Below are 54,083 nucleotides of genomic sequence, written 5' to 3' on the forward strand. Positions count from 1 at the left end.
ATCGTCATTCCTCCTGCTATCTTTTTCTATTATTCTACCTTATTTGATAGTAGATTTAAAACTTTGCAACAGAACCGTCTCAACCTTATCTCTAGCAGTCTTTGGATAAAAGTCCGTCATATCTTCTGGAAAATAAAAGTCCGTTACTGGAATCTCTGGAATTGTTTCGGCGACTTCCTCTTCAGGAATTTGATTATCTGTTTCTTCAAGATCAGTATCGTTATGACCTTTTTCTGAACCATCTGGTTCCAATAGTCCAATACTCTGAACTGGCTCCTCTTCCAGAAATGAAAAAAGATTTAGTTCTTGGTCCGCTTCTTCTAACTCTGTTTGTGGTTCTGCCTTTGGCTGATGAAGTGCCTGACTGACTTCTTCCCAGGTCCTCACATAAAGAACTGGATTTTGTTCAATGATATCCGAAAAGTCATTAACTAACTCAATCCGAATCAAACCGTTCAATCGAGCATCGCTGACCGACACGACCTCAAAGTCCTGTCCCTTATAGGAAACCAATGACCCCAGAGGATAAGTGTCCAATACTCTCTGAACCAGTGGATTTTCCACTAACTCTTCATCAACAACTACTTTCGACTCAGCTTTCTCTAGCTTGCTTTTCCAATCTCTGAGGGTTAAATCTGGCTGATTACCTTTATCTTTTTCAAATTGCTCCGCATCTTCTCTGCTGAGTTCTTGATGTAAAAAGGCGTAGGCAACTTGTCGCAACTCTTCAATGGAAAGCTGGCTACCAAAGAAAAATTCAACCATTTCATGACTTAGTCCCATTTGGAGTAGTTCTGTCGCAAGGGCTAGTTGAGTTACCGTAGCTTTTGGATAACCACCTAGTAAAGCAAGCTCCGCATTTTTCAAACGAAAACGACCTGCCGCATCCAATAAAATACCGACTTGGTCTGATTCAAACTGAGATAGCTCAATCCCTAGCTGAGTCAATTTTTCTTGATTTTCTATCCTAATGGCTCGTCCAATTTTTTCTAATTCCTTTTCTTCGACTGTGGTCAGCGTTCGTTTCAGCTCATAGGGACTACCATCAGCTTCTAAATAGGTGAGTAACTCCTCGCCATCAAAGACTGGTGTCATTTCCATCTCAGTGTCAAAATCACCTCGTCTAAAACTTGGAACTCTGGAACGTTCATTTCGAATATGGTCAAAATATGTTAGAATCTCAAATTTACGTCGTAAAGATAACTCTTCATAGGCTGGTAGATGATTTGTTTTTCCAGTTCGGATATCCAGTTGGGACAAATCTACATCCAAACTAGCAATAACCAGAGAGCCCTCTTCTCGAAAAGATATTGCTTGATGAACACTTGTTTTGTGCTCATCAACAGTTTCTTCATTTTCTAGAACAGTTTCATCAGCTCTCGTTTCAAGCTCAGGCTCGTAAGTCAAGAGAAACTGCTCAATATCTCGGCTAATCCGATCCGCTAAATTATTAGCCACTCGATACACATTGACCAAATTAGCTCCCCTACTCTTTTGTAATAGAGAATCTGGTGAAATAGTTTGGTAGTGTCCATTTGAGTCTAATAGTTGAAAACGAGTGGCCAGATTGAACAAGGCCACTTCAATCACCAAGTCTTTTTCAGACGTCGATAGTTTGTCAAGTTTTTGGAGACCAGTTTGGCCGAATACTTGTGTATAGGTCAATAGATCATGAGCAGTATCATAAGGACTAGCCTGAACAAAAGCTGAAACATCTGTCTCAAAGTGAAGTACCTGAACAGGTCTTTTGAATTCCTGCCTATTGGTCATAAACTGATAAACGAGACTATCCCACTCCTCATCAAAATGCTCTGCTTGGTAATATAAAAACGCTTCAAGCAAGGCTCTATCACGAGGAATGGTTGCTCTCATCATTTGTAGTAAGACTTCTTGATTCATTATTCCCTCCCATTTTAAAAAGGCTGAGAGTGTTTCTCAGCCCTTTGTGTTAATCTAGGACCAAGGCTCGTTGGTCTCTTTCTTGTGGAATACCTCCCATTACAGTTGCCACATAGTGTTGTAAGAAATGACTTTTTTGGTCTAGTAACTCTTTCTGCAAAGCTAGGTGAACCAAGTCGCCAAAATAATCCTGACTGGAAATGGCTAAGTCCTGTTGAATCATAGCCTGTAAGGTTTCAAGACCGATTAAGGAATAGTCTTCACTATCCAAAATTTCATATTGATCCATCGTGTCAGAAAGACTATTCGAAGACATGACATCCATGATAAAACTAGTGCCTTCACCTGTTCGGTACAGCTTTTCCAGAATATCAGTCATATCAGCTCTTACTTCATCCTGATAACCTTCAACTTTAACTCGTAGCTCATCACTTATCAAGGACAGGTCATCTTCATCCATATAATCTTGATAAACCTGATTAAGAATTGTTCTATCAGAAATACTTAATTCCAATGAGAGAAAGGCTTTGATAAAATCTTGGTAATCGCCCTTCTCCATTTCAGACAAAGCCTCTTTCATGGTATCAAAGTTCCAAACCATCACACAACTCCTTTTGTGGAACTAGAGGCGATTGTCCAGATTGTAGCTCCTCTAAATCAGCTTGACCATCACCATCCGTATCAACAGACTGGGGATTGGTTCCCAAAGCCAGTTCCTGAGCGTCTGTCAAACCATCTTGGTCCGAATCCTTTTCATATATGGTTTTCGGATTCATCTATTCTCCTCCTTTTTCTTCAGTCCATAAGCTGAACCGAGTAAAATCCCAGCCCCAATCAAGCCCAAAAGGGATTCCTGTTCCCCGGTATTTGGCAAAACACTTGCTGGAACAGGCGGTTCAATAGTCTCAATTGGTGGTTGAGGTGGGGTGGGTTGATTTGGACTTGGTTCTTCAGGTTTAGGTGTATGTGTTACAACTGTATTTGAGCTTATGACATAACCATTCACTGTATGGAGATAGGTATTCTCCACCTGACCAGTCGCAATCCGTTTCATCTGAAGGTAAACATCTGCCTGAAAAGCTGAATCATCAGAGATAGTCTCTAAGAAGGATTTATCAAATGAAATTGACACTAGCCCATTTTCTGTATCCACCTGTTGCAAGGTATATTTCGTGACTTCTGTCCCCTCTTTTAAGACAGAACCATCTTTGAGGATGACATCCGTCATCAGATAACTGCGATAAACACCATTGTACTCATCATGCTTTTCATCATAGTTATCTTCAAAACTATATTCAAATAAATCAGTCGCACGATTACTTGGAATCAAAGCTCCAACCAAACGATAGTTAAAGGTTTGATGCAAGGCCACTTCTTTCCCGTCAAGGCTGTCATCTTTATGAGACAAGTCAATTACCACATCTTTTTGTGGGTCTAGTTTGGGAACATTATTGACCACTGTTTCCGTCACATAGGCCACACCAAAATCAATTTGATAAGCTGTATTTTCATACTGACCACCTGTTTTGGTCAACTCATTTTTAACCGTCATCGGAAGCGTGACAACTAAGGTTTGTCCAGTCTTCACATAGGTCTCATAAAAGGCTTTTGGATCATCGCTACTAAGGACTTGAATGGCTCCTTTAGGCGTAAACTGACGTTTAGCCATGGCATCTTGAACGACTTTCGGAGCTTCTGACAAACTTGCATAGGTGCTGACAGAGATACCAGATACACGATTGCCATCCTTATCCAAAACTTGAATACCATCATGATTTAGGGTAAGGGCTTCTTCTGGGTAATCATCTACCATGTAAAATCCCTTGGCAAGAACATCATCCGTCACCACCATGTCCTTGTATTGACTGTAATCCAGAACAATTTTGTAATAATTGACCGTATTCGGAAGGACAGTCTTTCCATCAATTGAAATGCCTTCTTGATTGGTGTTAGACTTGTGTGGAGTTACTTTAGGGACAAAATTGGTCACCGTGTTGGTTTCATAAGCTTGTCCAAAGTCCACCTGATAGGCCACGTTTTCATAAGACTTCCCTGAATTAAGCATGGTATCCAAAACCGTCATCGGAGTAACAATGGTAATATTCTCCCCCTTGGTCACATAAGATTCAAAAAAGGCTTGTGGGTCCTCAGGCATGAAAACTTGAAAAGCTCCTTTAGGCTGAATTTTTTGTTTCGAAAGGGCTGCTTGTAGCATTTTAGGAGCTTCTGATAATTGAGAATAAGCCTTCACCGTGATTCCTGAAACTGTTTTGCCATCAGATGTGATAAACTGAATAGCTGCTTCATCCGGCAATAAAGCTTCTTCTGGACAATCATCCACAAAGTAAAAACCTTGTGCAATCTGAGAGTTGTCTGCTTTAATCCCTCGGTATTGGTCCAAGTCCCATGAGAGAGTATAGTAATTTTGACTTCCCACTAGCATGGGCTTCCCATTGATATCCACTTTGTCTTTATTGAGGTTTTGTTTCTTGGGTTCTGGAGAAACAAGGGTGTTGGTCACTTCCTTGGTTTCATAGCCATTTCCAAAATCAACTTGATAAGCCTTGTTTGTATAAGTCTTAGTTTGACCATAGAGACTATCTTTCACCGTCATTTTAGTCAAAAGAGCTAAAGAAGTTCCTGTTTGAACATACTGGTCATAAAAGACTTGGTTGTCATCCGGCAAAAAGACTTGAAAGGCACCTGTCGGTGTAATCTTAGCACGAGCTAATTTATCTTGAAGGTCTTTAGGGGCTTCATTTAGTGAAGCATATGTTTTAACCGTTATTCCTGATACCTTCTGATCCTCAAGGGTTGTAACAGCCGTGCCATTTTCCACCACATCAAGCACTTCCTCTGGGTAATCGTCCACAAAGAAGAAGCCTCGTGCAATTGTCTCTTTAGCAGAACGATCTCCCTTATACTGGTCCAAATCCCAAATCAATCGGTAGTGGTTGGTTGTGCCAAGGGTTACGACCGTGTCATTAATGAGGACGCCATCCGCATTTTCATTGTTTTTATCTGGTGTAATGAGTGTAGTTGTCTCCCCATCACCTGGTGTACGAACCGTTACAACATTTGAAGTGACTGTGTAAGCATTGTTTGTGCCCTTGTTCAAAAGGAGTTTGTAACTATTGGAATAGGTTGCCCCATCATTTTGAACAGAACCATAGAGTTTTGGAGCGGTCAGTTGATAAACCTTGGTTAAATCTTTATTTACCTCCTGCAACAAGTTTTCCTTTGCAGTTAAGGTCACAAAATTCTTAGTCTCATCAAAGCCAAGGACATAGTTTCCATTCTCTTTTTGTGTTGTTTCCTTATCAAAGAGGTAACCAGCAGGCAAGTAGTCCTCAAAAATGAGACTAGTCGTTTGGGCACGATTGGGCGATAAGGCATCAACTGTTAAGGGATAAATCACCGTTGAATCTTTTGCGACAGTTTTCTCATGAAGATTAGCTTGGTCACTATTGACTACTTCTTTCATAATCTCTGGAGTTGTCGTCAAACGATAAGCGTGATAATGAACTGTCGGTACTTGTGGTGGAGTCGGAAGTTCTTTTGGAATAGGTTTGACAGGTAAGGTTACTTTGGTCAAGGACAGACTAGGCTGCACCACTTCTTCCAAAGGCTTTGGCGTAAAGGTTACAGGCTTTTCTGGTGTAAATGTTATAGGAGTAAAGACATCTGGTGTTACCGTAATAGGTTCTGGAACGGGTTCAAGATCCACCGTTACATGAGGTTTGGGACTATAAGGTGTCACTGTACGTGCAACTGGTAGGGTATTTAAGGCGAACCAGTATGACAAGCCAACATTCTGTGGCATATCGCCTTGCCCAAAGGTGACTGTGTAGGTATTTCCTGATGTAACTGTTGAGACAATAGCTCCTTTATAAGCATAACGACTTGATGTGGTATCCCATTCCTCAGGTAAATTCAAATCACTTGCACGGTTGGAACCCAAAGAACGCGCTAGACCTTCATTAGTCACTTGAACGGTAGAACCATTAATCGGAACAAATTTCCCAGATGAATCTTTAACATATTCTAAACCAATGTCATTATGATTGAGGGAAGAATGTGTGAAGACTCCTGGCTTTTCTTTGGAGAAGGTGACTTGTGAACCGTCTTCCAAGTAATACTTGGCAACTACACGAAACTCCATCCTGTCTGTTCGCCAGTCACCGTTTCCGTCATTTCGATAGGCAATAAAGCCCTCGGTTGGATCATTTGGCACAACCAATTTCACGGCATTGGTTCCAGCTGGTGATACTAGGTTGGTAATATCGTAAGTCACACGGCTAATCTTTTTCCTATCAAATCGTGCATTTTGAAGATTTTGATAATTAAAACTAAGAGTCTCACCTGTTTTGAAGCTGTCATAGACAAAGAATCCTGTTGAATCCAAAATTCTTGAGTAGCCACCCAGCAAAGCATCGCCAGTTGAAATAATCTGATCAGGATTTCGGGTATTGGCTCCATGTTGTGCTTGTGGCTCACCGTTATTTAGATTGAGGGCTTGAGCAAGGGCTTCAGAAATATAACCTTCTTCACCTTTTGAAATCTCGGCCAAATCACGTTGATAGCATTCCAATTCTTTGGCATTATAGGCATCAATCGCTTCATTCTCTTTTCTGACTGCGGCTTCTTTTTCCTGATTGCGTTTGGTAATAGCTTCAATCTCGGCTGCACGATCTGAAACTAATTGTTGTTTCTCCTGATTAGCTTGATCTACTGCGGCTTGACCTGCACGGTTTTCAGCATCTACAGCTGCTTGACCTGCCTGATTACGCCTTTCAATGGCTTCATTATCTGCCTTTGCCTTAGCAAGTCCAGCTTCATTTTCTTTTTGAATGGCCTGGTTTTTCGCAACAATATCATCTGCCTTGGCTTTCTTTATTAGATAATCCGCTACAGCTTGCTCGTTAGTTGATTGAATACTTTCAACACCCTTGCCATAGTTTGTATAGTCAAGTACAGATGTCCCATTTCTTGATGAAACTACTTGTTCTTTTACTGTCACGTCAGCATCTGCATACTGGGATTTTAAGTCATTGACTTTGGTATCAACCCAAGCATTTGTCTCTTTACCAGTTTGGTTGGCCCCCTCGTAGGCCTGTGACAGCACCTTATTTTCCTGTTCAATGCGGGCTTTATTCGATTCGTATGTCGCTTTGTCAGCTTTGTAGGTTTCAGTAACTTCATTGATAGCCTCAACTTGGTTTTGGGCATCTGCTTCTGCTTTTGAAATTTGTTGGTTGGTTTCAGTCGCTGATGTCGTATTGCCCAAATCCATTGGACTATCTTCAACCGTAGAAACACCTTCAGCCTTTGCCTGTTCCACTGCTTGTTTTACCGTATCATGTGGTACGGTGACAGCAATAGCTCCATTAGATTGTCCAGTTGACCCTAAACTTTCAGTTTGTTCAGAAACAGGGGTTGGTTGTGCTTCTGGTAAATTCGTGGCTGGATTCTCCGTTCGTTGAATGGTGGTGTCAACTGATGATGAGACTTCATCAGCATGTGCAACCGTTCCTCCCCAAGCAACAACAGCCGTCACCATGGTTCCAAGGGCAACGGAACATAGAGTGCGATATTTTTTACTCTTGCGAAAGACGTGTTTCTCGCCTTTTTCCTGATTGACAAGAAAGTGATGATTACATGTTTTGGTCATAAATAGTCCTTCTTTTCTTTTTTATGTAGCAACAAACTGTCACTCTTTATTAGATACGAGGGCGTTAAGCGAGCACGACAAAAATAGGAGTTTTGACGAAGAACTTTCCGTTCTAAGAGAAACTCTCTTTTTTGTACAGCTCGTAGCCCAAGTTCAATACCATCATAAAAAAGAAGGCTTGATTTTGTTATCACAATCAGTTCAGGGAAAAGAAAAAAGCTATCGGAAGCACAACCGATAACCTCTGAAGAATACTTAAAAATAAAAAAAGAGGAGGACTGACGCATCAGACCCTCCCAGACGTGACTAGCACGCCCCAATTCGATACAACAATAATACCATTAATTTCGTTTTTTGTAAATAAACTTACTTATTTATTGAATTGACAACTTCTATCGTTATACTCTATTGCAAAACTAAAATGAAGCCATGACGTGAACACAAATCTACAAAATTAGTATTTCTAGACTTTCGGAATATACTTTTTTAACAACTCTATATGATTAAATTATGACGAAATAACTCGATTTGTTTCATTTGCCCGTCCATAAAGAAAGTCTTCTTCTACGAATTTAGGATTCCCTGGCCAAGCAAAGATTCCTGTTCCTAATTTAGTATAGAACCAAGAATGCCTAATCTCATCCTTTTCCTCTTCTTTGGGAATCAAGGATAATCTTTCTTCATTGAACGTAAAGAAGAATTCATACCCCATCATCTGTAAAGTTCCTGTCAGCATATAAAACTAAACCTCCAAATGATTTAAAATAATTGCTACTATGTCCACTGATTCCTCAAAACTCGTTTCACTTGCATATCTGAAAGATTTTTGATAACGAGACCAAAGCTGTTTCTGATAGTCAGATCTACGTAATGTCTCTAATTGCTCTTCCCAATTTATCAAAATATCTAAACTTTCTCTTTTTTTAGCAGTATTGTGCAAAGCAGTATTCAATATGTGTACATCAATCTCATCTTGTCGAATTGGCTCTAACTTATCAATTTCAAATTGGAAACCTTCAGAAGGTCGATTGATTATTTCTTTGAAGATTGATTGAATACTTTCTTCGTTAAGAGGTTTATCTTTCAGGGTAACATCTAAATCCATTGTTGTCCGTTTATCTAAGCCAATCATCTGTCCGATAAGAAATCCACCTTTCACAATGAAAGAATCTTTATACCTGCTCTCTGAGATGAGTTTTAAAACTTGTTCAATCAGAAAATTTTGCTGAACTTGTTGAGCAGGTATTCCTTTTTCTCTTGCAATATTCTTGACTTTTGCTTTGAAACTATTAGCATTTGAAAATTTCACGACAAGACCTCCACATATGATTGTAGTTTTTCAGTTACTTTAAATAGATGTGCATAGTGATACAACTTAGTATAATCTACAACTCCTTTTTTGAAGTAAGCTTGAAAAGCTGGGGCAATAACTTGAATATCAACATGGTAAGCTGTTCTCAAACACTCAACTAATGTTCGTTCCATATCATATACTGAGATAAACTGTCCAGCCTGTCGCTCCAGTCTAATAATACCGATTTCATGATACTTTCTAGCGACGATTGGCTTGACACCAGCTTCTTTCATTGGCCTCGTATTTGTCCCGAAAGAAAAAGTCATCACAGGCTCAAATGGAATGGTAAGGGACAGACCATGTAACCAAAGTGCTGTTTCTAAGGAATAAATTCCTTTTGGAAAACGGTACTGTAAACTAAAATAGTCATCGATATAAGTATCTGGCAGATGATAGATACCTCTTTCAATTGATTCCACTTTCCCTTTTGAGACTAATTGATTCAATTGTTGATAAGAAAAGTTAAGCTCTTCCATATCACGAAAAGTTATTACTCCATGATTATTTTTAATATAATTATAAACGGGTTTCTCTAACAAATCCATATCACCACCTCCAAAACAATATGCTAACACTTTAAAATAATGTTAGCACATTGTTTTAAAATAATCAACGATAAACGAAATAATATGCTAACATTTATTCATTTTGTTAGCATATCCTTTTTTATTTCGTCGTATACGCAAAACTCAAACTACTATCCACTCCTGATATTCTACGGAAGGTATAGTTTGGATTGCCATTGTAGTTGGTTTCGGAGATAAGGAAGGAGCCATCTGGGTAGACTTTCTCCACAAAAGCCACATGTCCGTATTCTGTTGGTGTGCCATGTCCTCCTCCCGCAAAGGAAAGGATAGCTCCTGCTTGTGGACTTGTCCCTGTCTCTCCACCGAGACTTGCGGCTGTTCGTACCCAATCTTGGCCATTGCCCATGGTACTGATAATTGGAATCTTCTCACCATTTTTACCTTTGAGTTTTAGCCCCAATTGGTTGATACGGGCTGCGACTCCCCAAGTACATTGGCCGTAAGCATATCCCATACCGTCACCACCTCCTGGAATAGAGTTTTCAAAAAGGTCTCCTCGTACAGCTTCAAGTGCTTTTGGATCACTTTGTGCTGTCCCACCGTTAGGTTGACTAAAGCCTTTTTCAATTTGGTAATACCACTCACTTGCTCTTGTCTGACGTTCAAGTAGCTTATCACCACTATTTCCTTCCCAGTAAATGAGAAAGAGTTGGGCGAGACTAGCTGGACTACCTGTATTTTTGAAGAAGTCCTTTAACCAGTTGGTGTAATAAGGACTATCCCCATGCAACATGAAATCCAGTTGTAAACCTAAGTCATACCATTTTTGATCTTTTCCTTTGGCATATTCCAACAATAAAGTATGTCTGCGTGACCCATCCGAGGTATCTGTCCATTGTCCTAAGCCTAAACCACGTTTGAGAATATTTGGGTAACGCCCATTATATATAGTTGGACCATTGAGTGAAAGCCAGCCCTCATCATCCCACGAACCGTCTGTCGCACCAATAGGGGGAGATAGATAGTCGCCCTCCGCACGCTTGGGATTAATAGAGGATTCTACCGACCAATTTCCTAAAATAGCTGCGATAGCTTGATTGGTCGCACCTTTGCTTTTAAGATAGTCATAAATTGCCTTGGCTCTCTCGAACTCATCGCCGCCAAACTGCCCGATAGTTGGAAGAATGGTGGTCTGAACCTGAATCACTTTTGGAAAGTAGAATGCTGGATTGACATAGACCAACTTATCCGTGTCATCATCAACCTTTTGATAGGTGACTTTTAGACCCGTTCCGTCTTTGGTTTGACCAATAATGTCTCCTGCCATGACTTGTTGATGTTCACTCACTCGACCTGAATGAATGCCAAACAAGGTTAGTTTAGTCTTATTGACTCCCTTACCAGATGTCAAAACAACGTTCTCCCCATCAAGAGATACCTTGCCATCCATCGGAGCCACAATGACTTGACCTTCTTTTGCTTCTAAGATGATATGGTGATGAAGCGTTGGTTTTTCATCAATGACCTCATAACCATATCGGTATAACATACTTAAACTATCTTCATCAGTCTGTCCTTGAAAGGGATTATCCAATTCTTGAAGGGCTAAATAGTTGCCTTCTTCGGTCAACTCCTTTAGTTCTTCTTGGTCCTCATCTGACAGCTTGTAAGCAGGTTCTTTATACAAGTCAGACATGGATTTAATAGAGTCTCCACCATTTAAGTCCGTCCAGACTTGACTGAGAAATGCTTTGTAGGTCGCACCACCTGTTTCCATGACATCGTCAAGCTTGTAGTCTTGGTATTGATGATTCATGTAAACCATAACCTCATCAATCTTGGTGTAATAGGTAATTCCCTTTTCGTTGGATCTAGTATGCTCCGCATCTTCCCACGTCATGTGGGTATAGGCCTTGGTCAATTCCATCTCATCTTGTTGAATGACACTGCTACCTGAGACACTCATGAAAAAGCTCATCATCAAAAGGAGTATCAAGAGAATGCCTGAGACAATCCAAGTCAAAGGATTTCCCGCAAGGACAGAAAAGAAAGTCATACTTCCCTTAATGGCTTGGACGATTCCTTTGAAACCTGCGACACTTTGTTTTCTGGCATGCTTTAAAAAGGTTTGGTAGCGTCTTCTTGGTTTAAGAGGTTGCTGGCGTGTGAATCCTTTTCCCTTTTTGAAGTTGATGATATTACTTGAGATTTGATTGATACCATAAAATTTCCCACCCTTGTCCTGAATATCTACGGAAGTCCAAGGGGCATTCACGGCAATGTTTGAAGTCAATAGAGACCGAGAAACACCTTCGAGATAGTTCTTCCCAAATGGCAAGAGACTATTAAAAGCAGCTTCTTGCATATAGGTCAAATTATCAATAATCATATCATTAGACCCTGCCACTTGCTTGATAATATCAAGAGATTGTTTGAGTTGGTCTTCAGTATCCGCAAGCACGCCAATTAGAAATACGGTGTCAAACAGTTTATCTCCTGTCTGGGTCATGGTTTGAAGAAGAGCTTCTGCTTCATTGATGTTGTTCTCAAGAACATGGCCGACCTTCTCCAAATAGATTCCAGTCCGAGCCATCTTTTGTTGTTCCCCAATCTTTTGCGATTCCATCAAGGTCTTCTTGGTTCGTAGCTTGGTCATGGTTTCAGACTTGGTAGAGCCTTTAGCATGTAAGCTAATCATCACTTCCAAATCTGACTGCATCAAGTCTCTAATAAATTTATCCCCTAGCTCAATACCATAGTCACGAACATAGACAATCTGTAATAATCGATCGTCCAATTCAATATGATTCTTGTGTTTAAAGGAAAGATAGGTTGGTGCAATAAAGTGTTTGGTAGTTTGACCTGAGAGGGTCAAATCCTTGTAAGAGAACGGTAAATGATTTTCACCTCGCAACATATCCGCAAGGACATTCACTCGTTCCTCTCCACCGAGTAGACCAAGAGATACATCAATCTCTGAAAAGCCACTCTTGAAATATTCTCCAATTTGTGACAGAGAACGAAAAGCTAGTTTTGGTGTTTGGTCGCTCTTGCCAAATGAAAGAAACTTGACAGCTGAAAAGTTGTTCTCACCCGCCTCTAAGTTGGCATCCATCATGCGATTTAATTCATCACGATAAGCATCAAACCCATCTTCCTGTAAGGGATAGAGGATACTCTTACGGAATTTTTCCAGATTGACCTTTTGATTGAGGATGGTCAGTTGGAAATTAGTCTTATCATCCAGTGAATTGATTAAATCGGAATATTTCTCAACAATAGCTCCCTTATCATCTAAGCCAACTGTTTGATAATTGACATCTCCTAAGAGATAGGTTTGTGAGAAATAGCTTGGACTGACCTGCATAAGGCCATTCTGAAAAAGCCCTTGATAGGCTAACGTATTTACGGTAGAAGGTCTGATCTCCTGCTTCTGCGTTTTCGTCTTTTGCTTTTTGTCATTAGAAGAGGTCTTTGGTTTCATTAAGTGTTTTAATTTTTTCACGTTGGTCTCCTTTTCTTCCAGTAAATGTACGATCTGGTACTGTTAGTTCATAATGAAAACGGTACTTGAGGTAGGTTTCAAATGGTAAATCATTAGGGCGATAGACCCCAAATAACATGAGTGGAATGGTAAAGCTAAAAACAAAACCATAGACAAACCAATCCCCAAATTGCCAATAAAATAGGTTCAAGCCCAGTACCAAAATGGTTAGGGCGACAGCTGGAAATACAAAAATAACCTGTCTAGTTGTAAATCCTAGCCATGCCCTGTGTTGAACCTTTGAGATATCCTTAAAGACACGAGTGTTCATAAATGTTCTCCAATCTAAGTAAGCTATAAAAAGAGGAAGCGAGATAATGACTCCCTTCCTCCTACATCCCCAAAATACTTCGGGCGGTTCGTTGACTGCCAACTAAGGCAATGATTAACAATATAGCCTGTACCAAGCCACCAAACATAATGGCGAGTGATTCCATCACTCCAGCTCCATTTGATACGGCAATCTTTCCAGCCGATTCAAACAAGGGAACAAGAGATACAATTAGAAAAATCAAAATACCTTGAATGGCATAGACCATGATGTTTTTAAGGTAACCAATCCCAACACTTCTCCAGTCATCACTAAGGAAGGTCGGAATGGTAACAGGGGCAAAAGGAATCATCAGATAGAGTTGGATAAAGCGAATGGTAATCAAGATATTGACAACCATGATGCTGGCCATTCGTACCAACCAAATGAGAATCGCAAAAAAGCCAATAATCATTTTTCCTACAATCCCAGATCCCTTGATGCCTGAGATGGTATCGTAATTAGCACCACCATTTGTGACAAGCCCTGCCACTTGTTCAATAACATAAGAGGCAAGAGCGATAATGGCTTCCACAATAACCGTCGTATTGGTAATCACGACCGCGACCATAATGTAGCTGACAATCATAGGTGCCATGGCTTCAAAGGTCATCGCACCACCTGAGTTTGCGATTTTCTTGGCCATTTTTGAAAATTCAAGTACAAGAACAACTGCTAGAATAGCCACACCCAATGGCTGCATTATCCCCTTAGTAATGGCTGTCATGTAAGACCACACCGTCGGATTAAAGTCTGCCAGTGATTTAACCAAGTTAGCGGTTGATTCTAAATCGACCTGAAACCCTTCAAAAAGGCTATCGCTTGACACTTTTTCAGAGGCTAGAAATACAAAAGGTGACGTAAAATTCATCATCATGTCATGTTCTGACCTCCTCTAAATGGTAATCTGTGTCACAAAAGCACCTGCGGCTCCCACCATGACACCACCAACAATTTCTAGAATGGCATTTCGGACACCTGGCCCACCATCTTTAATGTTGGTTGAAAGGTTGATAATGCCCATGACAACAAGAAAGGCTCCTACTGCAATCAAACCTTTTTGTAATAGAGACATAGCTTGGGAGAACATGGAGCTAGCGTCCACTCCGTAAACAAAGCCTGATAGTTTTTGATTCATATAATTCCTCATTTCTATTAATGTAGTGTCGTTTCTGTGCTTAAATCCCTTATTTTATGGCCTGACAAATCTACCTCTTCCTCAGCAGCTAGGGGATCGATGTGGTAGTGCCACCAGCGTTCATCAGATTCCTTATCCGCAAGCCATTTCCAATTCTTATGTTTGAGTGAAAAATATTTCTTGGTTCGAAAAACAGGAACCCCTGCAATGCGTACAAGACACTCATCTCGTTTCATATTCCCTACTTCATCAGCCGTCATCAAGTCACGGGCAATTTTCTGGTGAGAGGTAGAACTTGAGCCAGTCTGCCCAAAAGAACGACTGGTACTTCTGACATCAATGGTTTGTTTGCCTAATAGACCACTCATAAATTTGAAAGTTTCCTCGTCATTCCCACCCAAATAGAGGAGGCTGTCACAGTTCCCCAGTATAGTTTTCCAAGCCTCTTTTTCCTTATAAAGTCCTTGGAGTTGAGCAATATTTTGCAAGATTGGAACTAGACTCATGTTCCTAGAGCGAACTGTTGAGGTTTGTTCAGCAAAGTCTGGGATTTCTCCGACATTCGCAAACTCATCCAGATAGCTTCTAACATGAATCGGCAGTTGCCCTTTAAAGTCAACATCAGCCTGTCTGGTCAAAGTGGAGAAAACCGTAGAGAAAAATAAAGCAGATAGGAAACGAAAGGTCGTATCATTGTCTGGAATAACAAGATAGACCATGGTCTTTTGAGTGCCCCACGTTTTCAAATCCATAGTGTCTCTTTGCGTCAAATCAATCACCGATTGAATATTAAAAAGGGCGAACTTAGCGGTCGTCACAGCAATGACCGAATCCAAGGTCTTGTCCTTGTAGTTTTGGAAATCCGCCCAGTTTCGCATGGTAAAGTTTTCGTGACCATATTTTTTAGCATAATCTTCAAACAGGACTTCAAGAATACTTTTGTCCTGATTGTCTCCCTTTGATAAGAGTTTGATGAGTTTCCCAATCTCAGAAAAGGCTGGATAACGGCCATGCTTACGTCTTGCTTCCTGCTCTTGCTTGGAACTTCCTGGAGGATTGTAAAAATCCACCAAATAAGAGGCAATAGCTCTCACCAATGTCATGGAAGCCTCGTCCCAAAATGGATCACTGCGAGAACCAGACCCACGGGTATTGTTAAAATAGACCGTTAACATGCGGTTCAAATCATTCTCTGTTTCTACATAACGAAAGGGATTAAAACCGTCTGAATTGGTCATATTAACCAAGTCTAAAACCTTGACCTGATAACCGTTTTCTAAAAAGAGTTTACCTGTCTTCTCAGCCAAATGGTCTTTAGGATCTACGACAATATTGGAACAATTAAGTTGGATAAGATTGGGTTTAACAAATCGAAAGGTCTTGCCTGCCCCAGAACCCCCAATAACAATCAAGTTTTTATTTCGGTCAAACAGGGGCTTCTTCTTTTCCAACAAGGTTAGACGAACATCACGAGCCAAAATCGTGTCATTGAAAGGATTCTTACTGTAAAAGTTCCGCTTTTCCTTACTGGTTCCAAATCGTGCAGAACCGTATTCTTCCCCTTCTCGATAGACCTTCTGTCCTGTCGATACATAAAGATAGACTAGTGTCATCGTTAGAACCCCAAGGATAAAGGCAAGAAGAGATTTTTGAGTAAAAGCAAAAAGCCATAAAGGATTGAAAACCTGATTTAACCCCTCTCCTAAGAGGTAGGCAAATCGTTCCATAGGTGGGGCATTGGTTAAACTATCATAGAGTAGAGTTAGACGATGGCAGAAATAGCCAAAGGCGAGACCCAAGAGACCAAAGACAAATGCTTTTCGTCTTGAATACATTACAAGGTCACCTCCTTGGTTTTGACTGCCGAAGGTTCTGTCACTCTTATTCTTTCTTTGGCCAGTTCTATCTCTTGGTCCAAGGTTTTATCAAAAGTTAAACCTTCTAGTTTCTCTGGATTAGACATCAGTTTCTTCAACAATTCATCCAAGTAATGATCGAGCAAGGTCTTATCCTTGGCATAAAAGTAGAGATAGTCTTTTTGCCAACTAATTGCGATTGGCAGTTTTTCTGACTCCATCAACTCCTTAAATTTCTCCACATCGATTGGCTTATCCAGTATGTCTTTACTAACATCTATCGCTTCAATTGCATAAGGGCTTTGAAGGAGTTCTTCCAGTTTTTGAACCCCAATCTTATAAGCTGAATCTTGAGCTAAGGCTTGCCTAGCCGACCATTCTAAGAGCTTTAAGAGGGTTCTGACTGTCAATAAACTACTTCTTTCCACGTATTGCATCGCTTGACGTTCTTGTTGTTCAGATGACATGGTGACCTCCTCTTTTTTTCGATTCCCTCTCAAACATAAGGTGTTTCCATAATACGGAAACACTCTTGATTTTGGTATCACAAGAAAGTTACGACATAAGCCAAACTATTCCAAAGTAAATGTAAGATGATTGCCGTCATACAATCAGTTTTCAATCGAACAGCAGCCAAGGTCAAGCCAAGACAGCTATATATGAGCCAACTCCCTAACTGATTGGGGCCATGGGATAGAACAAAGAGAAAACTGGTCACGCCTATTTGTACAAAAGGGAATGTCAATTTTTCCCACAGCAATTGCCTATAAACAATCTCTTCAAGGAGACTTGCATTGACCAGAAACAATAAAAAGATAACATGTGGAACTTGTTTTCCTACTTGTAACAAGACCGCTTGATTCCTAGTCTGAACTGAAAATAGAAAGCTGATGAAGACTGCAAAAGCAACCATAGACACAAAACCAAGAAGCAACCATCTTAAGCGATTTTGTATGGTCATTTTTTTTGCTTGAACAGTTTTATGACGGGCAATTTCAAAGCAAGTCACACATAATAGGACCAATTGTAGCAAGACTATACCCTCTATTGTCAGATACTCTTTCAGGTATAAACTCACCAGAAGACCGTTAAGCTGTATAGCTAGATAAAACACCACTATCCTTATCATTGTCACCTCTTAAATAAATCTTCATAATCAATTTCTAAGACTAGAACAATACGCTCAACCCATCTTGTTTGTGGCATCAGACGATTGGATTTGTAATGTCGCAGTTTTTGATAGAGACGATTAAACTCACTTGGATAAACATATTGACCGTTGAATACTTTACGTGCTAGTTCTGCCCAAGTGAGTTCTTTTTCGGCCAGAATGATCTCTAAATTGTCCCAAAATCGTTCATTCATCTTCACACCTACCCTGTCACCTGTTTCATCAGACTGGCCTGAAACAGCTCTTCTTTTACTTGTCTGGGAAGAAAGGTACGCACTTCGTCTAGCCCAATAGCTGGATAGACATGATTCTGACAAACAATGAGAGGCAGACGAAGGTTTTGGTCTGGCTTTTGGAGAATGAGCTGAATCATCTCATTCAAACTTATCGAATATTGACGCTTAAAGCGAAGAAATCGTGGCGACAGCAACTCAAAACAATCCGTGGTTTTGGCAAAGAGTGACAGTAAGATTTCACGGTTTACATCACACGCATTTATACAACGATAAGTCACACCATAGGTCGTCAAAATGGTTAGTAAATCTTGATTTGTATTGGCATTATTTCCTAGATATACCTCAAGCATAGGCTCCTCCTTATAAGGTTAGGCTATTTTCAACTGTTGGTTCAGGAGTTGAGAAATAGCGACTCATATCAATGGGCATCCGTCCTTCACCAAAGCATTTGACCGTCACTAAAGTCGTTAAAATGCCATCCTTTCCTCTAGCAGAATAATTTTCACCAAAGGCACGAAAGGCAAGGTGATTGTCTTTCGTCAATAGTGTATCTACACCATTTTTAATATCCCTAGTTTCCAAAAAATCCGAAATCCGATAAAGATTGGATTCGTAGAATAGGGGATCATTCATCTCTTTGTGGTAATCATCTTCAAAAGTCACCTCAAAGTCACAATCAAAATTGGGGAGCGACAGTATCTTTTGTAGTAACTGATTGGTTTCAACTTGGTGAATACGTTCTTCTAATTCAGTACAATCTAAGATACTTTTCTTATGTAGTAGGTTCATATTTTTCTTCCTCTTCTATTCTTCTAAATTCTCTGGCAATAGCTTCAATAACTGTGACAGTCACGCTATTGCCGGCCTGTTTGTATAGCTGGCTCTTACTGGAAACACTTTCTGCTCTTTCATAAGCCCAGTCAGGAAAGCCTTGCAGTCTGAAACACTCTCTTGGTGTCAGTCGTCTTATTCTCAGGCGAAAAAGTTTCCCCTCTAAGACAATGCCTGTAACTTCATACCACTTATCCTGTCGATATTCCAAAGCAGCAACCACCACTCCCATATTGTCTGAAGTTGTCAAGGTATTGGATATTCCCTTTCCCACACGTCCCCTACGTTTGGTTGAGTCTGGATAAGCCAGATTGACAGAGTCTCCAAGAGTTGCCTTTGCGTACCCTGTTTTTGTGGCTTCCTTGATTTTCAGAAATGGCAGCTCCTCCCTCAGCAGTATCTTTGGAACCTTATCTCCACCTTGCATGGTGGTCAAGGTCGGTGACAAGCCAGAAATGTCAAATACTCTTCCAGTCTGGTCAAAGCTAGTCGGCAGATTTCCTGCGACAACAACCCCATGTTTGTCTTGACTGGTCAACGTAAACATGGGGTCTTGATTGTCCTTAAAACGACGCCCATGTTGGCGTTTTTCAAGTCTATCTGGTGTTAAGACTGGAATGGCAATTTTAACCCCCTCTCCTTTACCTCTCGTTAGTGTAGGAGAAAGTCCACTCGTCAGATAGACTTCACCATTCAAACCATGTTTTGAGGGATTGATATTTCCTAGCCTTTCAAGATGAGCTGGGCTGTCTTCTCCTCTGAGAGGAAATAGGAATCTGGAACGGTATCTTCTAGAATGTCCGATAATAAAGACCCGTTCTCTGTTTTGCGGGACTTGGAAGTCCTTACTGTTAAGCACCTGCCATTCGACATCATACCCCAATTCATCCATCGTGGAGAGGATTGTGGCGAACGTCCGTCCCTTGTCGTGATTGAGTAGGCCTTTGACGTTTTCCAAAAATAGAAAACGTGGTTGGATTTGTTTGGCCGCTCGAGCAATCTCAAAAAAGAGAGTCCCTCGAGTATCTTCAAATCCCAATCGTCTGCCTGCGAGTGAAAATGCTTGGCAAGGAAATCCCCCGCAGATGATGTCCACTTGCCCTCTAAATTGTCTAAAGTCATCGTCTGTGACCTCTTTAATGTCATGGTATTCTATTTCTCCTTCTGTGTTAAACATGGCTTTGTAGGATGTTCTAGCGAATTTATCAATTTCACAAAAGCCCAAACACTCATGGGCCTGTGATTCCATTCCTAGTCTAAAACCACCTATCCCAGCAAATAAATCTAAAAATTTCATTTTTCCTCTCTTTCCAAATAAAAAAGAGCCTTACACTTGTAAAACTCTTGCCTATATATGATCATCCATTTCTGGTGCACGGATGATTTCAACAATCAAAATGATGATTGAAATCAAATAGATTCCACCTAGTATCCACCAAATCAACTTAATCACCTCCCTTTACTTCTTGTCGTCTCAGTTGCTTAGTCCACTCTGACAGCACACCATTAAATACGTATTCAGCTATTACTTCCGCTGACCGAGCAAATCGCATATGTTCCAATGCGTACTGATAACGGTCACTAAAATAAATCATGGCATAGTCACTAGCTGACTGAGATAGACCCGTCTGTCTTAACTGGTCATGAACCAAACCCCAAATATAGTCTCGATCGTACTTGGTCACGCCATCGACTTTTGAAGTAAAGTTCTCTTCTTGTTTCTCATCTACTAGCTGCCTCTCCTCCTCGTCATCAATAAGAAAATCACTCCCTTTAGTTTCACTATATTTAGTCTCACTTCTTTCAGTCTCACTAGGGGCTGAATTTAAGACCGGCCCCGTCTTTCTTTGAGACCCCCCTAGTGTTTTTTTAACACTAGCCCCGTCTGTATGTAAGACTGGGGTAGTTTCATGTTCTAATTCCCCCAAGTAAATTTTATTTGCCATTCGACCTTTTTCACTAGAGGACTGTTGGACTTCATCGATTAAGCCATATTCGCGTAAGGTTTTCTTGATAGAGAGTAGTTTTGACTTTGAACAGCCTAAAAGTGCCATCAGATTTGAATTGGAATAAATCAAGTAAATTGCTCCATCCTCATCAATCCAACCTTTACTCAAAGACAGCTCCAACCTATCTTTTAAAACCGCGTAGGCTACCTTAACTTCCAGCTTCATATCCTTATAACGTTCACTCTCAAACAAGACTTTTGGGAGTTTATAATAACGCTCTGATGTCTGATATTGATTAGCGGTAATACGTTTCATGATTATCCCTCCAAGACTAAAAGTCCAACATTTCCGAATTCATCAAATCGGATTAAACCTACTTGTTCCAATTCATCAACAAGATGAGTTGCTTTCTCAATATCAACTCCTAAAATAGCCACGAGATGACACATCACGATTTGGCGTGATGATTGTTCCTTCTTTTTCATGAATTCCTCCTGAAAATAAAAAAACGAGAACACTTATTAAAATGTTCTCGCTTATGCGATATTATAAATAATAAAATAAATTTTTCCTCCTTAACGACAGATTGTAGAACGCTCAAATCCTTGATTTATCAGCGTTTTAAGCACCTGTCATTATTATGACACAATCCCCACCCGGAAACGTGACTCCAGGCCACTTGAATGACTTCCTATCCTGGACCAACACCCACTGATTGTCTGTAATCATGCACATATTGGTTAGGATGACTTGTTCTCGTCTAGACATTCCCTATCTCCCCAAATCATCAAAATAATAGAGATTCAAAAATTCTTCCTCAGTAACAGGACGTTCAAAATTGTAAAACCAACGATAGACTTCCACGGCTAGTCCATCAAACTCTACCCTGTCGTCCATTTCTTGCACACCGGCAATATGAAACAAACGGCTCTGCTTCCAAATACCTTCCGCATTGACATAGCCATCTTCAACTAGACCAAGCAAATAGTCTGCTAGTTTGTTCTTATCAACCTGCTCGTCCTCCCAAACAAGGACATTAGCCGGCAACAAGTAGGTCACTTCTTCATAAGATGAATAATTTTCATAAGAAGGTTCAAACTCGTTTTTAACCAAGCACTTAACAGCGTATACCCTATCCATTATAGCTCTCCATCGCCTCCTCGACTTCCGCCAGACTTATCCCAAACAGCTCCAAGCGTTTGAGCAACTGCTTGCCGTTGCAGTAGCCGATTCGGAGCTGTTCTCCCAGATGTTCTCTCCGCTTGCGACTATCACCGCCCATAAGCAAGCCTAGGTGCATCAGATCGGACTTGGTGATGTCAAAGTTATGTTCATCATCGTAATAACCACGCACGCCTGCCAGGGCTTTTTCCAAGTCCTCAAAGCTGGCGTGCTCAATGCCCAAGGACCGCCCTTTTGTTTTGGACTGGGGCCTGGCCTCGTCCCGCTGTAAAAAGGCGTGTTTGACCGTGGGAATAGCCTGCATGATCATCTTCCGAATCCGCTCTCCATTGTAGTCTGGGTCAGTAAAGACAATGACGCCACGCAGGTCATGGAGTTTCTCGATACGTTCCAAGTCATCGTCTGATATAGCAGAGCCTCTGGTTTCGTAGGTATCCACCTCGTAAAACCGCTTCAAGTTTGCCGTGTCGTCCTTGCCCTCGACAACGAGGACTTCTTGTATCTTAATTTTCTGTGTCAATTCTGAACAAGCTCCTTGCATTCTCGTAGGTCGCTCTCGCCACTTCTTCGACCGACTGGTTGCGAAGCTGGGCCAGCATTTCCACTACATATCTGGTGTAGCCGGTGCGATTTTCCCGACCACGCTTGGGAACAGGCGCCAGATAAGGCGCATCTGTTTCGACCAGGATTTTTTCTAGAGGCAATGCTTGCGCCGCTTCCTGAAGTTCGACAGCTTTTTTGAAAGTCACTACTCCCGAGAAGGAGATGTGCATGCCCAGGTCCATAAAGGCCTGAGCCTCCTCCAGCGTGCCAGAGAAGGAATGCATGATGCCTCCACGCGGACCGACGCCGACTTCCTTGATGATCTGGTAGGTATCTTCCAGAGCATCACGAGTATGAACTACAAAGGGCAAATTCAACTGCTTGGCCAGCTCCATTTGCCGCTTGAAGACACGGGCCTGGGTTTCCTTATCTGCCGTCATCCAGTAGTAGTCCAGCCCAATCTCCCCCAGGGCAATGACCTTGGGATGCTTAAGAGCCTTGAGTAGATAACGTTCAACTTCTTCATCATAAGTGCCAGCCTCTGTCGGATGCCAGCCCAATGTCAGATAGATTTCAGGATGCTGATCAGCAAGCTCCATAGCCTTGTCAATGGTTGCTCGGTCAAAACCGACGACGTTGTGGAGGGTGACCCCCATCTCCTTGGCAAAATCTAGTTCTTCTTGGACCCGACCATCAAACTGCTCGACGTTGAGGTGGGTGTGGGTATCAAATATGTCTATCATCATACTTCTCTTTCTTTTCTACCATTATACCATAAGCCACCTCTGTATTTGGCTGAGAAAAAGCACCGAACCCTGTCCGATGCTTTCTTTTATGGTCATTCTTCAAGCTGGCCGTCCTTAAATCCTGTGAGATCTTTTCTGTCTCTAGTATATTATATTTTTGAATAGAGTATAAACAGATGACCCCGATAACAGTTTTATCTTTCATCAGTATCCGGCAAACATTCCAATTATGAAAGATAGTCAGATAGAATGGCTTGATAAATCGCAATAAAATCCCAGTACTGCTCCACCGGTAAACGTTCATCAATCTTGTGATTGAGCATGGGAATGCCTGGGCCATAAACGGCCACGTCAAACGTTTTCTCCGACAGAGTAAATTGGGCTGCATCGGTTGTTCCCGACACCGCTAGAGGGACTAAGGTGGTTGGCAGATTGTTTTGTCCTGACAGGTCACCTCCTAAAACCTCTTCCATCTGCTTCAATTGGGCAGGAACCTGTAAACTAGGAAACTGCTGCTGTACTTTCAAAATAGACTGAATGAGTGGAGAATGCTTATCACTAACAACTGGTTTTTGATCAGCAGTCACCTCTATACTTAAATCAAATCCTTCTTGCTCATTCAGCTCTTCAATCACTTCCTTGGCTGTTCGAATTACGTCTTGGTTATCAAAAGCAGGGATTGTCCTGGCATTAGCTTCAAAACTTGCCCAATCGGGAATAGAATTCACCTGTTGCCCCCCTGTTACCACCGTAATATTATGAAAGGTTTGCCCCAACTCTGGATCAGTATGCTTTGTTGCTTCTTGTGCAATAGCTTCTGATATCTTCAGCATAGCATGATTGAGGTGCTCAATGGCATTGTTCCCGAGTTCTGGCATGGAAGAATGGGCTGCCGTACCCTTGGAAGTGACCTTGTAGTTCAACGAGCCTTTATGAGCATAAATAATCCCAATATTACAAGGTTCTCCAATTAGCAAACCATCTAAATCATCCACATAGCCCAGCTTCGTTAGCTGCTTGGAACCATATTCTCCAACTTCTTCACCAACAGTCGCCAACAATCGAATGGTCCCTGAATAGTCTTGTGATTCATGGAGGGCAACCATAGCCAGAATAAGAGCTGCAAGACCCGACTTCATATCTGAAGCTCCCCGTCCCCAAAGAATCTTGTTTTCATCAACGAAACCTGAAAAAGGAGGGTGAGTCCAATCCTCGGCATTGCCAGCACTGACAACATCCAAGTGACCAGTTAGTCCCAATTTTTTCCCAGGCCCATTTGAAATTTCCGCTACTAAACTAGCACGTCTTGGCGCAAATTCCACTAACTCGCTCTCGATGCCATGAGCAGATAAAAACTCTTGAATATAGCGAGCCAGTTCTTCTTCATTGTCATTTTCTGTATTAATCTGTATCATGTCCTGTAACAATTGGACTGCTTCTTCTTTTGTTACCATATCGATCCCTCCTTATAATATCCTAGTATATCACTTTTAATTGTTTTTTGATATATTGAATTCACGGGACAAGGAGCTTCCTTTTGCAATCACAGCCTAAATACCTTATAATATAGAGGTAGCTTGTATTTTGGAAGGAGATTCGCATGAAAAAAGCCTTATTAGTAGTGAATCCTAGTTCTGGTGGGGAACGTGCCCTGGAGTTTAGAGACTTGGCCCAGGCCAAATTGGAGGAATATTTTAACCAAGTCCTTATAAAAGAAACTCAAAAAGGCGGAGATGCTTGCCAATTCGTCAAGGAGGCTGCGCAAGAAGGTTTTGACAGTGTCTTTGTCATGGGCGGAGATGGGACAGTTAACGAGGGCATCAGTGGTCTGGCTAAGGAAGAATATCGACCGAATTTTGGATTTTTCCCACTAGGTACGGTCAACGACTTAGCGCGAGCCTTGGGAATTCCCCTTGATCCAGCGCAAGCTATTAAACAATTTGATCCAAACCGTAAGCGCCCTCTTGATATTGGCCAGGTCAACGATAGCTACTTTATGAATGTCGTGGCAATCGGCGCTATTCCACAAGCTATCAATAATGTTGATCCAGATGAGAAAACCCGCTATGGGAAGATGGCCTATTTCATCAATGGCTTCAAGGAATTGATAAACAACCAACGCTATGAGTTTCAGATTCAATTAGACGGTGAGACTAAGGAAATTGCCTCGACAACCATCCTGATTGGACTGACTAATTCCATTGGTGGGTTTGAAACCCTTCTTCCAGATGCCAAGGTAGATGACGGCCTTTTACACCTACTCTATCTGAAAGATAGCCACTTCTTAAATACGGTATCTGCCATTCCTCAGCTGATGGGCGGCGTCACAGAAGAAAGTAATAGCCTGGGTTATGAAACCTTCAAGGAAGGGGAAATCAAACTTCTCGATGGAGACCTACAAATCAACATTGATGGAGACGAGGGGGATCATCTTCCTATTCATGTCAAAGTACTCCCTTCTCACCTATCTGTTTATTATTAAAAAAGAAAAACCAGCAGACTCGAGTTTCTGCTGGTTTTACATTCGTCTTCTTATGCCACTGCAAGCACTTTGCGTCCTTTACGACGACGAGCTGCTAATACACGACGGCCGTTTTTAGTTGACATACGGTTACGGAATCCGTGTTTACGAGCACGACGGATTTTACTTGGTTGAAAAGTACGTTTCACGATGAATACCTCCTCTTAGATTCTTGTATTCGTTTAGCCGGCTAGTTTTGATCAGTTACTAAACATACCAATCTATTTTATAAGAATTCTGACTGTTTGTCAAGGCATTTTGACCTATTTTCAGTAAGGAGTGTGAAAAAAAGAGGCTAAACCTCTTTTAATCGTTGTGTCCTTCAATGTCCACGACCACATAGCGGTTAGGCTCGCTACCTTCAGAATAGCTGGTCAAGCCGTCCATTTTGGAAATAATCCGGTGGATAATCTTGCGCTCACTGCTAGACATCGGATCTGTGTGATAGGCCTCTTGTTCTGCCAGGACCCGCTCCGCCAATTTTTGAGCGTAGCCTTGCAAGACTTCTGCACGATGTTCCACATAGTCATTAACGTTGATATTGATGTAGAAATTGCGCTCATAGCGGTTGTAGAGGAAGTTCTGCGCCAACAATTGCAACGCCTTCAAGACCTTGCCGTGGTAGCCGATTACGCGACCAGGCTCATTTGTATCAACCTGAATGTTGATGGTACGGCGGTTATGGCTGGTCTCGATCCGTGCCTCAACGTCCATGTCATCCAAGATTTCCTGCACGTAAGCTGATACTTCTGCCACCACCTGCTCAATGTCATGCTGGTACTCGATTTTAATGTCTAAGTCGGAAAACTCTTCCGATTTTGAAACAGGCTCTGTCTCCTCAGTAGCCTCAGGAGTTTCAACAACTTCTTCAATTGTCTCTTCTGCAGTGGCCGGTTGCAGGAGTTCTTCTGGCAAAATTTCGATACGACCTGTTTCTTCTAAAATCGTAGTCGCTTCTTTTTCATTTTTCAGAATCTGAGCCTTGATATCATCCTCTAAGACCTCACCAGACTTTTCGTATTCCTTAACAGCGGCAACAACCTTACCAAGGTCAATCGTCGCTTCTGATACGCTTTTCACTGGCTCGTTTTGCTCGTTGATTTCATCTGGAACGCCACGAACAGCCTTCTGGTTAGCCTTGACAACCGTTGTTTCATTGATAACATCAATATCGACGACCGCTGGTTTCTTACCAAAACCAAGGAAACCTTTTTTCTCACGAGCAACGACAGTAATATGTGCCTTCTTACGAGGGATATTTAATTCTGCCAAACCATTTTGGATGGCTTCTTCAACATTTGCACCTGTAAATTTCATCTTTTCTCTCCTACTATCCTATTTCTTTTTCTGGGCTTTTTTCTGAGCTTTCCTAATTTTAGCCTGGCGCGCTTTCTCTGCATCAATCTTAGCTTGACGCTCTGCTATGATTTTAAAAGGATTATTGAAAATCAAGGTTTGAACGACTTGGTAGGCGTTGGACACGGTCCAATAAAGGGCAACCCCGCTAGCTGACGTCACCGCAAAGAAGAAAATGAGAAACGGCATGACGTACATCATCACGGTCAGAGCACCATTTTTCTCTGGCGCAGCCTTATTGGTCAACCAGGTACTAAGGAAGGTGAAGACCGCAGCCAGAATCGGCAAAATAAAGTACGGGTCCGGCTGACCCAAGTTCATCCAGAGAAACTGGCCAACCTTGAGAGCATCCACCTTAGTCAGGGCTTGGAAAAGAGCCAAAAGAATGGGCATCTGGATCAAAAGTGGTATAAAGGATGACCCCATGCTGACGCCGTTTTCTTTGTAAAGACGCTGGGTCGCTTCAGCCAATAATTGGCGGCTTTCCATATCCTTGCCTGGATAGCGTTCCTGCAACTCTCTCAGCTGCGGCTGAATTTCCTGCATCTTGCGAGAGGATTTTGCCTGAATCTGAAAGAGTGGCAACAATAAGGTCCGAATCAAGATAGTGAAAAGGATAATCCCAATACCGATATGACCATTGATAGACAAGAATTGGATGATGCTGGCAAACCACTCAATGAGTGAATCCCAGGCACCCGAAGATTGGTTGCTGGCCTGATTTCCACAGGCCGCTAATACGACAAGGGACAGGGTCAAGAGGCCCGCCCATTTAATTTTCTTTTTCAATCTCAACACCTTCCTGGTAGAGTTTCGCAAGTTTCAAAACATGGAGCAGATTCTTCTTGATTTCTTGGTAGGTCAATTCCTCCACACCCTTACGGGCAATGATGACAAAATCCTCTGCCTGTATATCCTCTTTCAATTCAAGCAGAACATGCCGCAGGCGACGCTTGATTTTATTGCGTGTGACGGCATTTCCTAACTTCTTGCTGACAGATAAACCTACACGAAAATGCTCTTTTTGATTGGCCAATCGGTAGACCACAAAGCGTCGATTGGCAACATTGTGTCCCTTAGAAAAAATATCATTGAAATCTCGTTCGCGCTTGACACGGTAGCTTTTTCTCAAACTGTCACTCCATCTTTCAAAATTACCTCTATTATACCATAAAATTCAAAAAAGCCAATAAACATCACGTTTAGAGGCATTTTTCATTATTTATCTGGGTTTAATTCCGCTGTCGCTTGCTGAATTTGGTGTTGAACTGACTCAAATCCTGTCCCACCCAGTGAGGTTCTGCGTTCCACCGCTGTACGAGATTGCAGGGCCTGGTAGATGTCCTCCTCAATCAAGTCCGTCACTTCTTGGTAACGTTTCAGCGGAATATCCTGCAAGTAGTGACCAGCCTTGGTGCATTCCAAGACTAGCTTGCCGACCACTTCATGGGCCTGGCGGAAAGGCATTCCCTTGCTGGCCAAGTAGTCTGCCAACTCAGTCGCATTGGAGAAGTCTTTCTCGGTTGAAACAGCCATTCTATCCTTGTGAACGGTCATGGATTCCAGCATACCGGCCAGTATGTCAATGGCAACTGTAATGGTCTCCGCCGTGTCAAACATGCCCTCTTTATCTTCCTGGAGGTCTTTGTTGTAGGCCAATGGCAGAGCCTTCATGACGGTCAGTAAACCAACCAAATTGCCCACTACCCGACCCGATTTTCCTCTGATCAACTCTGCCATATCAGGATTTTTCTTCTGCGGCATGATAGAGGAACCTGTTGAGAAGGTGTCCGATAGGGTGACAAATTGGTACTCATGGGAACACCAGTTAATGATTTCCTCGCATAAACGAGAAGCATGCATCATGAGAATAGAGCTATTGGACAAAAATTCCAAGATGAAATCACGGTCAGACACCGCATCCAATGAATTGCTGTAAGGTTTGGCAAAGCCCATCAAATCAGAAGTCAGTTGACGGTCAATGGGAAAAGTAGTTCCTGCAAGGGCCGCTGCGCCCAGCGGTGACATGTCCGCATGCTGGATATTGAAAGTAAAGCGCTCGCTGTCACGGGTGAACATTTGATAGTAGGCCATGAGATGGTGACCAAAAGAAATGGGTTGGGCATGCTGCAAGTGCGTATAGCCCGGCATAATGGTCTCCACATGTTCCTCAGCCAAATGGACCAAGACCTGACGTAGATTGGCCAATTTCTCAATCACCTCATGGAGCTTGTCCTTGAGATAGAGGTGCATGTCTGTCGCGACCTGGTCATTCCGTGAACGAGCCGTGTGGAGCTTGCCAGCCACTGGACCGATTTTTTCCGTCAAGAGCGATTCCATGTTCATGTGGATGTCTTCGTTGGTCACGTCGAATTCCAGCTGACCAGTCTCATACTCAGCCAAAAGCTCTTCCAGACCAGCCTTGATAGTGTCTGCTTCAGCCTGCTCAATGATACCTGTCTGACCCAGCATGGTCACATGGGCAATGGATCCTTGAATATCAAACTTGGCTAGTTTCTGGTCGAAGCGGATAGAGGCACCAAATTCCTCTACCCAGGCCTCCAAGCTGGCCTCAAAACGACCGCCCCATAATTTCTTTTCCATCAAAATCTCCTATTGGTTTTGGTGATGTACTTCCGCATTTACCTTGGTTGGCAAGCCCCAGAGCTTGATAAAGCCGACTGCTGCTGCCTGGTCAAAGGTATCTGCACTTGTGTAGGTTGCAAGATTTTCATCATAGAGTGAGTTTGGTGATTTTCTAGCAACGACTTGAGCTGTACCCTTGAACAATTTAACCTTGGCAGTACCGTTTACCACTGACTGGGTTTGTTTCAAATAAGCCTTCAAGGCATCTGTCGCTGGATTGAACCACAAACCGTTATAAATCAAGTTTGACAATTCATTGGAAATGATTGGTTTGAAATGAGCTACTTCACGAACCAGGGTCAAATCTTCAATTTCCTTATGAGCTGTCAAGAGGGTAATGGCACCTGGGCACTCGTAGATTTCACGCGACTTGATACCCACCAAACGGTTCTCAACGTGGTCGATACGACCAACACCATGGGCGCCCGCAATCACATTGAGTTTCTGAATCAAATTAGCCAGGCTCAGCTCTTCTCCATTGACGGCAACAGGTACACCAGCCTTAAATTCGATTTCGACATATTCAGGCGTATCTGGTGCCTTTTCTGGAGCAGTCGTGATACCGAATGCATCTTCTGGCGCCTCGTTCCATGGATTTTCCAAGACACCACACTCATTGGCACGACCCCAAAGGTTTTGGTCGATTGAGTAAGGGCTGTCCAAATTAGCTGGAACCGGCACACCATTTTCCTTGGCAAAGATAATCTCTTCCTCACGAGACCAGTGCCATTCACGAACCGGAGCCACAACCTTCAAGTTTGGATCCAGGGCAGCGATTGCCACCTCAAAACGAACCTGGTCATTTCCCTTACCGGTACAACCGTGGGCAATAGTCGTCGCGCCAGTCTGGTGGGCAATTTCAACCAGTTTTTTAGAAATCAAAGGACGGCTGAGAGCGGATACCAATGGGTATTTTTGCTCATAGTAAGCTTGAGCTTGAAGGGCAGGAAGTACGTAGTCATAGGCAAACTCTTCCTTAACATCGATAACATAAGACTCAACCGCACCGATCGACAAGGCCTTGTCATGAATAAATTCCAAATCCTTACCCTCACCCACATCCATGCAGACAGCGACAACATCATAATCCTTCTTCAACCATGCAATAGCAACCGAAGTATCCAAACCACCTGAATAGGCTAGGATTAATTTTTCTTTCGTCATAATCATTCTCATTTCTATTTAAATTAGCAAATAAAACTTAGTGACTATTATAGTGTATATTTATACTTTTTGCAACATATTTATACACATTTTTTAAAAAAATTGAATAAATCTCGTACATTTACAGAAAAAACAAGAAAAAGCCAGAGACTTTTCTCCGACTTCTAGACTATATTTTATCTCAACTCACATTAAGGTTGATAAATTTTCCGTTCTTTCAAGATTTTCCAAAAATAATATGCCAAACTAAAATCGAGCAATCCATGAAGTGCAGAACCTAGACCAACTAAGCCAAGCATAGTCATCCAATAAGCATCTGAAGTCTGCCCGCCCGAAGTCAGGGCCATGACCACAATATACTCCCCTAAGCCATGAAGTAGATTGAGACCAATCCCTAATAGGAAGAAACGCTTAGTGTCTATAAAACTTGGAAATCGTTTTATTATAAAAGCTCCCAGAGTAAGAAAAATCAAGTGGGTTAATGCACGAAATACGATGACAATAGGAAATCCTGCTAAGAAGAACCCTAGACTAGAACCCAAAGCTACCATTATGGCTGTTGTAGGTGAAATAAACATAGCAATAAACAAGGGAATATGACTGGCAAGTGTATAAGATGCTGGTCCAATAATAATTTTAATCGGCATCATCAGTGGAATTAGAATAGCAAATGCTGTTAAAATTGCACTAATAGATAACTGCTTGACAGAACTTTTAGGGGATAGTGTTAATTGGGACATAAGGAACCTCTCTTTCTATAGGTTCGATTATAAACCAAAACATTACAGGTGTCAAGACACCTGTAATGTTGAGTTTGTAGACAAAGTCTCTTTTCAGACTTTCCTGAGGTGATGTCGGACGGTAGCGACTTCCTTCGGAATTCCATACCTAGCCTTTGAGCCTAAGGTCTCACAGGCTCCGAATGCTTGAAACGACAACGTTTCAAGCATTTTCATCACAGCGGAAAGTCCCGGCTTAGGGCTCGCTCCGCTTGCAAAATAAATCAAATTTTTATTTCTTCTTAGCGGAGCTACTAAGTTTATTTATACAAAAGCTAGTTTGTCTACGTTCTGAACATTACAGGTGTCAAGACACCTGTAATGTTTTATTGATTTTCTAGCAAAATTCCTGCAGCCTTTAATACCAAAGAAAGTTCTTGGTAGGCTTGAACCGAGGGAAATGAGACAGTATGAGTATGAACTCCTTCTGTTAAATTACTCAATAGTACTCCTTTATAATGACTCAAATCATCTAAAAAACGGTCCCGATCTTCAAAACTGGTAATATTTAGTTTGCCAGATAATAGACCGTAAATAGGATGTTCAATTTCGACATCAAGGATTTGAGCTCCTCCCTCTAATAGGATAGTCAACTCTTTTTCAACATCTTCTGGTCCATGCTGACAAACTATTTTACGAACATAAGCTCCCTCAATAGACGCTAGAGAAGGTTGTAGTAGGTAGCCTCTTGGAGTCGCCAAAATCAAAGCCCCTTCTGCGCGAAGCAAGGCTACATCTCCCACAATAACTTGGCGACTGACCCCAAATTCTTTTGCTAGGTAATTCGCTGAAAGTGGTTGAAATGTTTCCTGTAAAAGTGATAAAATGTGCTTTCGTCTTTCTATTGCTTTCATATCGTCTCCCCTCTACTTTCTTTCATTATACCAAAATCCGAGCCAATTCATTCTTGTCTAATAGAAAAAACAGAAACTGCTACTCAGTTCCTGTTACACATTATTAATCTAATAAGGTTTGAATAGTTCCGATATCTAGACGTTTCATTGTCATTACTGCAGCATTCACAGCCTTAATCTGTTCTGGGCTAGCCGTATCGTATGCCTCCATCAAAATCCGCGGTACAATCTGCCAGGAAATCCCAAACTGGTCCTTGACCCAACCGCACATTTCCGCCTCTGGCACTGCTGACAGGAGGTCATAATAGAAATTGAGTTCATCCTGACTATCCACATAGACCATGAGCGAGAAGGCTTCGTTGAATGAAGCTTCACCACCGTAGCCGTGGTCCATGACAATCATTTTCTGTCCAGCGACAAGAAGTTCCGCATAGTTCAGTTTGGCAGCCTCAACAGCAGCCTCCCCTTCACCGTAGTAGGAAAGTTGACCGACACTAGCCTGAGGGAGCTTGTCCTTGTAGTAGTCCAACATAGGCTGGGCCAAACCAACCTGATCCTGAGAGAAGAGCAGGCAGATGTCAAACTGATAAGAATTGTCCAAGTCCGGTGCATAAGACAGTTGCCAAGACAGACCAAAGCGGTCTTCCAACCAGACATAGTAAGGGCTGAAAGGATATTCTCCCAAAGGCATGAGCACACGACCGCCTTCTGACAAGGCTTGGTACAAACGTGTCACTTCATCCTTGCTAGCTACATTGACCATGAGGGACATGGACTCATTGAGCTTAAAGTATGGACCCGCACTAATAGCCGCCAAGGTCATATCGCCCAGTTGAAACTGAATCAAATCCGAATCACCCGAAGGCGTATCCGTAATGGTGTAGGTCCAGTCAAGCTTGCCACCGAAGAGGTCCACATAAAAAGCCACCGCTTCTTTTGCCTCTGTGTCATACCAGAGGTGAGGAATAATAGGTTGCATAAGATTTCTCCTTTGAGTTAGTAGCCCCAGTATAACACTTGTCCGTACAAAAACAAAACATGTTGCCTTACACTTACAGATGTGCTATACTGAATAACTACAAAATCGACAGGAGAATGAAATGGAAATCTGGAACGCCTACACAGCCGACGGTCACTTGACCGACCACACCCTCACACGAGGAGAAGCCATTCCCGACGGACTCTACCACCTGGTCGTCGAGTGCATCATCCGCCACCACGACGGCAGCACCCTCTTCATGAAACGCGACAGCACCAAACCCTCCTACCCTGACTATTATGAAGCGACAGCAGGAGGTTCGGCTTTGTTTGGGGAAATAGCAGAGCAGGCCATTTTGCGCGAAATCCGCGAAGAGACAGGCATTGAGCTGACAACTGACCAACTCCGCCACCATACACACTTTGTCGCCCATGACGACCAGTGTATCTTCCACTGCTACTGGGCTGAAACCGACTGGGACAAAGCTGCTATCCAACTCCAAGCCAACGAAACCAGCAATTATATCTGGGTCCCACAAGAAAATTTGAAAAATTTCCTGGAAACAGAGCTAGTCATTCCAAGGCAGAAAGACTATGTGGAGAGACTGTTTTTAGAAAGCTAAATTCCCCTAACAGACAAATCCCCGCTATCACAGGACAGCGGGGATTATTTATCTTACAAACTCTTCAACATATTATCAATATGCTGGATGGATTTTTCTCGACCGAGCAGGTAAATAGTATTTGGCAACTCTGGTCCGTGCATTTCGCCTGAAACGGCGATACGGATTGGCATGAAGAGGTTTTTGCCCTTGATGCCTGTTTCTTTTTGAACAGCCTTGATTTGCGGGAAGATGTTATCTGGTTGGAAATCTTCGTCCGTCATGGCTTCCAATTTTTCCTTAAGAGCATTGAGGACAGTCGGAACAGTCTCGCCTGCCATGACTTCTTTTTCCTCGTCTGTCAATTCTGGGAAATCAGAGAAGAAAAGGTCTGTCAAACCAACGATTTCATCCGCAGATGACATCTGTGGCTTGTAGAGTTCCACCAATTTTTCTGCCTTGTCTGTCAAGCGACCAGCCTCTTCCAAGAATGGTTTAGCAAGGTTGAAAATGGTCTCCAAATCAGCTTTTTTGATGTATTCATTGCCCATCCAAGCCAACTTTTTCGGATCAAAGGAAGCAGGAGACTTGCTGAGGCGTTTTTCGTCAAAGAGTTGGATAATCTCCTCTTTGGAGAAGATTTCTTCCTCACCACCAGGAGTCCAACCCAACAGCGTGATAAAGTTGAAAACAGCTTCTGGCAGATAGCCTTTTTTGCGGTAATCTTCGATAAAGGCAAGAGTATTGGTGTCACGTTTGGACAACTTTTTACCCGTTGCAGAGTTGATAATCAAGGTCATGTGGGCAAATTCTGGAGCTTCCCAGCCTAGTGCTTCATAGACCATGAGTTGCTTAGGTGTGTTGGCGATATGGTCATCTCCGCGGATAACGTGCGAGATTTCCATCAGATGATCATCGATCACCACTGCAAAGTTATAGGTTGGGTAACCGTCACGTTTCTGGATAACCCAGTCACCACCGATGTTGCCACCTTCGAACTCGATCTCACCCTTAACCATGTCATTCCACTTGTAAATACCAGCTTCGTTGACAGCCAAGCGTACAGTTGGGACAATGCCAGCCGCCTCACGCTCTGCGATGTAGGCAGTTTTTTCATCCTCAGACATGCCCAGGTATTCATTGATATAGCGAGGTGTTTCGCCCGCAGCTTCCTGACGCTCACGCTCCGCCGCCAATTCCTCTTCTGTCACGTAAGACTTGTAGGCCTTGCCTGAGGCCAAGAGCTGGTCAACATACTTTTGGTAAATGTCCAAACGCTCAGACTGGCGGTATTGCTCATGGGTTTCTGGGCTTTCATCCCAATCAATGCCCAACCAACGCAGGTTTTCCAGCTGAGAACGCTCTCCGTCTTCCACATGGCGTTTACGGTCTGTGTCCTCGATACGAATAAGGAAAGTACCGCCATGATGACGGGCAAAAAGATAGTTGAACAATGCTGTACGGGCATTTCCGATATGCAAAAGTCCTGTTGGACTTGGTGCGTAACGCACACGAATTGGTTTAGTCATGTTTCTCTCCTGTAAAATTTTCATACTCAATGAAAATCGAATTCAGACTAGGCGACGTAGAAGCAGATAGAACTGAAGTTCATCAAGTCAAGTCAACGACGCCTGAATTTGATTTTCGAAGAGTAGCAATCAAGAACATTATAGCATAGATAGGCCTAAGAAAACAGAAAAATCAGTCTAAACAGACTGATTTTGAGGTGTTTTTTGGTTGCGTGCCAGCCAGTAGAAGACATAGAGGACCAAGAAGCCAGTTGTCGCTAGGAAAAGTCCGCTAATCTGATCGACTGTTAGCACCAAGACCAATCCCGAAACCAATAGTCGAGTAAAGGCTTGACCTAGCATAAAATAGGTTGATACCGCTCCGCCAATGGTCGCCAACTGCTCCTCTGGCATGGAGTTGACAAACTTAGCGTTAAACTTAGGTCCACTAGCCCCAAAGCTAATTCCCATTGTAGTAAGGAAGAAGAAAATAATTGGCAGTTGATGTAACAACATTCCGACAAACACGCCAAGAAGAGAGAAAGTGGCTGCCACTTCAAGCGTCACCATGCTGGTCTTTTTGAAGAGAGTAAAGACCAAGGTCGATCCCAAGATATTGCCAACAAAGAAGATCAGAATGGTCAGGGCAAGGGTTGTTTCAACATTGAGGAAGACAAGGCCTGGGTCTTCGCTAATCAGAAGGACCAGAATAGGATAGAGAATCGCTCCACAAGCGTTGATAAGAGGGCTGGTAATCAGGACCAGACGGAACTCGGGAATCTTGCGCAGCTCCACGATGGCTTGCTTGAAGGAAGCTAGAATGCCCGGTCCCTTGGTTTCCTGATCGGGCTGGCTCGGCTGCTCTGCTATTTTCAAAGGCTGCTCCGTCAGGAGTTTGCGAAAGACTGGCGTCAGCAGCTGCATGATGAGGAGGGCGGCTAAAAAGGTGCCGGCGTTGAGAAAGGCCAGGTTTTGGTAGGAGAGGAGGCCGACCAAGAGGGCAGAGAGGCCCTGAAAGGCGATGTTGAGGAGGCTGGTCACGGTCTGGCGAAAGGCCGAGTACTGCTCCCGCTCTTCTTTGGGTGCTACGCGTAATCCCAGAGGTGTATAGAGGCCGTTTTCATAGAAGCCAGCGAAGTCTGCAAAGACATTGAAAGTTGCAGCCACCACGACAATCCAGAGGGCTGGCTCAAAGCCCATGCAGAAGCCGAGGATGAGGTAGAGTAGGACACGGAAGAGAAGGGTCAGCTTGATAGTGCTGATTTTGTTGACCGTCTTGTCCGCCAGATAGCCTGTAAAGAGCCCCATAAAGCTTGGGAAGATTTCCGAGAAGGTCACAATCGCCAGAGCCAGACGACTGTTGGGCACCAGCAAAACATAGTTCATCAAGGCCAAATAATAGACCACATCGCCAAAATTGGACAACATATCTGCAGTCAGTACCCATAGGTAAGTAGTATTTTTCAAAATCTTTTTCATGATAATTCCTTTCTTTTGAATAATTTCCAGAATATTCTGACTTTTTATTCTACAGAGGAGCCTGGATAGACTGCTCTCTGTTCACTCTAGGTGTAATAGATATTCAAAGTGGAGAAGGCCATATCTCCTGTGATATGTAGCATCTTTTCTCCTATACCAGTTGCATAGTTATTGACAGCAGATATGGAACTATCTAGCTCCACGACCGCCTGCCAGTTAGCAGGCAGATAAAGATTAACTGATGAGAAAGCTGCATCTATATGAAATTCAGCCTTATCTCCCAGAATAACCGCCTGATCAAAATAAACCATACTGGAGCCAAAGGCCACTTCCACACTATCGTAGGTAAAATTTTCCTCATGAATGTAGCGAGTAGAGGAGCCAAAAGCTATTTCCCGCCCCTTATCGCCAATCACGCCTGTACTGCTCACATCTGGTCTCTTGGGCTTGAATAAGAGCTGCAAACCCGCACAGGCTAGGCCTGCACCCACAATCAGTGTCCAAGTATCGATGTCCACCCAGTCAAAGTGGTTGTTCAAAATAATAAAGAGCAAAGTTCCCCACACAAAGCTTGTAACTAACTGTCTTCTAATTATTGCTTTTAGGAGAAGATAACTCCAACCGACTACCAGTGCCAATTTCCAAAGAGGAAGCTCAATAGCCGGCAAGTAATCTTGAAACAAGACCAAGCCTGCCAAGACCAGCAGAGCAATTCCTAAACCATTTTTTTTCATTTTTCTACCTCACTTCTCGTAACTTTTCTTTTAATAAATGATAATAATGCCGCGACACGTGGACTTCCTTGTGGGTATGATAAAAGGAAATCCGACTAGTCCCTGAAAAGGACTTGTCCAGCGAGTAGATGGCCTTGCTATTAGCAATGGTTGACTTGGAAACCCGACAAAAATAAGCAGGGAGGCAGTCTTCCAGTTCATAGAGCTTCATCTTGACTTCATAGGCGTCATCTCTAGTATGCCCCATCAGCTTGGTACCATCGGTTTCAAAAAAGAGCAGGTCTTCCAATTTCAAGAAATACTCACTGGTTCCTTTGTAAAAGACAAGTGAGGGACGGCTAACCTGTTGCAAAGCCTGCTGGATGCGTTCCAACTCTGGTCCTAGTTGGCTACTTCTGATAATCACTTCGACTTGCTCCAAGCTATCATCTAATTCAATCCGAACTTTCATACGACCTCCCTTTCATTTGATATACCTATTATATCAGGCTATGGTGTGAAGGCAAGGGCTTTTCAGTAAGTGGTAAAAAATGCCTGGTAAGTGGTGATGAAGGACAAGTAAAAAACCAGCCGCAGCTGGTTGAGTCTTAAAAAATCGCATCGAGCAAGGAAGTGCTACCACCACCGCCATCGCCACCTGTAACAATATGGCTGCCGATGACTTGGGCAAATGTTTCAATATTCAAACTTTGCACATAGATTTCACCATAACCTGAGAATGTATTGACAATCCCTTCACCAGTACCAATAGACTGAAGGAAGCCGTTTTCTAGGTGAATATCATAGTTGAGGTCACGACTCCAGGCTACCACGTGAGCATTATCGATGGTGATGCTTCCACCTGTTAGCTCAATTTTCTTGATGGAACCAAAGGCATTTGCCAAAAGTGTACCCTCGCCTTCTGTAGTCATGACAAAGAGTCCGCCTTGGCCACCAAAGAAGGCACGGCCCACACTTTGGCGTTCCATCTTATATTGAGCAGAACCATCCAAAGCCAGAAAGGCACCATCATTGAGGCGGTATTGTTTGGCACCCAGCTCTAGAGCAATAACCTGACCAGGTGTGGACGGCGCCAGGGCGATTTTCCCGTCATAGCTATTAGATACAGCCTGGGTGATAAACATAGACTCACCCGACACCATGGAGCGACCGATAGCTCCCAGCAACTTACCGAATCCTGAACCACCGCGGGCATTGAGCTTAGTATTTAAGGTCACACTGGGTGTATGGTAAACCATGCTCCCCTGTTGAATATAAGCCGACTCTCCAGCCTCTAAGGCAATTTCCACCAAAGGAAATTGCATATTGCTATCAATTGTGTATTTCATACGATTATCAGACATGAGAGGACTCCTTTGTTTCTTTGTATTATTTTTATAAAACAATTCTACATCAACTCCGAATGACTGTCAAGTATTTTTACAAAAAAAGCCGGAAATAATCCGACTTCACAACTCTGCTCTTAGAACCTATATTCACAAGTAAGGTGCATGTAGATAAGAGATAGTTTTTTGCTAATCAAGGCCGTTTGAGCTGGAATACTGACTGTATTTCGAGAAAAACGAACGCTTAGTAGCAGAAAACTAGCTTTAGCTAAAGATGGCGAGCTGTGAATACAGGTTCTTAGCTGACCTCTGTCATCCGACCCGTATCCACATCATAGACCGCACCTGAAATGACCACATCCTCAGGAATGAGCGGTGATTTCCGCAGTAGTTCCATATCCTCGCGAACACTCTCTTCCACATCTGTAAATGGCAAGAAATCCTGCCCAGCAACATCCACACCCAGCTCCCTGTGGATATGCTCCGCAAAAGCCTCATTGGTAAAGGTCTGCGCACCGCAGTCCGTGTGGTGAAGAACCACAATCTCCCGCGTTCCCATTTGTTGCTGGGAAATGACTAAAGACCGAATCATGTCCTCAGTGACACGTCCGCCAGCATTCCGCAAGATATGGGCATCCCCTAGAGCCAGCCCCAAGGCCTGGGCAACGTGCAGGCGCGAATCCATACAGGTCACAATGGCCACCTTGGTCTTAGGACGCAAGGGCAAATGCTGGGTTCCATGCAAGTCAACATAGGCCTTATTGGCCTTCATAAAATTTTGAAAATAGGACATAAAGCAACCTCCTCTAGAATAGTTTCCGAAATTTTCAGAAAATTATCTGTTTCTAGCTTACCACAATCACTCCTTTATGTCGCAAAAAAGAGAGCGACAACTTGTCACTCCCGAACATTTCCTAAAATAGGATCCCTCTATTTGCCAAATAATCTAGCAAAAAAACCTTTCGGTTTTACCTCTTCCGCCTGGGCCTTAACCTCGTCTAATTCTAACTTGAGAACTTCCTTGTCCGCCATAGCCTTGGCTGTTAACTGCTGCTGTTGGTCCAGCTGCTTATCCTTCTCCGCAATCTGGATATCCTTGACCCGCAACTGCTCATCTTTCTCAGCCAATTGTTGGTCCTTAACCTTGAGTTGGGCATACAAGCGCTCGATTTCTTCATTTTTTCCATCGATGACAATCTCAATCATTTCACGGTGAAGAACTTCGTCGCTGACTGGCTCATCTTCAAAAATCGTGGTCTTGTAAATCTCTTCCAGCTTGACCAGACCCTGACGATTGACCACCGTCACGCCCTTATCATTCTTCTCAACAAACTCATCTGGAAGTGATTTTACCCGGTTATTCATAGCCTGACGGCTGACACCTAAAATCTCAGCCAATTCGCTGACTGTTTTTTCAATTCCCATATTATCCTCAAATACTTGATTTTTCTACTGACTGTATCATTAAAATATTACCATAAGCACCCTAAACTGTCAAATTTAGACCAATAAATAAGTAGAGGGGAGTAACCTGCCAACCAGCTCTGCTATTTTATGATACAATAAATACATGAATACAGTAGATACCATTATTATCGGAGCGGGGCCTGCCGGCATGATGGCCGCTATTTCTTCCAGTTTTTACGGCAAGAAGACCCTGCTCCTCGAAAAAAACAAGCGTTTGGGCAAGAAACTGTCTGGTACAGGTGGCGGACGTTGCAATGTGACCAACAACGGCACCTTGGAAGACCTACTGGCTGGCATTCCTGGCAACGGCCGCTTTCTTTACAGCGTATTTTCCCAGTTTGACAACCATGACATCATGAATTTCTTTCAGGAAAACGGGGTCAAGCTCAAAGTGGAGGACCACGGCCGTGTCTTTCCGACCACCGACCGTTCCCAGACCATCATCAAGTGCCTGGAGATGAAGATGCTGGAAAATGGCGTGGACATCCGCACAGGAACTGAGGTGGTTTCCGTCCGCAAGATTGACGACCTCTTCCATGTCAAGACCAGCGAGGAAACCTTTACGGCACCCCAGCTCATTGTCACCACCGGCGGCAAGACCTATCCCTCCACTGGCTCGACTGGCTTTGGTCACGACATTGCCCGCCACTTCAAGCTGGAAGTCACGGAGATTGAGGCCGCTGAAAGCCCGGTTCTGACCGACTTCCCCCACAAGAAGCTCCAAGGCATTTCCCTAGACGACGTCACCCTGACCTACGGCAAGCACGTCATCACCCACGACCTGCTCTTTACCCACTTTGGCCTGTCGGGGCCTGCTGCCCTTCGTCTGTCTAGTTTTGTCAAAGGCGGCGAAACCGCATTTCTCGATGCTCTGCCGACCCATTCTGAGCAAGACTTGTTTGAGCATTTAGAAATCAATAGGGAAAAATCCGTCAAGAATGCCCTGTCTGAACTCATGCCTGACCGCCTAGCCGACTTTTTCGCAGAGAACTACGACTGCAAGGTCAAACAGGTCCAAAAAAAAGATCTGGCTGACCTGGTTACCCTCCTCAAAGCCCTACCTATCAAGATTACAGGCAAGATGTCCCTAGCCAAGTCCTTTGTGACCAAGGGTGGCGTTGATCTCAGGGAAATCAATCCAAAAACCTTAGAAAGCAAAAAGGTCCCTGGCCTCCACTTTGCCGGTGAAGTCTTGGACATCAACGCCCACACTGGTGGCTTTAACATCACCTACTGTCTGGCAACTGGCTGGGTGGCAGGGAGTTTGCATTATTAGGAGGGAACCATGCCTATCAATTCATTCGGTCAAGAAATTGGTATGCCCTTGCCACATTACACCAGTGGTGAGCGACCAAGTCTGGAGACTATACAAGGACACACAGTCCGCTTAGAAAAACTGAGCCTGCAACATGCAGATGATCTCTATCAGTTTTATGGACCAAATGCCAAGAAAGCTGACTGGACCTACTTGGCCCTTGAACCCTTTGCAGACCGTGACTCTTTTCAAGCCTATTTCCAGACGATATTGGATTCTATTGACCCTTATTATCTAGCTATTGTGGACCAGGAAAGCCAACAAGCCATTGGTAGCTTGGCACTAATGAATATTGTTCCAAATCACCGTAGCATCGAGGTTGGCTGGCTTATCTTTTCTCCACAACTGCAACGGACCCGACAGGCGACAGAAGCCCACTATCTTCTCATGAACTATGTGTTTGAAGAACTGGGCTATCGACGTTATGAATGGAAATGCGACTCGCTCAACCAAGCCAGTCAGGTCGCTGCCAACCGTCTGGGCTTTACCTACGAAGGTACCTTCCGTCAGGCTCTAGTCTATAAGGAACGCAATCGGGATACCGCCTGGTTTTCTCTATTAGACCACGAATGGCCCGACCGCAAGCATGCCCTTGAAAACTGGCTAAAGGATAGTAACTTCAATGGCCAGGGGCAGCAAAAACAACCCCTATCCTCTTTCTAAATTCAAGTAAAAATCTGCTTGAATTTTTTTGTTTTTTATTGTATGATAAATCCATAACAATATAACAAAAAGGAGATTGGCTATGCAACTGAAATTATCTTCTATTTCCAAGAAATTCGACCATAAAATCATTTTGGAAGACGCTTCTTTTACCTTTGAAAAAGGGAAGATTTACGGCTTGCTGGGGCGGAACGGAGCTGGTAAGACAACCCTGTTTAACTGCATTGCCCGAAATCTGACCTTGGATAGTGGCTCGATTCAGTTTGTAAAGGATGGAAATGCCTTTGACTACGATAATACGGACATCGGATTTACCCAAACCTACCCACAACTGCCTGCCTTTATGACGGCCTATGAATTTGTCCGTTTCTATATGGATATTCACAAGGATAATCTCAAATCTCCTCGCAGTCCAGAAGAATGGCTGAACTTAGTCGGTATCGGAGAAGAAGACCAACATCGCCTGCTCAAGGATTTTTCCCACGGTATGCAGAACAAGGTCCAGTTGCTCCTGTCCTTGATTGTCCAACCTCCTGTCCTGCTCTTGGATGAACCTCTGACTTCCTTTGACCCTGTGGCTGCCCACGAGTTTAAGCAGCTGATTCGAGAAGCTAAGAAGGATTCTGTTATCATCTTTTCCACCCATATTCTTCAGCTGGCTCAGGATCTCTGCGACGAGATTGTTTTGCTCCATCACCATAAACTCCAAGCTGTGCCGACAGACAAGCTCCATGACACGGACTTTGAGCAGGAAATTGTCAACCTACTAACGGAGCAATAGGAGATAGCCATGAAGAAACAAATCAAAGACATGCTGACCTACACCTGGTACCAGCAGCAATTCAGAGCCTACAAGTCGGCCAATAGCCTGCTCTACTACCTACGAAAAATTCCTCTTGTCGGCCATAAAATTCCGGTCAACATCTTCAAAAGGTATGGTTTCAAGAGTTTTCTTTTCTATTTCAACATCATCCTCAGCATCCCAACGCGCTTTTTTGCCAAGTTCTTCTGGTTGGCACTCCACGTGGGCATAGCCGTTCTCTTCCTCAATCTCTTCAGAGGTGAACCTCAGTTTACCCTTGAACAAGAAGACATGTGGACCATGGGCTTTGTCAGCTGGTGCTACTTCATTGGAATAGCCAATCGATTTTTAGGGAGTTTTGACCCCTTTATCAGCCAGCCCGACCGGGAATTCATGACCCATTTCGGCTTATCACGAACCACCTACTTCTACAGTCGTATTTTCTTAGAACCCGTCTTGACCAGTATCTACTACCTGCCCGCTCTGGTAACCTTCTGCCTCTTGTCGGGACAATGGATTTTCCTCCCACTAGGTTTCTTGACCCCCATGGCGCTGAGCTTTTCTGGACAGGCACTCAACCGCTTCCTTTTTCAAAAAGGCTTTCGCTACAAACGAAATGGTTGGTCATCTGCCGTCATCGGGATTTCTGGTATCATTCCCTATTTTCTTGCCTTTTATTACAGAGATAGCCTGAGCAACCAGCTGTTTATGGGGCTGGCTGTCTTACTAGGCATTCTCATCCTGGTCAGTCTGTGGACCTTGCTCCAGCCCTATCAGCTGAACAGCTACATAGAATTTTGCATGGACCAATCTGCTATCACCGATAAAAAAATCGCTGGTATCGTGCAGGGTAATGAATACACCCGTCAAGGTCTGCAGATGCAGGAGAAACTCAAACTCAAAAAAGGCAAGGACCTTAGTCACCTGTCTGGCATGACCTACTTAAACGCTCTGCTATTTGACCGCTACCGAACCATCCTAGAGAAAAAATCCCTCTTTCGAGTCGGCATTCTGGTCTTGATTTTTGCGACCTTGGAGCTCATTCGGTTCTTGGACCCGACCTTTACGGTTCCTGCCGAGAAAGGATTTCTACCCCTCCTGCCGGTGACCTTTATAGTCATGTATGCCGGCTCAATGGGGAAAACCATTGCCCAAATGGTCTTTGTCAACTGCGACCTTTCCATGCTCCATTACCCCTTTTATCGGGAACCGCAGACCATTATTGCTGGTTTCAACTACCGATTCAAGCAGTCTATCTTCTACAACGCTCGCTTTGCTGTCACCCTCTTTTTAGGGCTTGTCCTCTTTACACGGGCGACATACACTCCTGGCAGCTATCTGCTAACTGCCCTGCTATTGACCAGCCTGACCGCCCTCTTTTCCTTTCATGACCTCTTTATCTATTATATGTTGCAGCCCTTTACCAAAGACATGGAAGTGACCAACCCTGTCTATAAATTTCTCAGTGGAGCCCTCTACTGGGTGGCCTACCTCAATATCAAGCTGGATTTAGGCAGGCACTTGTACATCCTACTCATTTCGCTAGCTATGATTGCCTATGTCAGTATCGGTTACTGGATTTTATTGAAAAAGGCGCCACAGACTTTTCGGTTGAAGGCATAATACCTTCTGCAAACAACTCTCGTGACCACTCAGACTTTTTAGACAATTTTATCTGAATACACAAAAAGGCGACCACAATCGCCTTTTTTAATATGTCTATTTACAAAATCTTGTTCTCCCCTGTTTCCCGGTGGAGCTGATAAAAACTAATCTTCTACCTGCAACTGGAATCGGGTGTGACCGACCACATAGTCTTCGATTGGCCCGTCTTGATTGCAGACCAGACCATGGAGGACTCCGCCATAGACAGCACCGCCATCCATGCCAATTTTTCCATCACCACTGTCCCAAATCTGACTAATCCGCGTCTTAGTTCCAAACAAATTATAGACTGGTGTATGGCCGAAAATAATCCACTTGCCAGTTTCATTAGCTGCCTCATGGAACTTGGATCGCAACCAAACCATGTCATGCTCACTGGTTTCCCGCCAATCATCCAAGGTCAGGTCAACCCCCGCGTGAACAAAGATATAGAGCTCCGTTTCTAGATAGTAGGGACAAGATTTGAGAAAATCAATCAATTCCCCATATTGCTCTGAAACCTGATGGGCATCCACCATACCATCCACCGACGCATCCAAGGAACGCCCCAGCAATGAATTGATGGTCGTATCACCACCATTTCTCTGATAATGGTCATAGCGGTCCTGAGGGTCCCGCAACCAGGCCAGGAACATCCGCTCATGATTACCTGTCAGGCAAATGGCTCCCTGATTCTGCACCAAATCCATGACCAATTCCAAACAAGCCTTGGAATCCTCACCCCTGTCAATCAAATCCCCTAAAAAAATCAATTGCTGACGCTCAGGATTCCACTTCTGCAACAAATCAACCAAGAGTTGATACTTGCCATGAACATCCCCGACTACAAAATACTCTGGTTTCATAGACCTGTCTCCTTGTAAAACCATTGTACCATAATTTGAGGCATAAGAAAAACCGACCACACGGTCGGCAATGAGAAAGAGACTAGAAGTATAGCCTCTTGAATGTTATTGCAGGTTAATCAAACCAGTCTCTGTACCCCAGAATCCGGTTTGTACTTTGAGCTGGATACTCGGATCATTTGCGGTCTCTTCTGTAATATCAAAAACGACATTGCCAGTGATGGTGCTCTCTGGATTTACTTCAGAGAGGAAGAAATTTGCATCTTGATTGGCAAATAGACCCGCTGACGAATCCGTCTCGTACTCCACTTCACCTTTTAACAAAGTAAAGAAGTCATCTGTCACTGTAATGGCTTTAGTCCCATTATTTTTTACGGTAACATTGAGCAATAGGAAGACACCATTTGCATTTTTACCAAATTCACCACCAACATTAGTGACGATTTCTTTTGAATTTACAATATAGGTTACATCACCAACTGGCACTTCTTGCCCAATGCCATAGGTCACCTCTGCTGGCTTCTCCTCCGCTTTTTCTGAGCTACTTGCTGGAGTCTCCGTATTTGTCTGATTTGTTTCCTGCGTTGAAGGTTGACTTGAACTCGTAGTCCCCTCTTTACCGCCGCCAAGTGCATTGCCTAAAGCTCCAAGTACAATTAAACCTGCCAACACGATAAACCAAATCCGTTTGTAAAATGGTTTCTTCTGTACATAGACATTGCCATGCTCATCCCTAATTTTCTTTGCCATAATAGCCTCCTAAAGAATGTTATATGTCCATTATATATATCGGTTGTCAATAGATAAATGCAAGAAAATTTAGAGAAAAATTACTTTTTTAGACAATAGACACCTAGACACACAGACACACAGACAGGATTTGAGGCATAAGAAAAACCGACCAAGCGGCCGGTTCATATTCATTACAAACGTGCATTCAATTCTGCACCGAGTTCTTCAAATCCTGGCTTGCCAAGAAGAGCGAACATGTTTTTCTTGTAGGCTTCTACACCTGGTTGGTCAAATGGGTTGATGGCATTGAGGTAACCAGAGATAGCAATCGCCAACTCGAAGAAGTAGAAGGTGTAACCAAGTGTGAACTCATCTTGTTGTGGAAGAGTCACAAACATGTTTGGTACGCCACCATCCGTGTGAGCAAGAAGCACACCATCCGTTGCTTTTTTGTTTACAAAGTCAACGTCTTTTCCTTGCAAGTAGCCCAGACCGTCAAGGTCTTCTGCCATTTCAGGAATCAAGATATTTTTTCTAGGTTTGTCAACACGAACAACTGTTTCAAAGATGTTGCGGTTTCCTTCTTGGATAAATTGTCCAAGTGAGTGCAAGTCAGTTGAAAAGTTAGCAGATGTAGGGTTGATACCTTTTTGGTCCTTACCTTCTGACTCACCAGCCAACTGTTTCCACCATTCGCTGAAATATTGAAGTGATGGCTCGTAGTTAGCCAAGATTTCTGTTACATAGCCTTTTCTGTAAAGGATGTTACGGACAGCTGCATATTGGTAAGCTTCATTCTCAGCAATTTTATCTGAAGTGTAAGTCGTACGAGCTGCGTTTGCGCCTTCCATAAGGGCATCAATGTCTGCACCAGCTGCCGCGATTGGCAAAAGACCAACTGCTGTCAAGACTGAAAAACGACCGCCGACATCATCTGGAACTACAAAAGTTTCCCAACCATTTGCGTCCGCTTCAACCTTAACAGCACCTTTTGCCTTGTCAGTTGTAGCATAGATACGCTTGTTGGCTTCTTCTTGACCGTATTTCTTGACAAGCAATTCTTTGAAGACGCGGAAAGCAATAGCAGGCTCAGTTGTTGTACCTGATTTTGAAATCACGTTGACTGAGAAGTCCTTATCTGCCACGTAGTCCACCAAGTCAGCAAGGTAGCTTGATGAGATAGAATTTCCTGCGTAAAGGATTTGTGGAGCTTTACGCTCTTCACGAGTTTGCAAGTTAACAAATGAGTTGCTCAAGAAATCAATGGCTGCTTTAGCACCAAGGTAAGAACCACCGATACCGATAACCACCAAAACTTCACTTTCGTTTTGGATCTTAGCTGCTGCTTCCTTGATACGCGCAAATTCTGCTTTGTCATAGTTTTCTGGCAAATCCAACCAGCCGATAAAGTCGCTACCAGGACCTGTTCCTTGACGGAGCATTTGGTCAGCTAGAGTAACTTGTGGTTGCATGTAGTCTACTTCTTGAGCACCAACAAATTGGCCCAAGACTTTTGAATAGTCAAATGTAATATGTGTCATGTCATTCCTCCATTTATGTACCATAATATGATAACGCTTTATCATGTTTTTTTCAAGGGATTTGTGAATTTTCATTCATTTTCATGAAATGGTTTGCGCTAGACCTGCTTTTTGATTGGATTTCCGATGATTTTTAGCGAATATCTTGTCTGACAATGTCTCACCCTCTCCCAAGACAGTGATACATTTTGGCAGGCATATGGATAGTAGATAAAAAGGGAGCAACACTAAATACCAAATAAACATAACCTCAAAAATAAAGCGGGAATTGTTTCCTCTTTGAACATAGCGCTTCCTGTATTCTTCCTTCAAAGAAAAGTGAGGAATGTAAATATGGAAGGGGACAAATCCTCGAACCAGCATGGCTGCCAGCATCCTGACCAGAAAATTCATAGCTACGAGAACCGTCTTGCCCTCACGCTCCAGGGCATAGGCCCTGTCAATATAAGTCTGACGGTAGTCCTTGTCCTTAATAGGCCGCGGCACAGACTTCCTCTCTTCTTTGGTCAAATGGCTGACGCTCGAATTGTCATACTTGATGTCAGACATCTCTAAGTCCACGATGGCTGACGACTGTTTCGCAAGGGTCGATTTTCCCGTACCAGGAAAGGCAAAAATAAACATAGAATCTCCTCCTTTTCCCAGTAGAATAGCAGAGTAGACTAAAAAATACCTTAATGTAAATACATTATAGGCATTTTAGAGTATTTTTCAAGACCTATTTGAAAAAATCGGTCTGGGGTCTGAGAGCTTGTTTTCTAACCTTCCTTATGCACTGTTTTGGTCTCATTGAGCCAAGCATAGGCAATCCCGATAAAGAGACCTCCACCTATCCAGTTGCCAAAGAAAACTACGGTCCACTGGCGAAGAATATTGACCAAATCAAAACCTTTGATGTTGTCAACAGGGCTAAATCCAGCCAGCGAAAAAGAAGCAAAGTTGGCAATCAAGTGCTCATTGATGAGGAAAACAAACATGAAAATGGCAGATAGGGCCACAAAGAACTTGGCAGATTCCTCCTTCAGGAGCATATATCCCATAATAGCCATATTGACAAACATATTGGCAGTAATGCCCTCGATGAAGTTCATCCAATCTGTCTTGGCCAACTTGAGCTGGACCGCATTGATTACAAAACTCTTATCTGTCAGTTGCTGGAAGGAAAAAGATTGATTGAATAGATAGGCCAAGACAATAGCACCAATCAAGTTAAAGAAGGTACAATAAAGCAATATCGTGCAGACCTTCTTCCAGGAAATCCGCTTGTAGTAACCTCCTACTGTTAGATACATCATATTGGATGTCGCTAATTCGCCATTGAAAATCAAGACAAAAATCAAGCCGATAGCAAAGATAAAGGTAAAGACAAAGCGAGCCAGGGCCGGAAATTGGCTAGAAATGACATCCGCACCGATAATTCCCACAGCCGTTGACATGGTCAGATAGGCCCCAGCAAACATAGAACGCAGGGCATACCGACCCAAACTCTCATCAAAGAGAGCCTCTTTTTTGGCACAAGCCGCACCGATTTTCTCCTTAAAAACTGTCATAATCTCCTCTTTCTAATAAAATAAGAAAGGAAAAGTGCCCTGATGGCACCTTTCATTACAAATCTAATAGGCTTCTGATGCACCAGAGCTTGCATCCACATCGGAAGCAGCTGGAGCTGGAGCAGCACCTGCATCCGATGCACCGGATGTCGCATCGACATGGGCAGCTGCATGACCGTGACCAGCAGCTGGCATAGCCTTACCGCCAACCAACTGTTGACCAGTTTCATTGAGGTACCAATCCAACCATGGCTTGAAGTTGAAGATAATCTCGTTGATACCTGCAAAGGAGCCATCCGGATAGTACATAGCCTGATAGTTGTGGGTATTGATAACTTCTGGCGGTGTACCTGGAACAATGGTCCGAACGTATTCTTGGTTACCGTTACGGAGCGTTCCAACAACCCACTCCACGTTCTTCATGCGAGCTGGTGGCAGGGTGCCGTGTAGGGTTGCCAAACGACCGCCGACATGCTCTGGCAGACGTTTTCCAAGCATGGTTTCAGGATCTTGGTGAGCGGCATTATAGTAGAGGAACTGGTTGTTATCGTCTGTGAAAGTCAATTCAAAAGGCATGGCCTTGAGGAATTGATTGAGCTGATTAACCGTCAGTAGACCGTTGTCCAATTTGACATAGGTGTCTCCTTCAACAGCTCCAACCTGGGCAGCAGCCTTCTCCAACCAGTTTGGATCATCTGGGTCAATGCCCTGAACAGTCGTTGCAATTGGCTTACCGCAGTAAAGATCTTCTGGTTCAATTGGTTTTGGTTTTTTCAACTGAGACACTACTCCTACATATTTGATAAAGTTATCGAGACAGCTCTCTAGGAATTTCACTGTCCCCTCATTGATGATATTTCCTTTCTCATCAAATGCCTCTTTTGCCTTGCCAAGTAGGAATTCATTTCCTGGAAAGGTATATGCATTGACACCTGGAGCATCTAAAATCTTACGGAGATGGACCTGGGCACGGGATGTTCCTTGGTCATAGTAAGAAGCACCGACAATCATGACAGGCTTATCTGTCAGTGGGTGGAGCTTGAAGGACAACCATTCCAAGGTGCTCTTGAGGGCTGGTGTAATCGTATGGTTGTGCTCTGGTGTTGCAATGATGACACCGTCTGCACGAGTAATCTTATTGTATAAATACTGGATAGCAAAGCAGTCCGATTGGTCTTCATCTTGATTGAACATCGGAACATCCTTGATTTCCAAGACTTCTAGTTCAAACTTCAACTTAAATTGACGGCGGATATATTCCAAGAGCATACGGTTGTATGATTGGTCCGCATTTGATCCTACAATACCAACAAATTTCATCTTTTCGTCCTCTTCCTATAAACTTTCCCAGTCGAAATTCTCTGCCTCTTTGTGCAAGAGTTCCTTGGCATGAGACAATTTTCCAGTCATTTTCACAAATAAGCGGTAGTCGTCAAACATAGCCTCCAATTTTTGGATTGTTTCAATATCCACTAAATGACCTTTCTTATCAAAGGCAGTCAGGGAATTTGACAAGAGAAACTCATCAGGCAAAACGCTGGCTTTGAGCTCAGGAGCATTCAAAATCTGACGTAACTGCAACTGGGCACGGGAAGAACCCAAGGTACCATAAGATGCACCTGTAATCATAATCGGCTTGTTCAACAAGGGATAGATGCCATAAGACAACCAAGCCAAGGTATTCATCAAAACTGCTGGAATAGAGTGGTCATATTCGGGTGTTCCAATGATAACCCCTTCTGCCCCTTCAATTTTCTTAGCCAATTCCAAGACAGCTTCTGGTAATTGACGGGTGGCAGGCTTGTTAAACATTGGTAAATCCTTAATTTCTACCAATTCTATTTCAGCCATCTCGCTAAAATGTGTAGCCATAAACTGCAATAATTTCCTGTTGGTGGATGCGGCGGAGTTTGTTCCAACCAATGCAATCAATTTCATCTTGGTCCCTCTTTTCATCGTCTTTGTGACAGAAATCACGTTACCTCATTGTGATAACGTTTTCTTTATTAAAATGCAAGTCTTTTTTTCATTTTCCTTTTATGATACAATCGTAACATGAAAAAATATCTCTATTTTCTTTCCGGCTGCCTCAGTTTGCTTGTCGGAGTCATCGGCATTTTCCTGCCCATCCTCCCTACCACTCCCCTGTTACTCTTGGCTGGCTTTTGTTTTGCCAATAGTTCAAAGAAGTTTGAGACCTGGCTCAGGACAACCAGGCTCTATCAATTTTATGTCGCTGACTATGCGGAGACCAAGTCTATCAGCAAGAGTCGGAAAAAACGAATTATCCTGCAAATTTATATCCTCATGGGGATTTCTATCTATTTGGCCCCACTCCTACCAGTCAAAATCCTCTTAGTTGCTTTGACTATTTTCATTACCTACTATCTCTTCTTTATTATTCCAAATAAACAATAAAAGCAAGTTCCAAAACGGAGCTTGCTTTACTGTTTATATGTTAATTTTCAGCTGCTTTTTTCAAGGCAAGGAGTAGACTGATAATACCAACTGAAACCAGGATATGGCTGATACCTGCCAAGCCTGCAATACTAGCATTGACGGCTTTTGACAAATCCATTTCTAGAACCTGGGTCATACCGCGGACAGCCAGCATGATAGCAGAAAGAGGCAAGCCGATGTGGTAGGTCACTAGGAAGACACGAAAAGACTTGATTTTTTCCAGTTCATGGTGCTGGGCAAAGAGAGCCACAATCATAAAGAGGAACATGCCCAATGTAAACAGGTGGGTGTGAACCAAATTAAGAGATGTCTGACCAGTAAAACCGGTTAATTTGATGATCTCACGGTAAGCAAGACCGCTGAGAAGACCTGCAATAGCGTAAATTAAGGCGATGTTGATGTATTTTTTCATCCTCTACCTCCCCTACTCTGCTCCAAGTTCTGGCAAGAGGCTGGCAAAATCATTTTTGATGGTGTCCAGGCTAGTCTTGACTTCCTGGCGGGTCTGATTATTCTTGACAGTAATCTGGCTGCTTTCCAGCTCGCTTCCACCAAGGGTGATGATGTATTTGGCACCAAAGACATCCGCAGACTTAAATTGAGCCTTGAGCTTGCGGTCTAGGTAATCGCGCTCTGCTCGGAAACCTTGCTTGCGGATGGCTTGAACCAACTCTAGCGCTCCGCCATTGGCCTCCTGACCCAAAACAGCGATATAAACATCCAGAGACTGGTCAATCGGCAGCTCAATTTCCTGCTTTTCAAGGACCAAAATCAGGCGCTCAATCCCCATACCAAAGCCAATACCTGGTGTCTCAGGTCCATTGAAATAACTGACCAAGCCGTCATAGCGACCGCCAGCACAGATAGTCAAATCATTGCCCCCCACCTCGGTGATGAACTCGAAAATGGTATGGTTGTAATAGTCCAAACCGCGAACCATATTCGTGTCAATGACATAGGTGATACCCAGGCTGTCCAACATAGACTGGACCCCCTCAAAGTAGGCCACGCTCTCTTCATCCAAGTAATCCAAGATGGACGGAGCATTTTCAACTGCCGCCTTGTCCTCTTTTTCCTTGGAATCCAGCACGCGCAAAGGATTTTCCTCCAAACGGCGCTGGCTATCCTTGGACAACTGGTCCTTGAGCGGTGTCAGATAATCAATCAAGGCCTGGCGATAGGCCGCACGACTCTCTGGATTGCCCAGGCTGTTAAGGTGAAGGGTGATGTTTTGAATCCCTAGTTCCTCAAAGAAATGATAGGCCATGGCCATGATTTCCACATCCGTCGCAGGATTGTTGGAACCAAAACACTCCACACCAATCTGGTGGAACTGGCGCAGACGACCAGCCTGAGGACGCTCATAACGGAACATTGGGCCCATGTAGTAAAACTTGCTTGGCTTTTGCACTTCTGGAGCAAACAACTTGTTTTCCACATACGAACGAACCACCGGGGCGGTCCCTTCCGGACGAAGGGTAATATGGCGGTCGCCCTTATCATAGAAGTCATACATTTCCTTGGTCACGATGTCCGTCGTGTCGCCAACTGAACGGCTGATAACCTCATAATGCTCAAAAATCGGCGTGCGAATCTCTGCGTAATTGTATCGCTTAAAAATACTGCGGGCAAAGCCTTCCACATACTGCCACTTGACCGTATCCTGTGGCAATAGATCCTGGGTTCCCTTAGGTTTTTGAAGTTTCATCTCGTCTCTCGTTTCTACAGTTTGTTTCCTATTTTACCATATTCCCAGGCTTTTTGGAAATGGCAGAGCGAGCAAAAAACCATGTCTGCTTGACACGGTTTCCACTGCTATTTCTTATCAACGATGACAAAGCTGAGGTCATCCAGAGATAAATCAACTTCTAACTTTTCATCGGAATTTAAATTGAGTAGACTTTCAAGAGAATTTTCCGCAAAGCCGACCACCTTTTCCTGACGTTCAGCGTCATTCAGGACATACTCACTGGTCTTGTAAATTGCCTCCTGGGACTTATCAGACAGAAATTCTTGTGCCTTTTGTCCGGCAGTAAAGACATCGACAGCCTTGTCAATCAAACGGTTCTGTTGCAAAGTTTTAAATAAAGAATAAAATCCCTTACGGTATCTATGATTTAAGCTGGGATTCCCAATAATA

General features: G+C 43.3%; 55 protein-coding genes and 4 pseudogenes. 7 read left to right on the forward strand and 52 right to left on the reverse strand.

Annotated elements, in window-relative coordinates:
• Positions 1–75: 75 nt before the first annotated feature.
• The 26 genes and pseudogenes from ACHBIF_RS09215 to ACHBIF_RS09340 form a co-directional block, all read right to left on the reverse strand.
• Positions 76–1,899, reverse strand: a pseudogene (locus tag ACHBIF_RS09215) (hypothetical protein); the annotation flags it as partial.
• A 49-nt stretch (positions 1,900–1,948) separates the two neighbouring features.
• Complete coding sequence (locus ACHBIF_RS09220) at positions 1,949–2,500, reverse strand: hypothetical protein (RefSeq protein WP_394720078.1); 552 nt, start codon at positions 2,498–2,500, stop codon at positions 1,949–1,951.
• Positions 2,484–2,675, reverse strand: a complete 192-nt coding sequence (locus tag ACHBIF_RS09225; RefSeq protein ID WP_105148227.1) for a calcium-binding protein — start codon at positions 2,673–2,675, stop codon at positions 2,484–2,486. The genes ACHBIF_RS09220 and ACHBIF_RS09225 overlap by 17 nt, the downstream gene beginning before the upstream one ends.
• Positions 2,672–7,570 (reverse strand): SspB-related isopeptide-forming adhesin, encoded by a 4,899-nt coding sequence (locus ACHBIF_RS09230; RefSeq protein ID WP_394720080.1) that lies wholly within the window; start codon positions 7,568–7,570, stop codon positions 2,672–2,674. The genes ACHBIF_RS09225 and ACHBIF_RS09230 overlap by 4 nt, the downstream gene beginning before the upstream one ends.
• Positions 7,567–7,857, reverse strand: a complete 291-nt coding sequence (locus ACHBIF_RS09235; protein ID WP_044980284.1) for a hypothetical protein — start codon at positions 7,855–7,857, stop codon at positions 7,567–7,569. Before ACHBIF_RS09235 ends, ACHBIF_RS09230 begins: the two co-directional genes overlap by 4 nt.
• Positions 7,858–8,084: 227 nt before the next feature.
• A pseudogene (locus ACHBIF_RS09240) lies at positions 8,085–8,306 on the reverse strand (hypothetical protein); the annotation flags it as partial.
• Positions 8,307–8,312: 6 nt separating this feature from the next.
• The gene (locus tag ACHBIF_RS09245) at positions 8,313–8,879 is read right to left on the reverse strand and encodes a nucleotidyl transferase AbiEii/AbiGii toxin family protein (protein WP_394720082.1); all 567 of its coding nucleotides are present in this window, start codon (positions 8,877–8,879) and stop codon (positions 8,313–8,315) included.
• A complete protein-coding gene (locus ACHBIF_RS09250; protein ID WP_032510474.1) occupies positions 8,876–9,469 on the reverse strand; it encodes a type IV toxin-antitoxin system AbiEi family antitoxin domain-containing protein in 594 nt (197 codons plus the stop codon). The genes ACHBIF_RS09245 and ACHBIF_RS09250 overlap by 4 nt, the downstream gene beginning before the upstream one ends.
• A gap of 121 nt (positions 9,470–9,590) precedes the next feature.
• Complete coding sequence (locus tag ACHBIF_RS09255; RefSeq protein ID WP_394720085.1) at positions 9,591–12,956, reverse strand: VirB4-like conjugal transfer ATPase, CD1110 family; 3,366 nt, start codon at positions 12,954–12,956, stop codon at positions 9,591–9,593.
• Positions 12,913–13,266, reverse strand: coding sequence for a PrgI family protein (locus ACHBIF_RS09260; RefSeq protein WP_001097579.1), 354 nt, complete (start codon positions 13,264–13,266; stop codon positions 12,913–12,915). The genes ACHBIF_RS09255 and ACHBIF_RS09260 overlap by 44 nt, the downstream gene beginning before the upstream one ends.
• Positions 13,267–13,327: 61 nt before the next feature.
• Positions 13,328–14,182, reverse strand: a complete 855-nt coding sequence (locus ACHBIF_RS09265; RefSeq protein WP_170244846.1) for a conjugal transfer protein TrbL — start codon at positions 14,180–14,182, stop codon at positions 13,328–13,330.
• An 18-nt stretch (positions 14,183–14,200) separates the two neighbouring features.
• Entirely contained in the window at positions 14,201–14,443 is a 243-nt protein-coding gene (locus tag ACHBIF_RS09270; protein ID WP_001072171.1) for a hypothetical protein, read from the reverse strand.
• 17 nt (positions 14,444–14,460) lie between these two features.
• Positions 14,461–16,278, reverse strand: coding sequence for a VirD4-like conjugal transfer protein, CD1115 family (locus ACHBIF_RS09275; protein WP_394720088.1), 1,818 nt, complete (start codon positions 16,276–16,278; stop codon positions 14,461–14,463).
• Positions 16,278–16,766 carry a hypothetical protein gene (locus tag ACHBIF_RS09280; protein ID WP_012775124.1) on the reverse strand — a complete coding sequence of 163 codons (489 nt, stop codon included), beginning with the start codon at positions 16,764–16,766 and terminating at the stop codon, positions 16,278–16,280. Before ACHBIF_RS09280 ends, ACHBIF_RS09275 begins: the two co-directional genes overlap by 1 nt.
• A gap of 77 nt (positions 16,767–16,843) precedes the next feature.
• Entirely contained in the window at positions 16,844–17,428 is a 585-nt protein-coding gene (locus tag ACHBIF_RS09285; protein WP_394720091.1) for a CPBP family intramembrane glutamic endopeptidase, read from the reverse strand.
• A gap of 2 nt (positions 17,429–17,430) precedes the next feature.
• Positions 17,431–17,664 (reverse strand): hypothetical protein, encoded by a 234-nt coding sequence (locus tag ACHBIF_RS09290; RefSeq protein ID WP_001005710.1) that lies wholly within the window; start codon positions 17,662–17,664, stop codon positions 17,431–17,433.
• An 8-nt stretch (positions 17,665–17,672) separates the two neighbouring features.
• A complete protein-coding gene (locus ACHBIF_RS09295; RefSeq protein ID WP_024377751.1) occupies positions 17,673–18,056 on the reverse strand; it encodes an arsenate reductase in 384 nt (127 codons plus the stop codon).
• Between the two features lie 10 nt (positions 18,057–18,066).
• Complete coding sequence (locus ACHBIF_RS09300; protein ID WP_044980276.1) at positions 18,067–18,495, reverse strand: hypothetical protein; 429 nt, start codon at positions 18,493–18,495, stop codon at positions 18,067–18,069.
• Positions 18,479–19,834 (reverse strand): DNA (cytosine-5-)-methyltransferase, encoded by a 1,356-nt coding sequence (dcm, locus tag ACHBIF_RS09305; RefSeq protein ID WP_394720094.1) that lies wholly within the window; start codon positions 19,832–19,834, stop codon positions 18,479–18,481. The genes ACHBIF_RS09300 and dcm overlap by 17 nt, the downstream gene beginning before the upstream one ends.
• Positions 19,835–19,982: 148 nt before the next feature.
• Positions 19,983–20,801: a replication initiator protein A gene (locus ACHBIF_RS09310; protein WP_349510389.1), complete on the reverse strand. Its 819-nt coding sequence runs from the start codon at positions 20,799–20,801 to the stop codon at positions 19,983–19,985.
• Between the two features lie 2 nt (positions 20,802–20,803).
• A complete protein-coding gene (locus ACHBIF_RS09315; protein WP_044474380.1) occupies positions 20,804–20,971 on the reverse strand; it encodes a hypothetical protein in 168 nt (55 codons plus the stop codon).
• Positions 20,972–21,137: 166 nt separating this feature from the next.
• Positions 21,138–21,254, reverse strand: a pseudogene (locus tag ACHBIF_RS09320) (DNA mismatch repair protein MutT); the annotation flags it as partial.
• Between the two features lie 3 nt (positions 21,255–21,257).
• Positions 21,258–21,626: a hypothetical protein gene (locus ACHBIF_RS09325; RefSeq protein ID WP_394720097.1), complete on the reverse strand. Its 369-nt coding sequence runs from the start codon at positions 21,624–21,626 to the stop codon at positions 21,258–21,260.
• Positions 21,619–22,209 carry a ribonuclease M5 gene (gene rnmV / locus ACHBIF_RS09330; protein WP_394720099.1) on the reverse strand — a complete coding sequence of 197 codons (591 nt, stop codon included), beginning with the start codon at positions 22,207–22,209 and terminating at the stop codon, positions 21,619–21,621. Before rnmV ends, ACHBIF_RS09325 begins: the two co-directional genes overlap by 8 nt.
• A complete protein-coding gene (locus tag ACHBIF_RS09335) occupies positions 22,172–22,954 on the reverse strand; it encodes a TatD family hydrolase (protein ID WP_394720151.1) in 783 nt (260 codons plus the stop codon). The genes rnmV and ACHBIF_RS09335 overlap by 38 nt, the downstream gene beginning before the upstream one ends.
• A gap of 230 nt (positions 22,955–23,184) precedes the next feature.
• Positions 23,185–24,411, reverse strand: coding sequence for an ArgE/DapE family deacylase (locus tag ACHBIF_RS09340; RefSeq protein ID WP_394720101.1), 1,227 nt, complete (start codon positions 24,409–24,411; stop codon positions 23,185–23,187).
• A gap of 146 nt (positions 24,412–24,557) precedes the next feature.
• Between ACHBIF_RS09340 and ACHBIF_RS09345 the strand changes: the two genes are divergently transcribed.
• Positions 24,558–25,439, forward strand: a complete 882-nt coding sequence (locus tag ACHBIF_RS09345) for a diacylglycerol/lipid kinase family protein (RefSeq protein WP_394720103.1) — start codon at positions 24,558–24,560, stop codon at positions 25,437–25,439.
• Positions 25,440–25,489: 50 nt separating this feature from the next.
• Here the strand turns inward: ACHBIF_RS09345 and rpmH are convergent, their stop codons facing one another.
• The 9 genes from rpmH to ACHBIF_RS09390 form a co-directional block, all read right to left on the reverse strand.
• Entirely contained in the window at positions 25,490–25,627 is a 138-nt protein-coding gene (rpmH, locus tag ACHBIF_RS09350) for a 50S ribosomal protein L34 (RefSeq protein WP_018368178.1), read from the reverse strand.
• Positions 25,628–25,784: 157 nt separating this feature from the next.
• Positions 25,785–26,795, reverse strand: coding sequence for an RNA-binding cell elongation regulator Jag/EloR (jag, locus tag ACHBIF_RS09355; protein WP_105111055.1), 1,011 nt, complete (start codon positions 26,793–26,795; stop codon positions 25,785–25,787).
• Positions 26,796–26,813: 18 nt separating this feature from the next.
• Positions 26,814–27,623, reverse strand: a complete 810-nt coding sequence (locus tag ACHBIF_RS09360) for a YidC/Oxa1 family membrane protein insertase (RefSeq protein ID WP_105111056.1) — start codon at positions 27,621–27,623, stop codon at positions 26,814–26,816.
• Positions 27,607–27,966 carry a ribonuclease P protein component gene (gene rnpA / locus ACHBIF_RS09365; protein ID WP_105122258.1) on the reverse strand — a complete coding sequence of 120 codons (360 nt, stop codon included), beginning with the start codon at positions 27,964–27,966 and terminating at the stop codon, positions 27,607–27,609. Before rnpA ends, ACHBIF_RS09360 begins: the two co-directional genes overlap by 17 nt.
• Before the next feature lie 86 nt (positions 27,967–28,052).
• Entirely contained in the window at positions 28,053–29,441 is a 1,389-nt protein-coding gene (gene argH, locus ACHBIF_RS09370; protein WP_394720106.1) for an argininosuccinate lyase, read from the reverse strand.
• A 6-nt stretch (positions 29,442–29,447) separates the two neighbouring features.
• Positions 29,448–30,644, reverse strand: a complete 1,197-nt coding sequence (locus ACHBIF_RS09375) for an argininosuccinate synthase (protein WP_394720108.1) — start codon at positions 30,642–30,644, stop codon at positions 29,448–29,450.
• Between the two features lie 191 nt (positions 30,645–30,835).
• The gene (locus ACHBIF_RS09380; RefSeq protein WP_394720110.1) at positions 30,836–31,384 is read right to left on the reverse strand and encodes a hypothetical protein; all 549 of its coding nucleotides are present in this window, start codon (positions 31,382–31,384) and stop codon (positions 30,836–30,838) included.
• 365 nt (positions 31,385–31,749) lie between these two features.
• Positions 31,750–32,277: a transcription repressor NadR gene (locus ACHBIF_RS09385; RefSeq protein ID WP_394720112.1), complete on the reverse strand. Its 528-nt coding sequence runs from the start codon at positions 32,275–32,277 to the stop codon at positions 31,750–31,752.
• Positions 32,278–32,380: 103 nt separating this feature from the next.
• A complete protein-coding gene (locus ACHBIF_RS09390) occupies positions 32,381–33,256 on the reverse strand; it encodes a VOC family protein (RefSeq protein ID WP_394720114.1) in 876 nt (291 codons plus the stop codon).
• Between the two features lie 121 nt (positions 33,257–33,377).
• On the opposite strand from ACHBIF_RS09390, the gene ACHBIF_RS09395 reads away from it, so the two are divergent.
• On the forward strand, positions 33,378–33,878 hold the full coding sequence (locus tag ACHBIF_RS09395) for an NUDIX domain-containing protein (protein WP_394720116.1): 501 nt from the start codon (positions 33,378–33,380) through the stop codon (positions 33,876–33,878).
• A gap of 53 nt (positions 33,879–33,931) precedes the next feature.
• Here ACHBIF_RS09395 and gltX read toward each other — a convergent pair whose 3' ends face one another.
• The 7 genes from gltX to ACHBIF_RS09430 all read right to left on the reverse strand — a co-directional run bounded on the left by gltX (position 33,932) and on the right by ACHBIF_RS09430 (position 40,328).
• Positions 33,932–35,386, reverse strand: coding sequence for a glutamate--tRNA ligase (gltX, locus tag ACHBIF_RS09400; RefSeq protein ID WP_394720118.1), 1,455 nt, complete (start codon positions 35,384–35,386; stop codon positions 33,932–33,934).
• A gap of 177 nt (positions 35,387–35,563) precedes the next feature.
• Entirely contained in the window at positions 35,564–36,844 is a 1,281-nt protein-coding gene (locus tag ACHBIF_RS09405) for an MFS transporter (protein ID WP_394720120.1), read from the reverse strand.
• Positions 36,845–36,930: 86 nt separating this feature from the next.
• Positions 36,931–37,578, reverse strand: coding sequence for a hypothetical protein (locus ACHBIF_RS09410; protein WP_394720122.1), 648 nt, complete (start codon positions 37,576–37,578; stop codon positions 36,931–36,933).
• Positions 37,579–37,582: 4 nt separating this feature from the next.
• The gene (locus ACHBIF_RS09415; protein WP_394720124.1) at positions 37,583–38,029 is read right to left on the reverse strand and encodes a LytTR family DNA-binding domain-containing protein; all 447 of its coding nucleotides are present in this window, start codon (positions 38,027–38,029) and stop codon (positions 37,583–37,585) included.
• A gap of 136 nt (positions 38,030–38,165) precedes the next feature.
• A complete protein-coding gene (locus ACHBIF_RS09420; protein WP_394720126.1) occupies positions 38,166–38,921 on the reverse strand; it encodes a TIGR00266 family protein in 756 nt (251 codons plus the stop codon).
• 280 nt (positions 38,922–39,201) lie between these two features.
• Positions 39,202–39,696 (reverse strand): carbonic anhydrase, encoded by a 495-nt coding sequence (locus ACHBIF_RS09425; RefSeq protein ID WP_105122268.1) that lies wholly within the window; start codon positions 39,694–39,696, stop codon positions 39,202–39,204.
• A gap of 137 nt (positions 39,697–39,833) precedes the next feature.
• Positions 39,834–40,328 carry a DUF536 domain-containing protein gene (locus ACHBIF_RS09430; protein ID WP_105111069.1) on the reverse strand — a complete coding sequence of 165 codons (495 nt, stop codon included), beginning with the start codon at positions 40,326–40,328 and terminating at the stop codon, positions 39,834–39,836.
• 145 nt (positions 40,329–40,473) lie between these two features.
• Between ACHBIF_RS09430 and ACHBIF_RS09435 the strand changes: the two genes are divergently transcribed.
• The 4 genes from ACHBIF_RS09435 to ACHBIF_RS09450 all read left to right on the forward strand — a co-directional run bounded on the left by ACHBIF_RS09435 (position 40,474) and on the right by ACHBIF_RS09450 (position 44,773).
• Entirely contained in the window at positions 40,474–41,646 is a 1,173-nt protein-coding gene (locus tag ACHBIF_RS09435) for an NAD(P)/FAD-dependent oxidoreductase (RefSeq protein ID WP_394720129.1), read from the forward strand.
• A gap of 9 nt (positions 41,647–41,655) precedes the next feature.
• The gene (locus tag ACHBIF_RS09440) at positions 41,656–42,348 is read left to right on the forward strand and encodes a GNAT family N-acetyltransferase (RefSeq protein ID WP_257103962.1); all 693 of its coding nucleotides are present in this window, start codon (positions 41,656–41,658) and stop codon (positions 42,346–42,348) included.
• Between the two features lie 82 nt (positions 42,349–42,430).
• Positions 42,431–43,129 (forward strand): ATP-binding cassette domain-containing protein, encoded by a 699-nt coding sequence (locus tag ACHBIF_RS09445; protein WP_394720131.1) that lies wholly within the window; start codon positions 42,431–42,433, stop codon positions 43,127–43,129.
• A gap of 9 nt (positions 43,130–43,138) precedes the next feature.
• Entirely contained in the window at positions 43,139–44,773 is a 1,635-nt protein-coding gene (locus ACHBIF_RS09450; RefSeq protein ID WP_394720133.1) for a hypothetical protein, read from the forward strand.
• A 146-nt stretch (positions 44,774–44,919) separates the two neighbouring features.
• On the opposite strand, the gene ACHBIF_RS09455 is transcribed toward ACHBIF_RS09450, so the two are convergent.
• From ACHBIF_RS09455 to ACHBIF_RS09485, 7 genes are all read right to left on the reverse strand, one after another.
• A complete protein-coding gene (locus tag ACHBIF_RS09455) occupies positions 44,920–45,660 on the reverse strand; it encodes a metallophosphoesterase family protein (RefSeq protein ID WP_394720135.1) in 741 nt (246 codons plus the stop codon).
• A 105-nt stretch (positions 45,661–45,765) separates the two neighbouring features.
• Positions 45,766–46,410: a DUF4352 domain-containing protein gene (locus tag ACHBIF_RS09460; RefSeq protein WP_394720137.1), complete on the reverse strand. Its 645-nt coding sequence runs from the start codon at positions 46,408–46,410 to the stop codon at positions 45,766–45,768.
• Between the two features lie 173 nt (positions 46,411–46,583).
• Positions 46,584–47,933, reverse strand: a complete 1,350-nt coding sequence (locus tag ACHBIF_RS09465) for a glucose-6-phosphate isomerase (RefSeq protein WP_394720139.1) — start codon at positions 47,931–47,933, stop codon at positions 46,584–46,586.
• Between the two features lie 81 nt (positions 47,934–48,014).
• Positions 48,015–48,557 (reverse strand): hypothetical protein, encoded by a 543-nt coding sequence (locus tag ACHBIF_RS09470; protein ID WP_394720141.1) that lies wholly within the window; start codon positions 48,555–48,557, stop codon positions 48,015–48,017.
• 134 nt (positions 48,558–48,691) lie between these two features.
• Entirely contained in the window at positions 48,692–49,483 is a 792-nt protein-coding gene (locus tag ACHBIF_RS09475; protein WP_318830039.1) for a formate/nitrite transporter family protein, read from the reverse strand.
• A 63-nt stretch (positions 49,484–49,546) separates the two neighbouring features.
• On the reverse strand, positions 49,547–50,803 hold the full coding sequence (locus tag ACHBIF_RS09480) for an NAD(P)H-dependent oxidoreductase (protein ID WP_394720144.1): 1,257 nt from the start codon (positions 50,801–50,803) through the stop codon (positions 49,547–49,549).
• A 15-nt stretch (positions 50,804–50,818) separates the two neighbouring features.
• A complete protein-coding gene (locus tag ACHBIF_RS09485; protein ID WP_394720146.1) occupies positions 50,819–51,421 on the reverse strand; it encodes an NADPH-dependent FMN reductase in 603 nt (200 codons plus the stop codon).
• Between the two features lie 117 nt (positions 51,422–51,538).
• Here ACHBIF_RS09485 and ACHBIF_RS09490 point away from each other — a divergent pair, with 117 nt between their 5' ends.
• Entirely contained in the window at positions 51,539–51,901 is a 363-nt protein-coding gene (locus tag ACHBIF_RS09490) for a DUF454 family protein (protein ID WP_172067709.1), read from the forward strand.
• A 40-nt stretch (positions 51,902–51,941) separates the two neighbouring features.
• Here the strand turns inward: ACHBIF_RS09490 and ACHBIF_RS09495 are convergent, their stop codons facing one another.
• From ACHBIF_RS09495 to ACHBIF_RS09505, 3 genes and pseudogenes are all read right to left on the reverse strand, one after another.
• Positions 51,942–52,355, reverse strand: a complete 414-nt coding sequence (locus tag ACHBIF_RS09495) for a DUF2871 family protein (protein ID WP_172067711.1) — start codon at positions 52,353–52,355, stop codon at positions 51,942–51,944.
• 12 nt (positions 52,356–52,367) lie between these two features.
• On the reverse strand, positions 52,368–53,651 hold the full coding sequence (hisS, locus tag ACHBIF_RS09500) for a histidine--tRNA ligase (RefSeq protein WP_394720149.1): 1,284 nt from the start codon (positions 53,649–53,651) through the stop codon (positions 52,368–52,370).
• A gap of 107 nt (positions 53,652–53,758) precedes the next feature.
• Positions 53,759–54,083, reverse strand: a pseudogene (locus ACHBIF_RS09505) (hypothetical protein); the annotation flags it as partial.

The sequence above is a fragment of the Streptococcus sp. A11 genome (genome assembly GCF_043674225.1).
Classification (GTDB): domain Bacteria; phylum Bacillota; class Bacilli; order Lactobacillales; family Streptococcaceae; genus Streptococcus; species Streptococcus suis_V.

Bases quoted from the DNA above. Each gene is read 5' to 3' on its own strand.
- ACHBIF_RS09470 (WP_394720141.1), bottom strand. From the start codon at position 48,557: ATGTTTATTTTTGCCTTTCCTGGTACGGGAAAATCGACCCTTGCGAAA.
- ACHBIF_RS09460 (WP_394720137.1), bottom strand. From the start codon at position 46,410: ATGGCAAAGAAAATTAGGGATGAGCATGGCAATGTCTATGTACAGAAG.
- ACHBIF_RS09445 (WP_394720131.1), top strand. From the start codon at position 42,431: ATGCAACTGAAATTATCTTCTATTTCCAAGAAATTCGACCATAAAATC.
- ACHBIF_RS09390 (WP_394720114.1), bottom strand. From the start codon at position 33,256: ATGCAACCTATTATTCCTCACCTCTGGTATGACACAGAGGCAAAAGAA.
- rnmV (WP_394720099.1), bottom strand. From the start codon at position 22,209: ATGCAAGGAGCTTGTTCAGAATTGACACAGAAAATTAAGATACAAGAA.
- ACHBIF_RS09225 (WP_105148227.1), bottom strand. From the start codon at position 2,675: ATGAATCCGAAAACCATATATGAAAAGGATTCGGACCAAGATGGTTTG.
- ACHBIF_RS09425 (WP_105122268.1), bottom strand. From the start codon at position 39,696: ATGTCCTATTTTCAAAATTTTATGAAGGCCAATAAGGCCTATGTTGAC.
- ACHBIF_RS09220 (WP_394720078.1), bottom strand. From the start codon at position 2,500: ATGGTTTGGAACTTTGATACCATGAAAGAGGCTTTGTCTGAAATGGAG.
- ACHBIF_RS09235 (WP_044980284.1), bottom strand. From the start codon at position 7,857: ATGCGTCAGTCCTCCTCTTTTTTTATTTTTAAGTATTCTTCAGAGGTT.
- ACHBIF_RS09490 (WP_172067709.1), top strand. From the start codon at position 51,539: ATGAAAAAATATCTCTATTTTCTTTCCGGCTGCCTCAGTTTGCTTGTC.
- ACHBIF_RS09345 (WP_394720103.1), top strand. From the start codon at position 24,558: ATGAAAAAAGCCTTATTAGTAGTGAATCCTAGTTCTGGTGGGGAACGT.
- hisS (WP_394720149.1), bottom strand. From the start codon at position 53,651: ATGAAACTTCAAAAACCTAAGGGAACCCAGGATCTATTGCCACAGGAT.
- ACHBIF_RS09280 (WP_012775124.1), bottom strand. From the start codon at position 16,766: ATGTCATCTGAACAACAAGAACGTCAAGCGATGCAATACGTGGAAAGA.
- ACHBIF_RS09270 (WP_001072171.1), bottom strand. From the start codon at position 14,443: ATGAATCAAAAACTATCAGGCTTTGTTTACGGAGTGGACGCTAGCTCC.
- ACHBIF_RS09325 (WP_394720097.1), bottom strand. From the start codon at position 21,626: ATGGATAGGGTATACGCTGTTAAGTGCTTGGTTAAAAACGAGTTTGAA.
- ACHBIF_RS09465 (WP_394720139.1), bottom strand. From the start codon at position 47,933: ATGACACATATTACATTTGACTATTCAAAAGTCTTGGGCCAATTTGTT.
- ACHBIF_RS09410 (WP_394720122.1), bottom strand. From the start codon at position 37,578: ATGAAAAAAAATGGTTTAGGAATTGCTCTGCTGGTCTTGGCAGGCTTG.
- ACHBIF_RS09290 (WP_001005710.1), bottom strand. From the start codon at position 17,664: ATGAATGAACGATTTTGGGACAATTTAGAGATCATTCTGGCCGAAAAA.
- ACHBIF_RS09340 (WP_394720101.1), bottom strand. From the start codon at position 24,411: ATGGTAACAAAAGAAGAAGCAGTCCAATTGTTACAGGACATGATACAG.
- ACHBIF_RS09405 (WP_394720120.1), bottom strand. From the start codon at position 36,844: ATGAAAAAGATTTTGAAAAATACTACTTACCTATGGGTACTGACTGCA.
- ACHBIF_RS09375 (WP_394720108.1), bottom strand. From the start codon at position 30,644: ATGACGAAAGAAAAATTAATCCTAGCCTATTCAGGTGGTTTGGATACT.
- ACHBIF_RS09415 (WP_394720124.1), bottom strand. From the start codon at position 38,029: ATGAAAGTTCGGATTGAATTAGATGATAGCTTGGAGCAAGTCGAAGTG.
- ACHBIF_RS09230 (WP_394720080.1), bottom strand. From the start codon at position 7,570: ATGACCAAAACATGTAATCATCACTTTCTTGTCAATCAGGAAAAAGGC.
- ACHBIF_RS09295 (WP_024377751.1), bottom strand. From the start codon at position 18,056: ATGCTTGAGGTATATCTAGGAAATAATGCCAATACAAATCAAGATTTA.
- ACHBIF_RS09385 (WP_394720112.1), bottom strand. From the start codon at position 32,277: ATGAAAGCAATAGAAAGACGAAAGCACATTTTATCACTTTTACAGGAA.
- ACHBIF_RS09435 (WP_394720129.1), top strand. From the start codon at position 40,474: ATGAATACAGTAGATACCATTATTATCGGAGCGGGGCCTGCCGGCATG.
- ACHBIF_RS09335 (WP_394720151.1), bottom strand. From the start codon at position 22,954: ATGATAGACATATTTGATACCCACACCCACCTCAACGTCGAGCAGTTT.
- ACHBIF_RS09495 (WP_172067711.1), bottom strand. From the start codon at position 52,355: ATGAAAAAATACATCAACATCGCCTTAATTTACGCTATTGCAGGTCTT.
- ACHBIF_RS09315 (WP_044474380.1), bottom strand. From the start codon at position 20,971: ATGAAAAAGAAGGAACAATCATCACGCCAAATCGTGATGTGTCATCTC.
- ACHBIF_RS09285 (WP_394720091.1), bottom strand. From the start codon at position 17,428: ATGATAAGGATAGTGGTGTTTTATCTAGCTATACAGCTTAACGGTCTT.
- ACHBIF_RS09455 (WP_394720135.1), bottom strand. From the start codon at position 45,660: ATGAAACCAGAGTATTTTGTAGTCGGGGATGTTCATGGCAAGTATCAA.
- ACHBIF_RS09380 (WP_394720110.1), bottom strand. From the start codon at position 31,384: ATGTCCCAATTAACACTATCCCCTAAAAGTTCTGTCAAGCAGTTATCT.
- ACHBIF_RS09450 (WP_394720133.1), top strand. From the start codon at position 43,139: ATGAAGAAACAAATCAAAGACATGCTGACCTACACCTGGTACCAGCAG.
- ACHBIF_RS09300 (WP_044980276.1), bottom strand. From the start codon at position 18,495: ATGAACCTACTACATAAGAAAAGTATCTTAGATTGTACTGAATTAGAA.
- ACHBIF_RS09480 (WP_394720144.1), bottom strand. From the start codon at position 50,803: ATGAAATTTGTTGGTATTGTAGGATCAAATGCGGACCAATCATACAAC.
- ACHBIF_RS09440 (WP_257103962.1), top strand. From the start codon at position 41,656: ATGCCTATCAATTCATTCGGTCAAGAAATTGGTATGCCCTTGCCACAT.
- gltX (WP_394720118.1), bottom strand. From the start codon at position 35,386: ATGACTAAACCAATTCGTGTGCGTTACGCACCAAGTCCAACAGGACTT.
- ACHBIF_RS09475 (WP_318830039.1), bottom strand. From the start codon at position 49,483: ATGACAGTTTTTAAGGAGAAAATCGGTGCGGCTTGTGCCAAAAAAGAG.
- ACHBIF_RS09250 (WP_032510474.1), bottom strand. From the start codon at position 9,469: ATGGATTTGTTAGAGAAACCCGTTTATAATTATATTAAAAATAATCAT.
- ACHBIF_RS09265 (WP_170244846.1), bottom strand. From the start codon at position 14,182: ATGATGATGAATTTTACGTCACCTTTTGTATTTCTAGCCTCTGAAAAA.
- dcm (WP_394720094.1), bottom strand. From the start codon at position 19,834: ATGAAATTTTTAGATTTATTTGCTGGGATAGGTGGTTTTAGACTAGGA.
- ACHBIF_RS09420 (WP_394720126.1), bottom strand. From the start codon at position 38,921: ATGTCTGATAATCGTATGAAATACACAATTGATAGCAATATGCAATTT.
- ACHBIF_RS09260 (WP_001097579.1), bottom strand. From the start codon at position 13,266: ATGAACACTCGTGTCTTTAAGGATATCTCAAAGGTTCAACACAGGGCA.
- jag (WP_105111055.1), bottom strand. From the start codon at position 26,795: ATGAAATTTACAGGTGCAAATGTTGAAGAAGCCATCCAAAATGGTTTG.
- ACHBIF_RS09395 (WP_394720116.1), top strand. From the start codon at position 33,378: ATGGAAATCTGGAACGCCTACACAGCCGACGGTCACTTGACCGACCAC.
- ACHBIF_RS09430 (WP_105111069.1), bottom strand. From the start codon at position 40,328: ATGGGAATTGAAAAAACAGTCAGCGAATTGGCTGAGATTTTAGGTGTC.
- ACHBIF_RS09485 (WP_394720146.1), bottom strand. From the start codon at position 51,421: ATGAAATTGATTGCATTGGTTGGAACAAACTCCGCCGCATCCACCAAC.
- ACHBIF_RS09310 (WP_349510389.1), bottom strand. From the start codon at position 20,801: ATGAAACGTATTACCGCTAATCAATATCAGACATCAGAGCGTTATTAT.
- ACHBIF_RS09275 (WP_394720088.1), bottom strand. From the start codon at position 16,278: ATGTATTCAAGACGAAAAGCATTTGTCTTTGGTCTCTTGGGTCTCGCC.